At 40.0% G+C, this 57,671-nt stretch carries 53 protein-coding genes and 1 other annotated feature (1 of these 54 running past the window's edge); of the genes, 48 read left to right on the forward strand and 5 right to left on the reverse strand.

The features are described from left to right. Nucleotides 1-570: 570 nt before the first annotated feature. Entirely contained in the window at nt 571-2,487 is a 1,917-nt protein-coding gene (locus tag T501_RS19680) for a putative bifunctional diguanylate cyclase/phosphodiesterase (protein ID WP_050008028.1), read from the forward strand. A 57-nt stretch (nt 2,488-2,544) separates the two neighbouring features. Here T501_RS19680 and T501_RS00010 read toward each other — a convergent pair whose 3' ends face one another. Continuing rightward, the gene (locus tag T501_RS00010) at nt 2,545-3,798 is read right to left on the reverse strand and encodes a nucleotidyltransferase (RefSeq protein WP_044912571.1); all 1,254 of its coding nucleotides are present in this window, start codon (nt 3,796-3,798) and stop codon (nt 2,545-2,547) included. Between the two features lie 29 nt (nt 3,799-3,827). Between T501_RS00010 and T501_RS00015 the strand changes: the two genes are divergently transcribed. The 28 genes from T501_RS00015 to T501_RS19690 all read left to right on the forward strand — a co-directional run bounded on the left by T501_RS00015 (nt 3,828) and on the right by T501_RS19690 (nt 30,386). Further along, entirely contained in the window at nt 3,828-5,021 is a 1,194-nt protein-coding gene (locus T501_RS00015) for an acetate/propionate family kinase (RefSeq protein WP_026510014.1), read from the forward strand. A gap of 135 nt (nt 5,022-5,156) precedes the next feature. Continuing rightward, entirely contained in the window at nt 5,157-5,339 is a 183-nt protein-coding gene (gene rpmF, locus T501_RS00020) for a 50S ribosomal protein L32 (RefSeq protein ID WP_026490935.1), read from the forward strand. A gap of 115 nt (nt 5,340-5,454) precedes the next feature. Further along, entirely contained in the window at nt 5,455-6,465 is a 1,011-nt protein-coding gene (gene plsX, locus T501_RS00025; protein ID WP_044912572.1) for a phosphate acyltransferase PlsX, read from the forward strand. 96 nt (nt 6,466-6,561) lie between these two features. Beyond that, nucleotides 6,562-6,798 (forward strand): acyl carrier protein, encoded by a 237-nt coding sequence (acpP, locus tag T501_RS00030; RefSeq protein ID WP_026510012.1) that lies wholly within the window; start codon nt 6,562-6,564, stop codon nt 6,796-6,798. Between the two features lie 106 nt (nt 6,799-6,904). Next, nucleotides 6,905-7,597 (forward strand): ribonuclease III, encoded by a 693-nt coding sequence (gene rnc, locus T501_RS00035; RefSeq protein ID WP_044912573.1) that lies wholly within the window; start codon nt 6,905-6,907, stop codon nt 7,595-7,597. A gap of 1 nt (nt 7,598) precedes the next feature. Continuing rightward, on the forward strand, nt 7,599-11,156 hold the full coding sequence (gene smc / locus T501_RS00040) for a chromosome segregation protein SMC (RefSeq protein ID WP_044912574.1): 3,558 nt from the start codon (nt 7,599-7,601) through the stop codon (nt 11,154-11,156). Then, complete coding sequence (gene ftsY / locus T501_RS00045; RefSeq protein ID WP_044912575.1) at nt 11,156-12,070, forward strand: signal recognition particle-docking protein FtsY; 915 nt, start codon at nt 11,156-11,158, stop codon at nt 12,068-12,070. The genes smc and ftsY overlap by 1 nt, the downstream gene beginning before the upstream one ends. Nucleotides 12,071-12,157: 87 nt before the next feature. Further along, a complete protein-coding gene (gene ilvA, locus T501_RS00050; RefSeq protein ID WP_026510008.1) occupies nt 12,158-13,387 on the forward strand; it encodes a threonine ammonia-lyase in 1,230 nt (409 codons plus the stop codon). Nucleotides 13,388-13,392: 5 nt separating this feature from the next. Further along, nucleotides 13,393-14,268, forward strand: a complete 876-nt coding sequence (locus T501_RS00055; RefSeq protein ID WP_026510007.1) for a YitT family protein — start codon at nt 13,393-13,395, stop codon at nt 14,266-14,268. Between the two features lie 42 nt (nt 14,269-14,310). Then, nucleotides 14,311-15,360, forward strand: a complete 1,050-nt coding sequence (locus T501_RS19685) for a glycoside hydrolase family 25 protein (RefSeq protein ID WP_207641172.1) — start codon at nt 14,311-14,313, stop codon at nt 15,358-15,360. Nucleotides 15,361-15,499: 139 nt separating this feature from the next. Next, nucleotides 15,500-15,844 (forward strand): YlxM family DNA-binding protein, encoded by a 345-nt coding sequence (ylxM, locus tag T501_RS00065; RefSeq protein ID WP_044912576.1) that lies wholly within the window; start codon nt 15,500-15,502, stop codon nt 15,842-15,844. Nucleotides 15,845-15,847: 3 nt separating this feature from the next. Continuing rightward, nucleotides 15,848-17,224, forward strand: a complete 1,377-nt coding sequence (ffh, locus tag T501_RS00070; protein ID WP_044912577.1) for a signal recognition particle protein — start codon at nt 15,848-15,850, stop codon at nt 17,222-17,224. A 124-nt stretch (nt 17,225-17,348) separates the two neighbouring features. Beyond that, nucleotides 17,349-17,591: a 30S ribosomal protein S16 gene (gene rpsP / locus T501_RS00075; protein WP_026510004.1), complete on the forward strand. Its 243-nt coding sequence runs from the start codon at nt 17,349-17,351 to the stop codon at nt 17,589-17,591. Nucleotides 17,592-17,621: 30 nt separating this feature from the next. Beyond that, a complete protein-coding gene (locus tag T501_RS00080) occupies nt 17,622-17,852 on the forward strand; it encodes a KH domain-containing protein (protein ID WP_026510003.1) in 231 nt (76 codons plus the stop codon). A 173-nt stretch (nt 17,853-18,025) separates the two neighbouring features. After that, nucleotides 18,026-18,805: a tRNA (guanosine(37)-N1)-methyltransferase TrmD gene (gene trmD, locus T501_RS00085; protein ID WP_044912578.1), complete on the forward strand. Its 780-nt coding sequence runs from the start codon at nt 18,026-18,028 to the stop codon at nt 18,803-18,805. 89 nt (nt 18,806-18,894) lie between these two features. Then, complete coding sequence (gene rimM, locus T501_RS00090) at nt 18,895-19,425, forward strand: ribosome maturation factor RimM (protein WP_026510001.1); 531 nt, start codon at nt 18,895-18,897, stop codon at nt 19,423-19,425. A gap of 163 nt (nt 19,426-19,588) precedes the next feature. Then, nucleotides 19,589-20,374: a uridine phosphorylase gene (udp, locus tag T501_RS00095; protein ID WP_044912579.1), complete on the forward strand. Its 786-nt coding sequence runs from the start codon at nt 19,589-19,591 to the stop codon at nt 20,372-20,374. 41 nt (nt 20,375-20,415) lie between these two features. After that, nucleotides 20,416-20,847, forward strand: coding sequence for a cytidine deaminase (locus T501_RS00100; RefSeq protein WP_026509999.1), 432 nt, complete (start codon nt 20,416-20,418; stop codon nt 20,845-20,847). A gap of 123 nt (nt 20,848-20,970) precedes the next feature. Then, nucleotides 20,971-21,318, forward strand: coding sequence for a 50S ribosomal protein L19 (rplS, locus tag T501_RS00105; protein WP_026509998.1), 348 nt, complete (start codon nt 20,971-20,973; stop codon nt 21,316-21,318). 133 nt (nt 21,319-21,451) lie between these two features. Continuing rightward, nucleotides 21,452-22,045 carry a signal peptidase I gene (gene lepB, locus T501_RS00110; protein ID WP_026509997.1) on the forward strand — a complete coding sequence of 198 codons (594 nt, stop codon included), beginning with the start codon at nt 21,452-21,454 and terminating at the stop codon, nt 22,043-22,045. Nucleotides 22,046-22,083: 38 nt separating this feature from the next. Beyond that, on the forward strand, nt 22,084-22,989 hold the full coding sequence (gene ylqF / locus T501_RS00115) for a ribosome biogenesis GTPase YlqF (protein WP_442856327.1): 906 nt from the start codon (nt 22,084-22,086) through the stop codon (nt 22,987-22,989). Next, nucleotides 22,986-23,555: a signal peptidase I gene (gene lepB, locus T501_RS00120; RefSeq protein ID WP_026509995.1), complete on the forward strand. Its 570-nt coding sequence runs from the start codon at nt 22,986-22,988 to the stop codon at nt 23,553-23,555. Before ylqF ends, lepB (T501_RS00120) begins: the two co-directional genes overlap by 4 nt. Beyond that, the gene (locus T501_RS00125; RefSeq protein WP_026509994.1) at nt 23,548-24,312 is read left to right on the forward strand and encodes a ribonuclease HII; all 765 of its coding nucleotides are present in this window, start codon (nt 23,548-23,550) and stop codon (nt 24,310-24,312) included. The genes lepB (T501_RS00120) and T501_RS00125 overlap by 8 nt, the downstream gene beginning before the upstream one ends. A gap of 40 nt (nt 24,313-24,352) precedes the next feature. Then, a complete protein-coding gene (locus tag T501_RS00130) occupies nt 24,353-26,386 on the forward strand; it encodes a flagellar hook-length control protein FliK (protein ID WP_044912580.1) in 2,034 nt (677 codons plus the stop codon). A gap of 41 nt (nt 26,387-26,427) precedes the next feature. Next, nucleotides 26,428-26,745, forward strand: coding sequence for an EscU/YscU/HrcU family type III secretion system export apparatus switch protein (locus T501_RS00135; RefSeq protein WP_026509992.1), 318 nt, complete (start codon nt 26,428-26,430; stop codon nt 26,743-26,745). After that, the gene (locus tag T501_RS00140; protein ID WP_044912582.1) at nt 26,742-27,122 is read left to right on the forward strand and encodes a YraN family protein; all 381 of its coding nucleotides are present in this window, start codon (nt 26,742-26,744) and stop codon (nt 27,120-27,122) included. Before T501_RS00135 ends, T501_RS00140 begins: the two co-directional genes overlap by 4 nt. Before the next feature lie 28 nt (nt 27,123-27,150). Further along, a complete protein-coding gene (locus T501_RS00145; protein ID WP_044912583.1) occupies nt 27,151-27,855 on the forward strand; it encodes a response regulator transcription factor in 705 nt (234 codons plus the stop codon). A 2-nt stretch (nt 27,856-27,857) separates the two neighbouring features. Further along, a complete protein-coding gene (locus T501_RS19690; protein ID WP_049945716.1) occupies nt 27,858-30,386 on the forward strand; it encodes a sensor histidine kinase in 2,529 nt (842 codons plus the stop codon). A 21-nt stretch (nt 30,387-30,407) separates the two neighbouring features. Here the strand turns inward: T501_RS19690 and T501_RS00155 are convergent, their stop codons facing one another. After that, a complete protein-coding gene (locus T501_RS00155; protein ID WP_026509989.1) occupies nt 30,408-31,607 on the reverse strand; it encodes a ribose-phosphate pyrophosphokinase in 1,200 nt (399 codons plus the stop codon). 175 nt (nt 31,608-31,782) lie between these two features. Here T501_RS00155 and T501_RS00160 point away from each other — a divergent pair, with 175 nt between their 5' ends. The 7 genes from T501_RS00160 (at nt 31,783) to T501_RS00190 (ending at nt 39,793) form a co-directional block, all read left to right on the forward strand. Continuing rightward, nucleotides 31,783-33,132: a DUF512 domain-containing protein gene (locus tag T501_RS00160; RefSeq protein WP_044912585.1), complete on the forward strand. Its 1,350-nt coding sequence runs from the start codon at nt 31,783-31,785 to the stop codon at nt 33,130-33,132. 128 nt (nt 33,133-33,260) lie between these two features. Continuing rightward, complete coding sequence (der, locus tag T501_RS00165; protein WP_026509987.1) at nt 33,261-34,601, forward strand: ribosome biogenesis GTPase Der; 1,341 nt, start codon at nt 33,261-33,263, stop codon at nt 34,599-34,601. Nucleotides 34,602-34,626: 25 nt separating this feature from the next. Continuing rightward, a complete protein-coding gene (gene plsY / locus T501_RS00170; protein ID WP_044912587.1) occupies nt 34,627-35,295 on the forward strand; it encodes a glycerol-3-phosphate 1-O-acyltransferase PlsY in 669 nt (222 codons plus the stop codon). Between the two features lie 21 nt (nt 35,296-35,316). Continuing rightward, complete coding sequence (locus tag T501_RS00175) at nt 35,317-36,342, forward strand: NAD(P)H-dependent glycerol-3-phosphate dehydrogenase (RefSeq protein ID WP_197027896.1); 1,026 nt, start codon at nt 35,317-35,319, stop codon at nt 36,340-36,342. Between the two features lie 255 nt (nt 36,343-36,597). After that, complete coding sequence (locus tag T501_RS00180) at nt 36,598-37,323, forward strand: hypothetical protein (protein WP_044912589.1); 726 nt, start codon at nt 36,598-36,600, stop codon at nt 37,321-37,323. Nucleotides 37,324-37,462: 139 nt separating this feature from the next. Beyond that, nucleotides 37,463-37,724, forward strand: a binding site (T-box leader). Between the two features lie 63 nt (nt 37,725-37,787). Further along, nucleotides 37,788-39,011 carry a tyrosine--tRNA ligase gene (gene tyrS / locus T501_RS00185; protein ID WP_026509983.1) on the forward strand — a complete coding sequence of 408 codons (1,224 nt, stop codon included), beginning with the start codon at nt 37,788-37,790 and terminating at the stop codon, nt 39,009-39,011. Then, nucleotides 39,011-39,793 (forward strand): HAD hydrolase family protein, encoded by a 783-nt coding sequence (locus tag T501_RS00190; RefSeq protein WP_044912591.1) that lies wholly within the window; start codon nt 39,011-39,013, stop codon nt 39,791-39,793. Before tyrS ends, T501_RS00190 begins: the two co-directional genes overlap by 1 nt. Before the next feature lie 249 nt (nt 39,794-40,042). On the opposite strand, the gene T501_RS00195 is transcribed toward T501_RS00190, so the two are convergent. Next, complete coding sequence (locus T501_RS00195; RefSeq protein WP_044912592.1) at nt 40,043-41,311, reverse strand: ArsB/NhaD family transporter; 1,269 nt, start codon at nt 41,309-41,311, stop codon at nt 40,043-40,045. Between the two features lie 303 nt (nt 41,312-41,614). Here T501_RS00195 and T501_RS00200 point away from each other — a divergent pair, with 303 nt between their 5' ends. From T501_RS00200 to hslO, 6 genes are all read left to right on the forward strand, one after another. Next, complete coding sequence (locus T501_RS00200) at nt 41,615-42,835, forward strand: ABC transporter substrate-binding protein (RefSeq protein WP_242845461.1); 1,221 nt, start codon at nt 41,615-41,617, stop codon at nt 42,833-42,835. A 25-nt stretch (nt 42,836-42,860) separates the two neighbouring features. After that, nucleotides 42,861-43,643, forward strand: coding sequence for an ABC transporter permease (locus tag T501_RS00205; protein WP_044912594.1), 783 nt, complete (start codon nt 42,861-42,863; stop codon nt 43,641-43,643). After that, nucleotides 43,640-44,218 carry an ATP-binding cassette domain-containing protein gene (locus T501_RS00210; protein WP_044912595.1) on the forward strand — a complete coding sequence of 193 codons (579 nt, stop codon included), beginning with the start codon at nt 43,640-43,642 and terminating at the stop codon, nt 44,216-44,218. The genes T501_RS00205 and T501_RS00210 overlap by 4 nt, the downstream gene beginning before the upstream one ends. A 34-nt stretch (nt 44,219-44,252) precedes the next feature. Continuing rightward, a complete protein-coding gene (locus T501_RS00215; protein WP_026509979.1) occupies nt 44,253-45,740 on the forward strand; it encodes a 4Fe-4S dicluster domain-containing protein in 1,488 nt (495 codons plus the stop codon). A gap of 460 nt (nt 45,741-46,200) precedes the next feature. Next, entirely contained in the window at nt 46,201-47,184 is a 984-nt protein-coding gene (pta, locus tag T501_RS00220) for a phosphate acetyltransferase (protein WP_044912597.1), read from the forward strand. A 211-nt stretch (nt 47,185-47,395) separates the two neighbouring features. After that, nucleotides 47,396-48,280 (forward strand): Hsp33 family molecular chaperone HslO, encoded by an 885-nt coding sequence (hslO, locus tag T501_RS00225; protein ID WP_044912598.1) that lies wholly within the window; start codon nt 47,396-47,398, stop codon nt 48,278-48,280. 99 nt (nt 48,281-48,379) lie between these two features. Here the strand turns inward: hslO and T501_RS00230 are convergent, their stop codons facing one another. Beyond that, on the reverse strand, nt 48,380-49,351 hold the full coding sequence (locus T501_RS00230; protein WP_044912599.1) for a biotin--[acetyl-CoA-carboxylase] ligase: 972 nt from the start codon (nt 49,349-49,351) through the stop codon (nt 48,380-48,382). Nucleotides 49,352-49,390: 39 nt separating this feature from the next. Then, nucleotides 49,391-50,011: a biotin transporter BioY gene (locus T501_RS00235; RefSeq protein ID WP_242845462.1), complete on the reverse strand. Its 621-nt coding sequence runs from the start codon at nt 50,009-50,011 to the stop codon at nt 49,391-49,393. 1,031 nt (nt 50,012-51,042) lie between these two features. Here T501_RS00235 and topA point away from each other — a divergent pair. From topA to T501_RS00265, 6 genes are all read left to right on the forward strand, one after another. Beyond that, nucleotides 51,043-53,133 carry a type I DNA topoisomerase gene (gene topA / locus T501_RS00240; RefSeq protein ID WP_044912601.1) on the forward strand — a complete coding sequence of 697 codons (2,091 nt, stop codon included), beginning with the start codon at nt 51,043-51,045 and terminating at the stop codon, nt 53,131-53,133. Between the two features lie 343 nt (nt 53,134-53,476). Continuing rightward, entirely contained in the window at nt 53,477-54,256 is a 780-nt protein-coding gene (gene codY, locus T501_RS00245) for a GTP-sensing pleiotropic transcriptional regulator CodY (RefSeq protein WP_026509972.1), read from the forward strand. Nucleotides 54,257-54,520: 264 nt separating this feature from the next. After that, complete coding sequence (flgB, locus tag T501_RS00250) at nt 54,521-54,916, forward strand: flagellar basal body rod protein FlgB (protein ID WP_026509971.1); 396 nt, start codon at nt 54,521-54,523, stop codon at nt 54,914-54,916. A gap of 100 nt (nt 54,917-55,016) precedes the next feature. Further along, nucleotides 55,017-55,475 carry a flagellar basal body rod protein FlgC gene (gene flgC / locus T501_RS00255; protein ID WP_026509970.1) on the forward strand — a complete coding sequence of 153 codons (459 nt, stop codon included), beginning with the start codon at nt 55,017-55,019 and terminating at the stop codon, nt 55,473-55,475. A 136-nt stretch (nt 55,476-55,611) separates the two neighbouring features. Next, complete coding sequence (gene fliE, locus T501_RS00260) at nt 55,612-55,953, forward strand: flagellar hook-basal body complex protein FliE (protein WP_026509969.1); 342 nt, start codon at nt 55,612-55,614, stop codon at nt 55,951-55,953. A gap of 106 nt (nt 55,954-56,059) precedes the next feature. Next, nucleotides 56,060-57,671, forward strand: the 5' portion of a protein-coding gene (locus T501_RS00265) for a flagellar M-ring protein FliF C-terminal domain-containing protein (RefSeq protein ID WP_044912603.1). 59 nt of this gene lie beyond the right edge of the window; the window shows 1,612 of its 1,671 coding nt (coding positions 1-1,612); its start codon is at nt 56,060-56,062; its stop codon lies off the right edge, out of view.

A 57,671-nucleotide genomic window follows, 5' to 3' on the forward strand; every position in this document is an offset into this window, starting at 1 on the left:
AACAGCTATGATACGCACAGAGAAAAATACACATGGAAACGTTGGAAAATACTATGAAGCCATGAATCATAAACTGAGTCTCCAGACAAAGGAGCAGTTGTATTTTAATAGTGGGATATGGACTTTGTAACGGCTTGAAAAGCCAAGGGAATCCTTTATCCGCATGATAACATAAGTGCATTGATAGATATGTATGTCAAGGATGCATGGATGCACCGTTGGCTTGTCCTTGACATACATATCTATCAATGTTAGCTTAAATGGAGCGGATAAAGAATTTCCGTATCTATAGATGCCAGCTGATGCTTAGGCATATCAAGGTTTCTTTAACCTATTAAATCCTACAGTAAATTTACGCGGTCAAAAAATAACTTGAAATGGCATTTATAAAATTATATATTATAATTAACAAGGGAGGAGAATGGAGTACATTTTGTACTCCAACTTCTCTTTTTTTATTTTACCGGAGTACTTAGCGAGTTTACCCTGGTCGAATTATAAAAATTCTTAGTTTCGCCTGATTCCCTCTGTGGAGGCGATTTTTTTGTATTGATTAGATAGAGGAAAAGTATGCAGTTCTCTTACCAGTTTGATGTTGCCGGTATAATGGTAATACTTACAAGTTTAACATGTGCATGGATCCGACCCAAACTAATGAAGAACTTCGGATTTAACTTAAAGCTTCTGATTTGTGCTGCAATAGTTTACAACGTGTTGGATTCATTAACTGTTATTCTACTAAAAATTGCAAAGCCGGAATCATATTATTTTACATATGTGATGCTGCTTATCTATTTCTGCGTGCTGTATCTGATACCGTATTGTGCGACGCGGTACTTTTACCAATTATGCGGCGAAGAAGGCAATCTCTTCCTTCTGAGAGGGGCTCTTGCTGTTATGATTTTTTTCGCTACATTTGGCAATATTTTCTTTAATTTTTTGTTTTTTCTTGATAAGGAAACCATGTCCTACAGTCATGGAACGATGATGTGGGTTACCTTTGTCTATTATATGCTCTGCGCTACTCTTGTGGGACATTGTGCGGTCAAACATTCAAGGTATCTTGGTAAAGTAAGGAAAAGACTTCTAATAACAGTTTTCTTTATAACCATTTTAAATCTCTTTTATCAGGCAGCTTTTCCTGAGGAATCCCTGACAGGTCTTGTAATAGCTCTTGCACTTGCCATGTTTATTGTTGTTTTCTGTTTTGTTGATGTTACGGTTGATGAGCTGACAGGACTTAATAACAAGACGGGATTTATCAGATCCTGTGACGAGCTCATGCATCAGCAGAGCATGGAAGGTTATTCCATGATTAAAATTCAGATTTATCATATGCAGGAGCTGAATGAGAGAACCGGTATGGAAAATGGTGACCGTGTGCTCAACATTCTTGCGGAAAATATTGAAGAGTGTGTCAATAAAGCAAAGCATAAAGCTGTGTGTGGAAGAATAGGCGGTGATACTTTTGCAGTGCTGACAGATGAGGAGGTTTCTATAAGCACAATAGCCAGTTCGGATATAACAGAAGCTATTCAGAATCCTCTTACGGGGCTTGATTATGCTGTGTCTTTTTATGCAGGTGTGTACAGGCTCGAAGAAGGGGACAAGGATATAGATAAAATGCTTGATCATGCGGGATATGCACTAAAATGGGTATCCGGTAATTTCAAGACAAATGTGGCATTTTATGATGATGATATACGAAAAGAGGATGAGCATAGAAAGATAGTAGAACAGAAGGTCAGAGGGGCTATTCTGGACAGAGAGTTCAAGGTCTATCTGCAGCCTGTGTGTGACACGATGACCAGACAGCGAATCAGTGCAGAGGCACTTGTAAGGTGGATTGATTCAAAAAATCAGATGATCAATCCTTCAGATTTTATTCCTATTTTGGAAAGAAACGGCTTTATCACAGAGCTTGATCTTTATGTGCTAGAGGAAGTCTGCAGAATGCTTCGTGACTGGATTAATCAGGGAGCGTCTGTTGTTCCGGTATCTGTCAATTTCTCAAGAGTTGATGTTGATCATCATGGCATAGTTGAAGAAATTGTAGCAGTTGTTGATAAATACGGACTTGATCATAAGCTTATAAAAATAGAGCTTACGGAAAGCGCTTTTAATGACAATATGGACAGTATCATAAAAATGCTGTCCAAGCTTAGAAGTTATGGCTTTGTGATAATGATGGATGACTTTGGAAGCGGATATTCCAATCTTAATATGTTTAAGGATCTTCCTGTTGATGTTGTCAAGATTGATATGTACTTCCTTAGAAATATTGAAAACAGTGAGAAGGGAATGATAGTCCTTGAGTCAGTGGTACAGATGGCTAAGAGACTGGGACTGAAAATTGTAGTAGAGGGTGTTGAAACCCAGGAGCAATATGATTACATAAGAAAACTCCACTGCGAAATGATACAGGGATTCTATTTTGCAAAGCCTATGCCTTCGGAAGTATTCTCTGATCAGGTGACAGCAGGTTAAAACCGGCGGGAAACATTTTGGAGTATCAAAAAGATGACAATATAGCTGCCAAATGATTCAGCGGCTAATTGTGATAAGTGTTTTTGCATATTCATTTATGGTTTCTCTACTGTTTATAAGGTCATAAATATTTGATGAAACTATCGTCTCTGAAAGAAGAGAGTACTCTTCTTCTGATAGTGCTTTATATGCATCAGAGAGTTTAGAAATTACAGGGATGCGGGAGCATTCCTGAATTTTTTTTAAAAGCGGGGATGCGTTTTTATTAAGCCCCAGAATTCTTGCATAGGAAGTAAAAGAATCCTTATCTTTTACATAAAGAGACATGTTTTCCTTTGTAAGTCCGAGAAGAATATGTAACAGAGCACGACTTATCCTTGTATAGGTAAGATCCTTTGATTTCAGCTTATCGGTGAAGCCTGTAATTGATGAAAAACTGCGAATATTGGCATTTATCTTATCTGAAAAATCTGAGGATACATCGAGATATTTATCAAATCCGGCATTTTTTTCAGATATAAGCTTATAGTGAAGGAGCGTTGAAAAATTATCAAGAGTACAGATTTTCAGCGCCTTACTTTCGCAAAGCTCTTTTAATAGGTCAAATACCCCGGTGGGAAGCTGGCTCTTAAGATTATTTACAGAAGCACTGATATCTGCATTGTCTTCGATTAAGCTCCTAAGAGCTTTTGCGGATGCAAACACATCAGGATTATCTGAGATGGTATCTTCAGAGTAGGAGGCTCCTTCTCTTTTTATACAAAAAGGAACCATACTGCTTTTTTGTATGGTGAGAGCTTTTATATATTCCGTTCCAAGTATATCGTTTGGCTCTGAGAGAAAAGATGTATCTTCTCCAAGATACGCAGATAAAGCGGTAGCTCTGGCAACCGCGTAGTTTTTTCCTGATTTCAGATTTTCCTTAATCATAGCTGAAAAATCTGAAGGTTCATTTGCAAGGATAGTTGATATTTTTTGGAGAGCTTCGATATTACCTGACTCTGAGCCAAAGCCAAGATAATCGATGCAATCCAGTTTATCAAGTATGGAAATGGCTCCTCCGGCGAAAAATTCTGCGCTGGATGTGCTATAATATATTGGCAACTCTAAAATGAGGTCAGCTCCACATGAAAGGGCCATTTTAGTTCTTGTGTATTTATCGAAAATTGCAGGAGCGCCACGCTGAGTGAAATCTCCGCTCATTATAATGACAGCATAATCTGACCCGGTCTGCTCTTTGAGCGTGCGGATCAGGTATTCGTGTCCCTTGTGGAAAGGATTAAATTCAGCTATAATTCCTACAGTCTTCATAAAAAATATAATATCATGGAGGTTTAATAATGAAAATACTGGTTATCAATTGCGGTAGTTCTTCCCTTAAGTTTCAGCTTATAGATTCTGAAACTGAGAAGGTAATCGGAAAGGGGCTTTGTGAGAGAATCGGCATCGACGGCAGGATCAGTTTTACTCCCGGTGATGGTGATAAGATTACAAAGGATACAGCAATTCCTGATCATAACCGTGCAATAGAACTGGTTATAGAAGCACTCACAGATTCAGAGACAGGAGTTATCAGTTCACTTTCAGAGATTGGTGCCGTAGGACACAGAATCGTACATGGCGGTGAGAAATTCACCAAGTCTGTAGTAATTGATGAGGAAGTAATAAAGGCAATTGAGGAAGTTTCAGATCTTGCACCGCTTCACAATCCGGCTAACCTCATTGGGATAAGAGCATGCCAGAAGTCCATGCCGGGTGTTCCCATGGTGGCTGTTTTTGATACAGCTTTCCATCAGACCATGCCTGAGGAAGCATATCTTTATGGAATACCTTATTCATTTTATGAGAAGTATAAGATCCGCAGATATGGTTTCCACGGAACAAGCCATTCTTATGTAAGCAAGAAAGCAGCTGAAATGCTTGGAAAAGATTACGGCGATCTTAAGACTATTGTTTGTCATCTTGGAAACGGAGCATCAGTATCAGCAGTTAAAAACGGTAAATGCGTAGACACTTCAATGGGTCTTACTCCTCTTGAAGGACTTATCATGGGAACCAGAAGTGGTGACATCGATCCTTCAGTAGTTGAGTTTATTATGAAAAAGGAAAAATGTGACGCAGCTGAAGCTGAGAACATTCTGAATAAAAAGTCAGGTGTTTACGGACTTTCAGGTAATGTATCCTCAGATTTCCGTGATCTTGAGGACGGTTACAATAACGGCGACGAGGGATGTATCAGAGCAATCAATACTTTCTGCTACCGTGTTTCAAAATATATTGGTGCTTATGCCGCAGCAATGGATGGAGTTGACTGCATATGCTTTACTGCAGGCGTAGGTGAGAATGGACCTCTTGTAAGAAATATCATCTGTGAGAGACTCGGATTTTTGGGAGTTGAGCTTGATAAGGAAGCTAATGAGGTTCACGGAAAAGAAAAGATTGTATCAACTGATGCTTCCAAGGTGAAGATTCTTGTTGTTCCTACAAATGAAGAACTTGCCATTGCCAGAGATACTAACGAACTTTGCAGGTAATGAAGAGATTTGATGAATTAATATTTTTTTCATTGACAATATGTGAATTAGTGCATATAATAGCAAGAGTGTGTTGACAAATGCAAATGACCATTTATGGTTCATGATATGAACGCTGTAAGGAGGTGTTACCGAATGTCTATCTGCCCGAAGAATAAGTCTTCTAAGGGTCACAGAGACCAGAGAAGAGCAAACTGGAAAATGACTGCTCCCACACTGGTTAAGTGCAGCCACTGTGGCGCGCTTATGCAGCCTCACAAGGTATGCAAAAAATGTGGCTACTACAACAAGAAGAGCGTTGTAGCTAACGAAGATTGATAATCATTATGAACATATCAAACCCGGGATTCTTATGAGTCTCGGGTTTGTTGCTTTTTATTATGTTTTTTAGTAAACTTTTGTCAAACATTTTTAATTAGATTGGGGAGTAACAATGGCTGATTTTGTAAGAGTTGCAGTTGATGCAATGGGAGGAGATAATGCCCCCTTTGAAATTGTCAAGGGCGCAATTGAAGCACTGCAGGAATCTGACAGGCTTAAGATTTTTCTCGTGGGTAAGGAACAGGTTGTTAAGGACGAACTTTCAAAATATACTTATGATGCTGACAGAGTAGAAGTAGTCAATGCTGAAGAAGTTATTGAGATGGCAGAGCCTCCGGTAATGGCTATCAGAACCAAGAAGGATTCTTCTATAGTCAAGGCCATGTTTCTTGTAAAACACGGAGAGTGTGATGCATATGTATCTGCCGGAAGTACAGGAGCTACCCTGGTAGGCGGACAGGTTATAATCGGAAGAATCAAAGGGGTCGAGAGATCACCTCTTGCACCGCTTATTCCCACACAGAACGGTGTATCGCTTCTTATTGACTGTGGTGCTAATGTTGATGCGAGACCTTCTCATCTGGTTCAGTTTGCAAAGATGGGATCTGTTTATATGGAGAACTTCTGCGGCGTTAAAAATCCTAAGGTAGGAATTGTAAATATCGGTGCCGAGGAGGAAAAAGGTAATGCACTTGTAAAGGAGACCTTCCCTCTTTTGAAGAATTGTCCCGAAATTAATTTCATCGGTTCAGTAGAAGCAAGAGATATTCCTCTGGGAGTCGCTGACGTAATTGTTTGTGAAGCTTTCACCGGAAATGTTGTACTGAAGATGTATGAAGGTGTTGCTACTACACTTCTTAAAGTGGTAAAGCAGGGACTTATGAGCAATCTCAGAGCCAAAATCGGAGGACTTTTGATAAAGCCTACTCTTAAGAAGGTTCTAAAAGACTATGATATGGATCAGTATGGCGGAGCACCTATGCTTGGACTTACCGGACTGGTGGTAAAAACTCATGGAAGTGCCAAGTCTGTAGAGGTTAAGAACAGTATTTTACAGTGTGTAACCTTTACGGAACAGAATATTGCAGAAAAGATTAAAGAGTCTATTACATCAGAATCGTAAAAAATACTTGTAAAGGAACTATATATGGTATTATAGTTTTATAACATGGATATTTTCTGTGAAATAGTTATAAAGATTTAAAGGAATGGAGAAGTTATGGAATTCGAAAAACTGAAGGAAGTTATTGCTAACGTATTAAATGTTGATGTGGATGAGATCACAATGGACACAACATTTACAGATGATCTTGGTGCAGATTCACTTGATGTATTCCAGATTATTATGGGCATTGAAGATGAGTTTGACGTAAAAATTGATGCAGAACTTGCTGAGAAGATTTCTACAGTAGGTGAGGCAGTAGAGCTTCTGAAAAAGGCCAGAAACGAAGGCTGATAGGTTCATAATATTGACTAGAAGGTGATATGGAGCAGAGCTCACCAGTTTGCTTTGCGTCATATCACTTTGTTGTTTTTAGCAAGAGTTAATAGAGGAGATTTCTATGATAGGCGATAATGAACTTAATGATTTACAGGAAAAAATCGGATATCATTTCAAGGATAAAAATCTTTTACTCCAGGCACTGACACACAGTTCTTTTGCAAATGAACAGAGAATCAATAAGCGTGGGGATTATGAGAGGCTTGAGTTTTTAGGTGATGCGGTACTGGAGCTGGTATCAAGTCATTATCTTTTTAAGACTTACCCTGAAAAAAGAGAAGGTGAGATGACTAAAATGAGAGCAGCTATGGTTTGCGAACCTGCTCTTGCTTATTGTGCAGCTGCAATTCATCTTGAAAAATATCTCATTCTTGGTAAGGGCGAAGAGGCTACAGGCGGCCGTTTCAGAGAATCAATTATTTCGGATGTAATGGAGGCTATTATCGGCGCTATCTATCTTGATAGTGGAATAGATGCTGCCAGGGCTCATATAGAGAAATTTATTTTGGATAATCCCGAGGAAAAACAGATTTTTTATGACAGCAAATCAGTCCTTCAGGAGCTTGTGCAGAAGGACAGTACCGCAGAACTCAGATATGAAATTTGTGGCGAAAAAGGACCTGAGCATGATAAAATATTCGAAGCTGCGGTTTTCGTAGGTGATAAAAAATTGGGAGAGGGGTCAGGAAGGACTAAAAAAGCAGCTGAGCAGAAGGCTGCATATCAGGCTATCCTGGAACTGAAAAAAGAGTAAGATGTATTTAAAAAGCATTGAAATTCACGGCTTTAAGTCGTTTGCAAACAAGATAAAGCTTGAATTCCATAATGGTATTTCCGGAATTGTGGGACCTAATGGTTCAGGTAAAAGTAATGTTGCGGATGCTGTGAGATGGGTTCTCGGTGAACAGAGAATTAAGCAGCTCCGCGGCGGTACTATGCAGGATGTAATCTTTGCGGGAACGGAGCTGAGGAAACCCTTAGGCTACGCTTATGTCGCTATAACGCTTGATAATTCAGATCATGCGCTTCCTATTGAATATGATGAAGTAACTGTCTCCAGAAGGCTTTATCGCTCAGGAGAGAGTGAATATATGATCAATGGTAACTCATGCCGTCTTAAAGATGTCAATGAGCTTTTCTTTGATACAGGTATCGGTAAAGAGGGTTACTCTATTATCGGACAGGGCCAGATCGACCAAATTCTGTCCAGTAAGCCTGAAGACAGGCGAAATCTTTTTGATGAAGCGGCAGGTATCGTTAAGTTCAAATCCCGTAAGGATACTGCAGTTAAAAAGCTTGAGCAGGAGAAGCAGAATCTCACCCGTGTAAATGACATACTCTCAGAGCTTGAGAAACAGGTTGAGCCTTTGGAAAAGCAGTCAGAAGTTGCAAAGGTATATTTAAAACATAAGGAAGAACTGAAGACACTTGATGTAAACATGTTCCTTCTGGAAAATAATGCTCAGAAAAAGACTTTGGAAGAGTCTGAGGAGAATCTCAAGATAGCATCCAAAAATCTTGAAGAAGCCAGGACCAGATATGCTGACACTAAGAACCAGTATGAAGAGATTCAGGTTGAACTGGAAGGGCTGGATCACGATATTGAGGAGGCCAGAGCCAAGATTACCGATACTTCCGTCATGAGGGAAAAGCTTGAAGGTCAGATCGGTATCATGAATGAGCAGATTCGTTCAGCCACAAATGAGGCGGAGCATTTTGAAAAAAGAAAAACTGACGAAGAAGCCAGAATCGCTGAAAAAGAAAAGGAAAGAGATAAGGTTCTTCTTGTTAAGAATGAAATTGACAAGGAACTTGAAGGGTTATCAGCTGACAGACAGGAAGCAAGGAAAAAGCTTGATGGCATAATATCTCAGATCAGCGAAATCAATAATGAAATTGAAAACTGCAAGAGCAGGATCATAGAGACTCTGGGTGAGCGTTCTACCATAAAATCAAAGCTTAGCTCACTTGATACAAGGCAGGAGCAGATAAATATCAGGAAGGCGGAACTTACCGGAAAACTCGTCAAGGCAAGATCCGATGAATCTCAGCAGGAAGAGATCATAAAGAAATTACAGGCTGAATTCGACCAGATTACAGATGAAATCCGTTCAATGAATACCAGGAAAAAGGATTCAGAGAATGAGCTGAATGGTATCAGAGATAAGCTTTCTCAGAAGGATGCGAAGCTTCGCGAGGTTCAAAATCTCTATACACAGCAAAAGTCCAAGCTTGAAGCACTAAGTAACCTTACAGAGCGCTATGAAGGCTATGGCGGCAGTGTTAAAAAGGTAATGGAGCGCAAGGATGAGAATCCGGGAATTATCGGTGTTGTTGCTGATATCATTAAAACACAGCCAAAATATGAGACGGCTATTGAAATAGCCCTTGGCGGTAATATTCAGAATATCGTAACGGATGATGAAGATACTGCTAAGGATATGATTGAATACCTCAAAAAGACCAGAGCCGGAAGAGCTACATTCCTTCCGCTTACAAGTATCAGGGATCCTCAGGAATTCAAGGCCCAGGAGGCACTTGGCGAAAAGGGTGTGCTTGGTATGGCTGATGAACTGGTTGATACTGAGGAGAGATACAGAAGTGTTGCCAAGGCGATGCTTGGAAGAATAGTGGTTGTCGATACAGTAGATAACGCTGTTAAGATTGCCAGAAAATATAAATATACTATCAGAATGGTTACTCTTGAGGGAGAACTTCTGGTTCCGGGTGGTGCCATCAGTGGTGGTACGTTCAGGAACAACTCCAATCTTCTCGGAAGAAGAAGAGAGATGGAGGACCTTGAGAAGAACACCAAAAAGTGTAAAGAGGACATCGCTCTTTTACAAAAAGAAATAGAGAGCACCAAAAATCGTAGAAACGAGCTGCGTGTTACGATTGAGGAATTAAGAAATACTCTCCAGACAAAATTTATCGAGCAGAATACTGCAAGAATAAACGTGGAGAATGAGAAGGAGAGACAGAGTCAGCAGAAAGGTAACTATTCTGATCTTAAAGCTGAGAATGAATCAATTGAGCAGCAGATGGTTGATATCAGGAAAGAACGCATTGAGTATACAGAGGCGCTTGAACTTTCCGAGAAGACTGAGAAGGATGAAGCTCAGAAGGTATCTGATTATCAGGCAAAACTTGAAGGCCTTCATACTGAAGAGGAGAAGGAATCGGAGAATGTATCCTCATGGGATATTGAGTATGAGAAGATACTTCAGAAGGAAACCTTTGAGCAGCAGAATCTTGATCGTATAAACAGCGAGATAAATGGTGAAAAGGCAGCTCTTGAGGAAATCCTTGAATCCATAAAGAAAAATAATGAAATCCTTACTCAGAGGAAGAAGGATATTGAAGAAATAAGGCTCACGATTGAGAGTTCAAAGGATGTGCAGACTGATGTAAGCAAAGAGCTTGAAGTTAAAAGGGCAAGAAAGGAAGAACTCACTGCTTCCCAGAAGAATTTCTTTAAGCTGACCGAAGAACTGAATCAGACCATGAATGGTCTCGATAAGGAAGTTACAAGGCTTGGTGCAAGATGTGAGCGTGCAAGAGAGTCCATCGAAACTCAGATCAATTATATGTGGGATGAGTATGAGATTACTCTCACGGATGCTGCAAGCTTAAGAGATGAAGAGATGACGGATATGTCTGCCATGAAAAAGCAGATAGCCACACTAAAGGATGCCATCAGAAAGCTGGGAGATGTCAACGTCAACGCCATCGAGGATTATAGAATCCTGATGGAGCGATACACATTCCTGAAGACTCAGCATGATGACCTTGTAACTGCTGAGCAGCAGCTTAGAGAAATAATTACCGAACTTGATGAATCCATGAGAAAGCAGTTCATGGAAGAATTCACCAAGATTCAGACAGAGTTTGATAAAGTATTTAAGGAAATGTTTGGAGGCGGAAAAGGAACCCTGGAGCTTGTAGAGGATGAGGATATCCTTGAAGCAGGTATCAGAATCAATGCCCAGCCTCCGGGAAAGAAGCTTGTTAACATGATGCAGCTTTCCGGTGGTGAGAAGGCACTTGCAGCGATAGCGCTTCTTTTCGCAATTCAGAATCTTAAGCCTTCACCATTCTGCCTGCTTGATGAGATTGAGGCGGCCCTTGATGAAAACAACGTTGTGAGATTTGCTCATTATCTGCATAAGCTTAAGTCAACACAGTTTATTGTAATTACCCATAGGCGTGGTACAATGGAAAGTGCTGACAGGCTTTATGGTATTACCATGCAGGAGAAGGGTGTATCAACGCTTGTAAGTGTTAATTTGATTGATAAGGAGCTAACTGATTAATGGCTAACAGTTTCTTTGAGAGACTATCCAATGGTCTGACAAAAACTAAAGAAGGCGTAGTAAAAGGAATAAACAATGTTCTTAGTAATTTCTCAACAGTGGATGAAGAGTTTTACGAGGAACTTGAAGAGACCCTGATCATGGGGGACATTGGAATCAATGCCACCAGCAGGATTATGGACAAGCTCAGAGAGCAGGTCAGAGATAATCATATTACCGATACCTGGGCGTGCAAGACACTTCTTATTTCCAACATCCGTGAACAGATGAAGACGGATGAGGAGACTTATGAGTTTGAGAATCATAAGACAGTTATCTTTGTTATAGGAGTAAACGGCGTAGGTAAAACAACTTCTGTCGGGAAGCTTGCTGCTTTGTACAGAAGAAGTGGTAAGAAGGTCCTTGTGGCTGCAGCTGATACCTACAGAGCCGGCGCGACTGAGCAGCTAAGGGAATGGACCGAGCGTGCACAGGTGCCTCTTATTGCAGGTAGAGACGGCGCGGATCCCGCCAGTGTTATATATGATGCGGTTTCAGCTTTCAGATCAAGAGACTGCGATATTTTAATCATAGATACTGCAGGACGACTTCATAATAAGAAGAATCTTATGGAAGAGCTTGCTAAGATGAACAGGATTCTAGATAAAGAGCTTCCGGATGTTCACAGAGAGAACTTTATCGTTCTTGATGGTACCACAGGACAGAATGCCATTTCCCAGGCAAGAGAATTCGGTGAAGTTGCTGATCTTACAGGCATTGTTCTCACAAAGCTTGATGGTACGGCAAAGGGAGGAATAGCAGTAGCAATCGTATCAGAACTCAATATTCCTGTTAAGTATATTGGGGTAGGAGAGAGTCTGGACGATTTGGAGAGATTTAATTCGAACCAGTTTGTTGATGCATTATTTGCCTGAAAAACTGTTATGAATTTAATTAGTAAAGGAAAAAGGATACGATCGAAGCCGGTAAAATGATGACTATCGATCTTGGAGGAGGATGTCATGTCTGAGAAAAATGAAAGTCTCACACTTCCTGCATTTGAGGAAGCCTATGAGGATGTAAAAAAAGTTACACTTGAGACAAAGCTTATCTACAGTGATTACTGGAGTGGTACTACAGGTAACAAGGTTTATCTTAAACCTGAGAATCTTCAGAGAACAGGTGCCTACAAGGTAAGAGGTGCTTATTACAAGATTTCTACCATGTCTGAGGAAGAGAGAGAAAAGGGGCTCATAACAGCATCAGCCGGTAATCATGCACAGGGTGTTGCATATGCTGCAAAGAGCTACGGAGTTAAGGCAACAATCGTTATGCCTACATCCACACCCCTTATCAAGGTTAACAGGACAAAGGCTCTTGGTGCTGAAGTTATACTTCATGGAGATGTCTATGATGAGGCATGTGAGCATGCTCTTAAGCTCGCAGATGAGAAGGGATACACTTTCGTACATCCTTTTGATGACCTCGATGTTGCTACAGGACAGGGAACTATAGCAATGGAAATCATAAAAGAGCTTCCCACAGTCGACATGATACTTGTTCCAATCGGCGGAGGCGGACTTGCTACAGGTGTTGGAACACTTGCAAAACTTCTCAATCCCAAAATAAAGGTAATAGGTGTTGAACCTGCAGGTGCAAACTGCATGCAGGAAAGTATAAAGAACGGTAAGGTGACTACACTGCCTACTGTTAATACCATTGCTGATGGTACTGCAGTTAAAACTCCCGGTGAGAAGATATTCCCCTATATTCAGAAGAATATAGATGAGATAATAGCTGTACCGGATGAGGATCTGGTTGTATCATTCCTTGATATGGTTGAGAATCATAAGATGGTAGTTGAGAACTCAGGACTTTTGTCAGTTGCCGCTTTGAGACAGCTTGATGTCAGGGATAAGAGAATCGTTTGTGTGTTGTCAGGCGGAAATATGGATATCATCACTATGTCTTCTGTAGTACAGCAGGGACTTATTATGAGAGACCGTATTTTCACTGTTTCAGTCCTTCTTCCTGACAAGCCGGGACAGCTTGCAAGCGTTGCCGGCGTAGTTGCCAAGACTGGTGGTAATGTTATCAAACTTGAGCATAATCAGTTTGTATCAATAAACAGAAACGCAGCAGTGGAACTGCGTATTACATTGGAGGCATTTGGAAGCGAGCATAAGATGGAAATTATGAATACCCTCGAAGAAAACGGGTATAAGCCCAAGCTTGTTCGTACAAATATTTAAAGCCTATGAAGTATACTGAAAAAATCACAAAGAAGGGAACGGACTATCTGCTGATTACATTTGGAGCATTCCTCTATGCAATCGGCACAAGTCTTTTTAATGATCCCAACAATATCGCGCCCGGTGGAATAACCGGTGCAGCGATTGTTCTGAACAGAATCATTTCATTAGGAACAGGTACGTGGTTTATGATTATGAATATACCGATACTGTTCCTGGCAATTTATAAGTTTGGAATACGATTTACAATCTCCACGGTATATGCCACTATAGCAAACTCTATTTTTACTGACCTGCTTGCGAAATATGGAACAGGCTTTATAGTAAAAGATGTAATACTTGGTGTCATATTTGGTAGTGTCTTTGTTGCCGTGGGAATAGGTATTACATTTAAATGTCATGCGACTACAGGTGGTACTGATGTTATAATAAAGGTGTTAAGATTAAAGTATCCACATATCAAGACCGGCGTTCTTTTTATGATAATAGATATTTTTGTTATCGCTTTTGCGGGTGTTGTTCTTAAGGATATGAAAGTTGTGCTTTACTCATTTTTGGGTGTCATGATCACATCATATGTTATTGACTTTGTATTGTATGGTAGAGATGAAGCAAAACTTATTTATATTATTTCTGATAACACGGATAAGATAACTGCAAGACTTCTGGAGGAACTTGATGTAGGAGTGACTCATGTCTTTGGACAGGGGGCATACAGCGGAGAGGACAAAAAAGTCATTCTCTGTGCCATTAAAAAGAGGCTTTCTCCATTGGCTGAGGATATTGTCCGTGAAGAAGATCCCAATGCGTTTATGATTGTAACAAGTGCTTCTGAAATATTTGGTGAAGGCTACAAGAGCTATTTTGATGAACGGATATAAATACCTATGAAAAATACTGATAATCCTAAACACAATAGCAAAATGGTTAGAAATACCAAGAACCTGATATCTGTTATTTTCCTGAGTCTTGTGAGTATTCTGGCTCTTTCGACCTGCATAGGGCTGCTTCTTAGTAATGCAGCTACCAGACGGCAGGCAGATGCATCCCAGAACGAACTGGATGTTCTTGAGAGCGAAGGTTACTACACCATGGCGCAGGCTTCCTCGCTTATTGAAAAGGCAGAGGCCAATGCCAGAAGGCAGGAAGGGGACTTACTGCGGAATAATTTCAGGGAAAAACTTGTGGAAGGAGACAGAATAGGGGCTATAAGGACACTGTTTCCTGATGAAATAGTCACAGAGTATGGCGGACAGTATTTCTTTACACCGATTGCCGAAGATGTTAATAAAAGTCCTGTTTTACCCGATGAATTCACACTTTTATCCGATGGCAAAATCAGCTATAACGGAGCAGACGAGAGCATAAGAGTGACGCAGGGAGTTGATATTTCCAAGGCTCAGGGAGCTGTTGAGTTTGATAAAGTCAAGGAATCCGGTGTTGATTTTGTTATGGTAAAGGCAGGAGCCAGAAACTCCTCAGACGGGAATTTACAGGAGGACGATAATCTAAAGTCAAATCTCAGAAATGCACTTAAGGCTGAGCTGGAAGTGGGCGTATATTTTTATTCCCAGGCTGTTAATGAAGCTGAAGCAAGAGAAGAAGCACAGTTTGTTCTTGATTCAATTGAAGGATATGACATAACATATCCTATAGCTATTGATATAGAGCAGTTTAATACAACTGATGTGAGGACTTCGAAGCTTTCGGGAAGAATATACACTGAAATCGTGAGAGGCTTTTGCGATACGATTAAGCAGGCTGGCTACAGACCTATGATATTAGGCAATATCAGAACCTTCAGTGAACTAGTGGATATACATGAAGCTTCCCAATATCCTATTTGGATTTCGTATTTTGGATATCCTCAGTATTTTCCTTATGAATATTATATGTGGCAATATAATAAAAACGGGGATATAGACGGGATACACGGTGATGTTAATTTAAATATATGCATCACAACAAAGTAAAGTAAAAATACTTGACACAAAAAAGATTATGCGATATTATAAGCATCGTGCCTATAGTATCGCATTTTATTTCTATATCGGAAGATATAAGGCAGTAAGAATTAGAGCCTTATCTTTTGAATATTGTTTATAGAGGAATATGGAGAAGATTGTTGAGCAGGGGCTTTTATATGACTTTTATGGAGAGCTTCTGACAGCCCATCAGAGGCAGGTATATGAGGATGCAGTCTACAACGATCTTTCGCTGGTTGAGATTGCTGAGGAATATGATATTAGTAAACAGGGTGTACATGACCTGTTGAAGAGATGTACTAACTCTCTTGAAGGATATGAGAAAAAACTTCACATGATAGAGAGAACAGACAGAATCAGGAAGCAGCTTGGGAATATGTCAAAAGCCGTTACTGATTATAAGTTACAGGATGATGAGCTGAGGGCGAAGATCCTTGAAGCTATAGAATCGATAAAAGAGGAGTTGTCATAATTTATGGCATTTGAGAGTTTATCAGATAAACTTCAGAACGTATTTAAGAATCTTCGCGGCAAGGGCCGCCTTTCAGAGGAAGATGTTAAGACTGCAATGAAGGAAGTTAAAATGGCTCTTTTGGAGGCAGATGTTAACTTCCGTGTGGTTAAGTACTTTGTTAACAAAGTACAGGAGAGAGCAGTCGGTGAAGATGTATTAAATGGTTTGAATCCCGCTCAGATGGTTGTGAAGATTGTCGATGAAGAGTTGACAAGCCTTATGGGATCAGATATTACAGAGATTCAGTTTCAACCGGGAAAGAGCATTACAGTAATCATGATGTGTGGTCTTCAGGGTACCGGTAAGACCACGACAGCTGCTAAGATAGCAGGTAAAGTTAAGCTTAAGGGCAAAAAGCCGTTGCTTGTGGCATGCGATGTATACAGACCTGCTGCAATAGATCAGCTTCGCATAAATGCTGAGAAGCAGGAAGTTGATTTCTTTTCAATGGGAACGGATGTCAGCCCTATAGAGATTGCGAAGGCAGCAATTGCTTATGCTGAGAAGAATAATGAGAACGTAGTCATTCTGGATACAGCCGGCCGTCTACAGATTGACGAAGAAATGATGCAGGAGCTTGTGGCAATCAAGGAAGCAGTTACTGTTCATCAGTCACTTCTTGTTGTTGATGCCATGACAGGTCAGGCGGCAGTTGATGTTGCAGTTCAGTTTAATGACAGGATCGGCATTGACGGTATCGTATTGAGTAAGATGGATGGTGACACCAGAGGCGGTGCTGCACTTTCCGCAAGACAGGTTACAGGCAAGCCTATTCTTTATGTTGGTATGGGAGAGAAGCTCTCTGATCTGGAGCAGTTTTATCCTGACAGAATGGCCAGCAGAATCCTTGGAATGGGTGATGTCCTTAGTCTTATAGATAAAGCTGTGGAAGCTAATCGTGAGCGCGATGAAGAAAAAGAGCGCGAGATGGCTTCTAAAATGAAAAAAGGTAAGATCGATTTTGAGATGTACCTTGAATCCATGAAGCAGATGAGAAACATGGGTGGCCTTGGAGCCATAATGGGAATGCTTCCCGGAATGGGAAAGATCAGTGATGATCAGCTTCCTGACGAGAAACAGCTTGCAAGAATAGAAGCCATTGTGCTTTCTATGACACCTGAAGAGAGAAAAAATCCCAAGCTTATGAGTCCTCAGAGAAAATACAGAATTGCTAAGGGCTCAGGAAACGATATTGCTGATGTGAATCGTTTCATAAAGCAGTTTGAGCAGATGCAGAAGATGATGAAGCAGATGCCCGGACTTATGGGAAAGAAGGGCAGAAGAGGCTTGGGAGCCCTTGGTGGACTTGGTAAGGGCGGCTTTGGCAAGTTCTTCTAAATATATTTGTAACTGATATGCAGATTCGGATTTTTACCGGGTTTCATATATATGATGATTGCGGAGTAATTCGTTTATCATAGCTATTAACATTTTATTTTTATTTAAATGGAGGATTTTTAAAATGGCAGTAAAAATTAGACTTAAGAGAATTGGTAAGAAGAAGGTTCCTTTTTATCGTATCGTTGTATCTGATTCTAAGTTCCCTGTAAACGGAAAGTTCATCGAGGAGATCGGAACTTATGATCCTAATACAGATCCCAGCACATGCAAGGTAAACGAGGAACTTGCTAAGAAATGGCTTTCAAACGGAGCACAGCCTACAAACGTTGTAAGCAAGATTTTCAAGCAGGCAGGTATTAAGTAATCAACTTCGCATTTAACTAGGGGAAAATTCATGAAAGAATTGGTTGAAGTAATTGCAAAGGCTCTGGTTGACAATCCGGATGAAGTTGTGGTTAATGAAAAAAAAGAAGGACGAAACATCATCATTGAGCTGCACGTTGCACCTTCAGATATGGGCAAGGTAATCGGAAGACAGGGCAGAATAGCAAAAGCCATTCGCTCAGTTGTTAAAGCAGCATCTACCAGAGAAAATCTTAAGGTTGACGTTGAAATTGTCGATTAATATCTATACCCGGAGTTGAGCTTTCAGCTTCGGGTATTTTTATCATACGAAGAAATTCCATTGAATTTCCTATGTGACATAAATTGCTCCGCGGGGTTCGCACTCGCGCGAGAGGAGTATAAATCTTCAGACCTTTTGATGAGCGAACAAAAAGGTCTGTTTCGGAGTAAATAATGAATTTTTATATAATGACACTTTTCCCAGAGATGGTCATGGAGGTATTAAATACCAGTATTCTTAAAAGGGCCATGGATAAAGGAACAATATTTGCCAAAGCGGTAAACATTCGTGATTATGCTGATAACAAGCATAATAAGGTGGATGATTATACATATGGAGGCGGTGCAGGTATGCTTATGCAGGCACAGCCTATTTATAGCTGTTATCAGGCTATTTTGAATGAGATAAGAGAAAGAGAGCCGGATGCAAAACCGAGAGTTGTATATGTGACTCCTCAGGGCAGCGTTTTTAGTCAGGCAGCTGCAAGAGATTTTGCTAAGGATAATGATATAATATTTTTATGCGGACACTATGAAGGAATTGATGAGAGAGTCCTGGAGGAAATAGTTACCGATTATGTTTCCATAGGTGACTATGTTCTTACAGGCGGAGAGCTTCCGGCGATGGTAATGATTGATGCCATCTCAAGGCTTGTTCCGGGAGTTCTTAATAATGAGGAATCAGCCCAGACAGAATCCTTTGATGACGGGCTTTTGGAGTATCCGCAGTATTCACGTCCGGAGGTTTGGATGGACAAAAGAGTTCCATCTGTACTTTTGTCGGGAAATCATGCTAATGTAGATGTGTGGCGTTTTCAAAAATCCCTGGAAAGGACCAGGGAACGCAGACCGGAGCTCTATGATAAATATATTGAGGAGCACCCGGAGCAGTTCACACCTAAAGCACTTAAGAAGCGTAACAAGATACTGGACAGAATTAATGAAGAAATGTAAATAAAACATCTATCAGTTGTATAATAATAGATGTAATGTAAATAAAACATTTATCAGTTGTATAATGAATGTAATGAGGATAGAACAATATGACAGAATATTTTCAGATAGGGGTAATAGCATCGACACACGGTCTTAAAGGAGAGGTTAATGTTTTCCCCACGACGCAGGATCCGGAGAGGTTCCTTGATCTTAAGAAGGTAATTCTTGATACCGGACGAGAGGGGAAAAAGGAACTCACTATTGAAAAAGTCCGCTTTAATAAGAAATTTGTAATTGTAAAATTCAAGGAATTTAACGATATAAATGAAGTAGAGCGCTTGAGACAGAAGGAGCTTATAGTACGCAGAGAGGATGCTATTGCTCTTGAGGAAGGTGAATATTATCTTGCCGATCTTGAAGGAATGACAATAGTTGATGAGGACGGCAAAGAACTTGGAATCCTTAAACAGGTCATACAGACAGGAGCAAATGATGTATATGAGATGAAGCGTACCGATGAAGACGTGGCAGAAGGCTCTGAAACTGTTATGATTCCAGGAATTAAGGAATGCGTAAAAAATATCGATGTAGAAAACAAGGTCATGACAATCCATGTAATGGATGGGCTTTTTGACTGAAACTGAAATTAGGGAATATAATAAAGTAGCCTTACCAGGTAAGATATTAAATTATAATTTATATTAGGATTTGTCGTGATAAAGTCATGATTTGGAAAGGTTTCGATAATATGGCAGGATTATGAATCAAACGTGCCAAATCATATTATAGGAGGGATAAAGGATGGTAGATTATACGGAAGGCGCCGGATATCAGTATCATATTCATCTTAAGGAAGGCGATGTTGGAAGATATGTTATTTTGCCAGGTGATCCCGGCCGCTGTGAGAAGATAGCAGCATATTTTGATGATGCCAAGCATGTGGCAAGTAATCGTGAATATAATACGTATACAGGTTATCTTGACGGTGAGAAGGTAAGCGTTGTCTCAACAGGAATAGGCGGAGCATCAACGTCCATCGCGGTTGAAGAGCTTCATAAGATAGGTGCGGATACTTTTATCAGAGTTGGTACTTGTGGCGGTATGCAGCTTGATGTTGTGGGTGGAGACCTGATTATCGTTAATGGTGCAATAAGAGCTGAGGGTACATCAAAGGAGTATGCTCCTATTGAATACCCTGCTGTAGCTACATTTGAAGTTACTCAGGCTCTTAAAGAAGCTGCTTTAGAGCTTGGTGAAAGACACCATGTAGGCGTGGTTCAGTGTAAGGATGCATTTTACGGTCAGCACGAGCCGGAGAGCAAGCCGGTATTTTATGAACTTCAGAATAAGTGGGAAGCATGGAAAAGATGCGGCTGTCTTGGTTCAGAGATGGAATCCTCCACACTTTTCATTGTCGGACAGTGGCTGCGCGCCAGAACCGGTGCAATCATGCTGACAGTAGCCAACCAGGAGAGAGCAAAGGAAGGCTTGGATAATCCTCAGGTTCATGATACAGATGCTGCAATAAGAGTTGCAATCTCAGCTATAAGAAAGCTGATAGCTGATGATAAGAAAAACGCTAAATAATGCAGAAAGAATGCAAATAAGTTTTGCTTTGGGATAACAATATGAAAACATATGATGAATTGGTAGAGCTGGCTCTTGAAGCCAGAAAGATGGCTTATACTCCCTACAGTCATTTTAAAGTAGGTGCGGCCCTTATGACTAAGGATGGCAAGGTATACAAAGGGTGTAATATTGAGAATGCATCCTATACACCTACTAACTGTGCTGAGCGCACTGCTTTTTTTAAGGCTATCAGTGAGGGAGATACAGAATTTTCTGCCATAGCAATTGTGGGCGGCTTTGAAAATCAGAAAGAGCTTAAATTATGTACACCGTGCGGTGTCTGCAGACAGGTAATGCGTGAGTTTTGTGATGATGATTTTAAAGTTATACTGCTCACAGATCAGACAGATGGGGTTAATAAATATCAGGTCTATAATCTTACTGAGATCCTGCCTCTTAGTTTTGGCCCCGTTGATATGCACATAAAGTAAAAATCCTTGACGGCAGCTTGCTTTATATGCTATTATCATGTAGTTGCGAAAATGACGGTCCTCTGGTACGCAAGACATAAATGTATTTAAGAACGTCCATTTATATAGTATAGGAGAAAGCAAATGAATACAATCATTGCAGAAATCGAGAAGGAGCAGCTTAACCAGAACGCTCCTGAGTTCAACACAGGTGACACAGTTCGTGTCTACAACAAGATCAAGGAAGGTAACCGTGAGAGAGTACAGATCTTCGAAGGTACTGTAAAGAAGATCCAGGGTGGTTCTAACCGCGCAACTTTCACAGTTCGTAAGATCTCAAACGGCGTAGGCGTTGAGAAGACATGGCCTCTTCACTCTCCTCTTGTAGAGAAGGTTGAAGTTGTGAGAATGGGTAAGGTTAGAAGAGCTAAGCTTAACTACCTTAAGGGCCTCACAGGTAAGAAGGCGAAGGTCAAGGAAAAGGTTCGCTAAGAATAATTTCTTTGGTAAGGGCAGTTACTTTTTAGTAATTGCCTTTTTTCATTTGAGCAGAGCACTTAGCGAGGCTTTTGGTTTTGTTAAGTTTGCCAGACAGAACACTTTAATCTTTTAAGCAGAGGGTATTATGTATCGAAAAAAAAGATATCAGTCAATGTTCCGTGAAAAGAAGAAGACGGTTACTCCGGAGCTTTTAAAAGAAATTGCCTCCTGGGTATTTTATACCGTAATCGCAGTTTTTGTTGCGTTTGTTCTTGTAATCTCATTCGGAAAAAGGGTGAGAGTTATAGGTGATTCCATGGAAAACTCATTGTTTAACGGGCAGAGTGTTCTTGTGAATCGCATAATATATAAGATCGCATCACCTAAAAGGGATGATGTAATTGTCTTTCTTCCAAACGGTAATGAGAAATCTCATTACTATGTGAAGCGTGTTGTTGCCGTTCCGGGTGAGACTGTTAAAATTGTTGACGGAAATTTGGTAATAAATGGCGAAACAGTCGTCACTGAAGATGATGAATATGATAAAATGGAAGAAGCAGGAATAGCTGAGAACGAAATTAAACTTGGGAATGGAGAATTCTTTGTTCTTGGCGACAATAGAAACAGTAGTGAGGATTCCAGAAGTGCCAACATTGGCGTTGTGAAGATCGCTACAATAGCAGGTAAGGCCTGGTTCTCTTACGGAGCTAAGGAAGGGAATAACGGTCTGATAAAGTAATAATGACTCATATGGGGAGGCTGTTAAGAATTACCCATATGACAATGATTAAAGGAAAATATATGAATAATTATCAGTGGTATCCGGGACATATGACCAAGGCCATGCGTATGATGCAGGAGAATATCAAACTGGTTGACCTGATCATAGAATTGACCGATGCCAGAATACCGATGTCGGGAAGGAATCCTGATATTGATAAACTGGGACAGAATAAATCAAGATTGGTCATACTTAATAAGTCAGATCTGGCAGATCCGGAGATCAGTAAGGAATGGATTGAGTATTTCTCACAATCCGGTGCCAGAGTCATGGAGATGAATTCCAAGACGGGTTCTCAGGTGAGGCAGGTTCTGGATAATGTGACAGAGAGCTGCCGTGAGAAAATTGAAAGGGATAAGAAGCGTGGAATCGTAAACAGACCTATAAGAGCTATGGTCGCCGGTATTCCTAATGTTGGCAAGTCCACATTTATAAATAAGATTTCCGGTAAAGCAGCTGCAAAGACCGGGAATAAGCCCGGTGTTACAAAGGGTAAACAGTGGATCATGCTCGGCAAGAACCTTCAGCTGCTTGATACTCCCGGTGTTTTGTGGCCTAAGTTCGAGGATGAGACAGTAGGTCTTCATCTTGCGCTTATAGGTTCCATGAATGATGAGAACCTCGACAAAGGTGAACTGGCAGTAAATCTGATCAGAATTCTGGAGAAATGGTATCCGGGAACGTTAGCCGATAAATATGGTGTTACTGAGGAACAGAAGCTTTTATTTGAAACTGATCCGTATGAAACACCTGAATCATCTATACTTACTGCTATAGCAGATAACAGAAAGCTGATAAAGCAGGGTGGAAAGGCAGATGTGGACAGAGCGTGTGCTCAGCTTTTAGATGATTTTAGAAACGGTAGACTTGGAAAAATATCATTAGAGAGGCCAATACTATGAATAAAACGCAGGAATTTATAAAAAGTGCAGGAAGTACAATACTTACAGTAATTATTGTCTGTGCTATAACATTGCTTTTTATGAAGTTTGTGGCACAAAGAACAGATGTTGACGGCGAATCCATGATGTATACACTTCATGATGGAGATGCACTTATGGCAGATAAGATTACCTACAGGTTTTCAGATCCCAAGCGCTTTGATATAGTAATTTTTCCGTATCCGCAGGATCCCAGTGAATATTTCATCAAGCGTGTTATAGGACTTCCCGGTGAAACTGTCCAGATTGATTATGACGGTAATATTTATATTAATGGTGAGATTTTAGAGGAACATTATGGAGCAGAGGTAATACAGAACCCCGGAAGGGCTGTTGAACCTGTTGTTCTTGGAGAAGACGAGTATTTTGTAATGGGAGATAACAGAAATTACAGTATGGATTCAAGAGAACCCAGTGTAGGTAATATTAAGGGCTCCGATATTATTGGCAGAACATGGCTTAGAATATATCCTTTCTCATCCTTTGGAATCATAGATAAGAATAAGGAAAATATAAAAAATGACTGAGAAAATAGGGGATATTAAAGCTGCACTTTCACTTGCAGATGACATAGAAGCATATAAACTATTTTGTGAGAAATATGAATCTGATGAGAGGGCAGGAGTCATTAAACTCGTTGAGTCAGCAAGGAAACATATAGCGGCTATTGAAGCTGAGAAAAAGCGGCTCTTCGATATGCGTTATTACGAGAGATTACATTCGGATAAGAAATATATATGCGGTATAGATGAGGTTGGAAGAGGACCTCTTGCAGGGCCGGTTTATGCTGCAGCAGTTATCCTGCCTGCAGATGCAGAGATTCTTTATATTAATGATTCGAAGAAATTATCCGAAAAAAAGAGAGAGGCACTTTATCAGGAGATCTACGAAAAGGCCATTTCTGTCGGTATTGGATACAGTACTCATGAGAGAATCGATGAGATCAATATACTCCAGGCGACTTATGAGGCTATGGCAAAGGCTGTGGCAAATCTTGCTGTTAAGCCGGACGTACTTCTGATAGATGCTGTTCATATCCCACAGCTTGAGGAATACACCCAGGAGTCCATTATCAAGGGAGATGCCAAAAGTGTATCAATTGCAGCAGCAAGCATTATAGCCAAGGTCACCAGGGATCGTCTTATGGCTGAACTGGATGATAAATATCCGGGATATGGTTTTGCTCATAATAAAGGTTATGGAAGTGCTGATCACATCGAAGCGCTTAAGAAAAACGGTCCATGTGAGATACACAGAAGATCATTTATCAAAAATTTTATGTGATTTGTTCGGATTTACTTATTTTTGAAGAAAGAGAGCCTGCATGAGTATCATTCAGAATGTGACCCAGAAGACGCCTGTTGTTCAGGTTGAAGGGCGAGTTATTAATCAGAATGCTGCAAAATCGCAGGAATCTCTGCGCTCTTTGGAAACAGGAGAGCGTTTATCTGGCAAAATCATTTCCATGACTGACGAGGGCGGTGTCAAAAATGCCCAGATAAGGCTGGGAGATGACACAGTTATATCTGCAAAACTTCAAGATGGCATGTATCTCAAGGAAGGACAGACAATTTCCTTTGAGGTGCGCGGTGTTTCTAATCAGATAACACTTACTCCACTTTATGAAAATACATCTGTTGATCCGACAACCTTAAAGGCACTTAATGCTGCCGGCATAGAGGTGAATCAGGATACAGTCAATATGGTAAAGTCTATGATGGAAAATGGAATGGGAATTGACAGGGATTCCCTTAATTCCATGCATCAGCTCATAGGCTCCCATCCTGAGGCTGATGTCTCATCAATTGTTCAGATGAAAGCTCTTAACATACCAATTACAGATGAAAATATCAGTCAGTTTGAGAGCTACAAGAATTATGAGCATCAGGTTGTGGAGACAATGAAATCCATTATGGATGATTTGCCCGGGGCTTATAATCAGCTGGTTCAAAGTGGGGAAGGTAAGGCCGCCAATGATCTCTATGGTGGAATTCTTGATATGCTTGCAAAAGGTGCAGAGCATATGGAGAAAACAGCTGTTCAAAATGAAATAAATGGTGCACAGCCTCAAGGTGAGATGGTTGAGACTGGCCTTCTAAGTGGGAAAACTGATAGTGAAGCAGCACTGGCTGAGGGCGGAGCTATTAAAGATGTCGCAGTTGGTCCCGGTGCCGAAGGCGTTGTTAATAATACGGAAGGTGGAAAGACAGAAATCTTATCTACACTTGCAGAGGGTGAAGCTGAGGGCGAATTGCTGACAGAAGCCAGGGCGGATTCTCAGAATACATCCGGAACAGCAACTGCAGATAAGGAGCAGGTTTTAATGGAAGCTGCAGGGAAAGGTTCCGATATTGCAGGGCAGGAAAAGGCTGGAGAAGCAGCTTCCAAAGAAGATGTTACGGGGAACGCTTCAAGTGCGGATAATGATCAGAGGAGTGCTGCAGATTCTTCGGGGATAAAAGGTTCTGAGCAGAGTATATATGACAATCAGGGGCAGAGCCTGCCAAAGATTACATTCAGTAATAATCTGGCGAATATCATAAGGGAGCTTAACACAAGTACCGGTGCCACCGGGGAAGAGATTCAAAAGCTTATTGAACAGGCCAGAACAGGGAATCCTGAAAAGATAGATCAGATGGCACTTTTAAAAGAACTTTCAGAAGCGTATTCTAAATCGGCGCATACTTCGGAGGCGGCTGATCAGGCATTTTCCAGGCTTTTTAGCAATAATGAGTATAATAAGCTTATGAAAAATATCATGCAGGATGAATGGATGATAAAGCCTGATGAGGTGAGGCTTAAGGAGAATATTGAAAATCTGTATTCAAGGCTGAATTCTCAGGCTAAGCAACTTACCAGTCAGCTCTCAGCTGCTCTTGGAGCAGATAATAAGGTTGCTCAGAGTGCCGCCAATCTTCAGAATAATATAGATTTTATGAATCAGCTCAATCAGATGTTCCATTATGTTCAGCTGCCGCTTAAGATGGCAGATCAGGACGCGCATGGAGATTTATATGTATACTCTAATGGCAAAAAGAAATTTGAGCCCGGAGATGAAGTCAGCGCGATCCTGCATCTTGATATGGATAACCTGGGCCCCATCGATGTTTATGTTAAGATGAAGGACACCAATGTAAAAACCAATTTTTATGTTGCTGATGAAGAAATAATCGATCTGATACATGAACATATCGGAGAACTAAATGACCGGCTGAACAAACGAGGCTATACTATGGAAGCCAGAATGATGCTTCATACCGATATGGATTCCGACAGTGAGGATCCTCCGGTTAGCAGTATACTTGAATCTAAAAAGACAGCTTTTTTGTCAATGACTTCTTTTGATGCACGAGCGTGATATCCCAATGGGAAAAATGTAATTCTTTGAGGAGACTTACTATGGCTGAAAACAATCTGAAGGGAACAGGGAAAACTAAAGATGGCAAGCCAAAGCAGGCGATAGCCCTTGCTTACGATCCTAACGAAGACGGCGCTCCTCGCGTTATTGCCAGCGGAAAAGGAATTGTAGCTGAAAAGATCATAGATGCTGCAAAGGAGCAGGATATACCGGTTCATGAAGACAGTAAGCTTGCGGATACGCTATCCAAGCTTGAAATAGGTGAGATGATACCGCCTGAACTCTATGAGGTTGTAGCGGAGATCCTTGTCTTTGTGGATGCCATGGATAAAATCAGAGCAAAAGAGACAGCAAAATGAATAAAAGAGAAACAGGGGCCTATTATGAGAATCTGGCCTGTGAATATCTTGTTGAAAATGGTGCCCGGATTCTTAATAGGAATTTCAGGAATAATAAGGGCGAAATTGATATAATTGCAAAGGATGGTAAATATCTTGCATTTGTAGAAGTAAAATACAGATCAGGAGATAGATATGGAGCAGCTGAGGAAGCTGTGGGATTTAGTAAGCAGAAAGTTATCTGCCGTGTTTCGGACTTTTATATGAAACGATTTGGAATTGGCCTTGATAGTCCTGTCAGATATGATGTTGTAGCCATAGAGGTTGACGAAACATCCGCTATTCATATAAGATGGCATAAAAATGCTTTTTTATATATCCCATGTAAAACATGGTGATTTTTATCATATAGGAGGTTTTAGTAATTTGCAGAACGTACTTGTTTGTGATGATGACAAAGAGATAGTTGAAGCTATCGAGATATACCTTAAGCAGGAAGGAATTAATGTTTATACAGCTTACAATGGTCTTGAGGCCCTCGATATAGTACAGAATAATGATATACATGCGGCTATCATAGATATAATGATGCCTGTTATGGATGGAATTCAGTGTACCATGAAAATTAGGGAGCAGAGCTCTATTCCGATAATAATATTGTCCGCTAAATCAGAGGATGCAGACAAAATACTCGGTTTAAATATCGGTGCTGATGACTACGTTACCAAGCCTTTCAATCCTCTTGAGCTTGTAGCAAGAGTTAAATCCAATTTAAGAAGATACACACAGCTTGGCAATGTTGATAACAAAGATTTGGATGATGACTACATCTTTAAGGCAGGGGGACTTGTACTTAATGATAACTCTAAATCTGTAACGGTAGATGGGGAGGAAGTCAAGCTTACCAAGATTGAATACAATATTCTGATGTTCCTTTTGAAGAATAAAGGAAAAGTATTCTCAATCAATCAGATATACGAGAATATCTGGAATGAGAATGCGGTTTCAGTAGATAATACAGTTGCCGTTCATATCAGACATATTAGGGAAAAAATTGAGATTGATCCAAAGAATCCCAAGTATTTGAAGGTTGTTTGGGGCGTAGGATATAAGATAGATACCGAGGATTGATAATGTTTGATAAAATTTTCAGGCACAGGACAATGTCCTGGATCAGCAGGTACATACTCAGAATATTCCAGCACATATGCATCGCTATAGTAGTTGCAGTAATCTTTTATATTTATAAGGGGTCCTCATTTGTAGGTACAAACGGTATCGTTTACAATCTTCAAAATGAGGATAGTGCCCTTAATTATATTGATTCTTCACTTTTTAATAAGATTCTTGTGAACAATCTGAAAAGTGTTGTGGAGCTCTCAGCATACCAGACCCTGTTTGAGATAGATGGTGAATATGATGGAGATAAAAGCATTGATGTAACAGCTTTTATTAACAGAAATACCATTCTTCAAAGTGAATATATTACCGCAGTTTATCCGGTATCAAATCTGATAAAGTGGTCTCAGAATGGATTTGAGTATGAGGATATGAATTTTACGACAAAAGAGAGCAAGGATTTTCTTTCGCCTACAACTGTCTACACCCAGTTAAAAAAGAATAATGCTGAAGGTGGTATGAACAGTTTCCTGAATTCTCAGCTTGATAATAATGCAGTGAGAACAAATGTGAAGGAAGCGGATGCAGACGGTTCCGGTTCTCATACAATTCTTATTCCGAGATATCAGACAGTATTCCATGAAAATATTGAGAATCTGGTTTCAAACTGGGATGAGTATAATGAGCTCTGCGCCAATATCACGGAAGCTGCTTCAACGATGGCAGCCTGCCACGACCGTTACACTGAGCTTAAGAATAAGTATTCATTCTATAAATCAAATTTCAGATATTATATTACCAGAACCATTAACGGCAGAACGGAAGTGTATACCAATGTTGAATCTCTTAAGAAAAGCACAAACGGGCTGAATCTTAAGGACGTATTTAAATCATACGGAAGATATATTTATTACTGTCCTTATGACATTGAGTATTCAACAAATACAAAGATAAACGAGGATGACCTCAGACAGTTTTTGGGCAATTATCAGTATGCATATCCGGATCAGATGAAGTTTTATTTTGCAGTTGATGCCAATAAGATTTCCAATAATGACGATTTTAAAATCGGTAAAGAAGCATTCAACAGATATATGCCATATTACAGGCAGCTCCATATGATTATTGGATTCTTTATCGTTGTGTATGTAATTACTATTTTGCACCTTTGCTATTATGAAGGACGTATTGAATATTCAGATGGCACAGTCGGCGGAATAGAGAAAATCGATGTGATTCCGATAGAAATTGTTGTGGTATTCTCTGCGGTAATAATCGGAATTCTGTTTGGATTCTTTCAGTTTGCCATAAATAATTATGCTTCTGTTTACAGCAGTACATTTTATATGGCAGGCCTTGCCTGTGGACTTACTTTCCTGGCGGACAATGCTCTTTCATATGCATTTTACAGCATAATAAGAAGATCTAAATCAAACTATTTATACAGGTCATCTTTATTCAGACTTCTGGTGGAACTGTCCAGACGAATCTTTGCGAGGATGACGCTTAAGCAGAATCTTTTCACAAGGACTATTGTGCCTTATGTAATATCAATTGCACTGCAGTTTTATCTGGTGCTTAATTTAAAGCTTCTCGGCATTATAATTGCACTTATAATTGATATTGCGGTAGCGATTTATATTATAAATCTTAATAAGGACAAGTTCATGATACTTGATGCTCTAAGGAGAATAGGGCAGGGCGAACTGGATGTTAAGGTTGATGTGAATAAGCTGCATGGAGCAAATGTGTATATCGGCGAGGAACTCAATAAGATTTCCGTTTCAGTCGAGGATGCAGTTAACCGAAGCATGAGAGATGAAAAGCTCAAGGCGGATCTTATAACCAACGTTTCGCATGATATTAAGACACCTCTGACCTCGATAATAAATTATGTGGATCTTTTAAAAAGAGAAAATATAGATGATCCGAAGGTTGTTGAGTATATCAGGGTTCTTGATAATAAATCGCAGAGATTAAGACAGCTTACCGATGATCTTGTTGAAGCATCCAAAATTTCTTCTGGAAATATAACCCTGAATATGGAAGAGTTTAATTTTGCAGAATTCGTTAATCAGGTATTGGGAGAGTTCTTTGAGAAGTTTGACAGCTTTGATCTTGTGCCGATTTTGAAATGTGAGAAATATGATGTCTTCATCAGAGCAGATGCAAGGCAGCTGTACAGAGTTATTGAAAATCTGTTAAATAATGTGTGTAAATACGCACTTTCCAATACCAGAGTCTACATGGATCTGGTGGTTAAGGAAGAGGATGGCGTTCATAGAGCAGTATTTTCCGTAAAAAATATTTCCAGAAATGAGCTTAATATAAATGCTGACGAGCTTACAGAGAGATTTATAAGAGGAGATATTTCAAGAAGTACAGAAGGTTCGGGACTTGGTCTTTCTATTGCAAAGAGTCTTACAACTGCAATGGGAGGAGAGTTTGAGATAATCCTTGACGGAGATTTGTTTAAGGTGAACATATCATTTGAAACCGCGAAATTCAGTAATGGAAATCCTGCTTCAGAAACACTTGAATAGGGTAAGAAAAAAGAGGACCTGTTAGTCAAACAGGTCCTCAGTTTTTGCTGAGCGCGAATTGTATTTTTCCAAAATGCTGTGGAGCTTTTCGGTAGGTGTGATTACATTACTCAGTGAATCATCATGATTCATGAAATCAATGATTGTTGCAAGGAATTTACTCATATCAGCTACATGGTAGTATTCTCTGTCAGTAAATTCAGGATTCTGATAAATAAGATTGGTGGTTATAAGTGCATCAAAATCACCCTTCTTATATCCTTCATCAAATACTTCTATGCCGTTTGTGAAAAGACCAAAAGTAGTGCAGATAAATACACGATTGGCGCCTTTCTTCTTAAGCTGACGGGAAGTATCAATCATACTTGATCCTGATGAGATCATATCGTCAATGATAATTACATCCTTACCATCAATTGATGAACCAAGGTATTCGTGGGCAACTATAGGGTTTGAACCGTTTACAACCTTACTGTAGTCACGTCTCTTGTAGAACATACCTGTATCAACATTAAGAACATTTGCAAAATATACCGCTCTGTCAAGGGCTCCTTCATCCGGGCTTATAACAGTGAGATGCTCTTTATCTACGGTGAGATCATCGATCTCTGATATAAGAGCCTTCATAAACTGCGGTGAAGCCATGAAATTATCAAATCCTGATATAGGAGCAGCATTTGAAATTCTGGGATCATGAGCATCAAAGGTTATGAAGTTGCTTATGCCCATTTTATACAGCTCTGAAAACATTACTGCAGCATCAAGGGACTCACGATTGTTCTTATTGTGCTGTCTTCCTTCATAAAGGAAAGGCATAATTACATTGATACGCTTCGCTTTACCTGTCATGGCAGCGATGACTCTCTTAAGATCCTGATAGTGATCGTCCGGAGAGTAATAATTATCATGACCGAACATTTTATAGGTCATACTGTGATTCATTACGTCGGTAATGATGAAAACATCCTTACCACGAACTGATTCCTGGATCTGGGCTTTGCTTTCGCCGCTTCCGAATCTGGGATTGGAATATTTTACCCTGTAATCATTTTTGACATATCCCTGAAAAGCGGGATCGTTACCGGGTGTGTTGTGCATTCCGTGTCTGAAAGAAACGAGATGTGAATTGACGAGTTGTCCCAGTCCGCTTGCTGAATCCATTACCATCAGAGCAAGTGGTGCTACTGGTATTGAAGAATCTAACTTATGAAAATCAGGCATTTTATCTCCTCTATGTTTATATATTTAAAAATTTACATACTGATTTTTACGCTACTATCTTATTGTATCTTTATATGAAAATCAAGATGAAACAAAGTATTATGGTTATTGTGAACGCATTAAGGTGAACAGTAACAGGTATCTAATAGTTGCAAAGTGTGGTACAATCTTTACTATGGATAATAATGGACATTTAATAAAAAAGGTTGAACCCGGAAGCATAGCGGAAGAATTAGAGATTGCAGCCGGGGATTGTTTGATTGCAATAAACGATAAGCCCATAGAGGATATTTTTGATTACCAGTACATGGTGCAGGATGAGGAGCTTACTCTGCTTGTCAGAAAACCGGATGGAGAAGAGTGGGAGTTTGAAATTGAGAAGTACTATGATGAGGATCTGGGAATAGAATTTGACAACGGACTGATGGATGATTACAGGTCCTGTTGTAATAAATGCATATTCTGTTTCATAGATCAGATGCCTCCCGGTATGAGGGAAACACTTTATTTTAAGGATGATGATGCAAGACTGTCATTTTTACAGGGTAATTATGTCACACTGACCAATATGAGTGATGACGACATTGACAGAATTTTGAAATACCATCTTTCTCCTATAAATGTTTCTTTTCAGACGACCAATCCTGAGCTTCGCTGCAAAATGCTCAATAACCGCTTTGCGGGAGAGGCTTTGAAAAAGGTTGATAAGCTATGTGCTGAAGGCTCCGGAATCGAGCTAAACGGACAGATTGTTCTGTGTAAAGGTGTAAATGACGGAAAAGAGCTTCACAGATCTCTTACGGACCTGTATAATTACAGACCTAATCTTAAGAGCGTATCTGTTGTACCTGTAGGTTTATCAAAATACAGGGATGGATTGTATCCCTTAGAACCATTTGAGAAGGACGATGCCAGAGAGGTTTTAAAGGAAATTGAGTACTGGCAGAATAAATCCTTTGAGGAATATGGGGATCATTTTGTACATGCATCAGACGAATGGTATATGATAGCACAGCTTCCCATACCCGGAGCAGAAATCTATGATGATTATGGTCAGCTTGAGAACGGTGTTGGTATGGTGAGGCTTCTTCTTGATGAATTTGATGAGGCGCTGGCTGATATTAAGGAGCATGGGATTGAAGGTGTTTCACTTGATGAGATAAAGGGTGAGGTTTCCACTGCCAGTGGTAAACTTATATATCCGTTTATCCGTGAAATGGCGCAAAAGCTTACTGAAGTGATACCCGGACTTACAGTGCACGTTCATGAGATCACAAATAACTTTTTCGGTGAGAGGATCACGGTGACGGGTCTTTTAACCGGACAGGATATAATAGAGCAGTTAAAAGGACAAAAGCTCGGTGAAGCCCTTGTGCTCCCTCAGAATGTACTTAGAGCAGGAGAAGATTATCTTCTTGATGACGTGCATATCTCTGATATAGAAAGAGAGCTTGGCGTGAAGATAAGAATTATTAAAAGCGGGGGAATGGATTTTATCAGGGGACTTATTTTTGATAATGACTAATAAAATATGAGAACATTGGACTGACCTAAGGAATAAATGACATAAGGACTACTCCCATAAATGGGTCCCTCCTCATGTCAAATTACCGCAATTGGTACACCCCCTTAGATTGAAGAGGATAGTAATATATGAAAAGAAAAAACATTGTTGCAGTAGTAGGAAGACCGAACGTTGGAAAGAGCACACTTTTTAATGCGGTTGCAGGGAAAAACATATCTATAGTAGAAGATACTCCCGGAGTTACAAGAGACCGTATTTATCAGGATGTTGAGTGGCTTAATTACAATTTTACACTGGTTGATACAGGCGGTATAGAGCCTGATACAAATGACACGATTCTGGCTCAGATGAGAGATCAGGCTGAGATTGCTATTGAGACCGCGGATGTAATTATTTTCATGTGCGATGTCAAGCAGGGACTTACAGATGCGGATTCTCAGGTGGCTGATATGCTGAGGAAATCCAGAAAACCTGTCGTTCTTTGTGTTAATAAGGTTGACAGTTATAAAAGAGATTCGATGGATGTATATGAGTTTTACAACCTTGGAATAGGTGATCCTTTCCCGATAAGTGCTGCCAATAAGCAGGGGATCGGTGATCTTCTTGAAGAAGTGACCAAGAATTTCACAGCTTCTGACGGAGAGGAAGAAGAGGACGATTCAATAAGAGTAGCCGTTATAGGTAAGCCGAATGTAGGAAAGAGCTCAATAATCAACAGACTCTGCGGTGAGAACAGACTGATCGTGTCAGACGTGGCAGGAACCACAAGAGATGCCATAGATACTGAAGTTAAGTACAACGGCAAAAAGTACACATTTATTGATACTGCCGGACTTCGCAGAAAAAACAAGGTTAAGGAAAAGCTTGAGGAGTACATGATTCTTCGAACGGTTACTGCAGTAGAGCGTGCCGACGTTGCAGTAATAGTTATAAATGCTGACGAGGGTGTTACCGAGCAGGACGCCAAGATCGCAGGAATTGCCCATGACCGCGGAAAAGGTGTAATCATTGCGGTTAATAAGTGGGATCTTATTGAGAAGGATAATAAGACAGTTAATGAGTTTACAAAGGATGTTAGAAATACATTATCCTTTATGCCTTATGCAGAGATAATATTTATTTCTGCCGAGACAGGACAGAGACTTGTTAAGTTATACGATATGATAGATGCTGTCAGTGAGAATCATGCCATGAGAGTTGCAACGGGTGTTCTTAATGAGATACTCATGCAGGCAGTTGTCATGCAGCAGCCACCGTCAGATAAGGGCAAGATGCTTAAGCTCTACTATATTACACAGGCTTCGGTTAAGCCTCCGACCTTTGTTATTTTTGTTAACGATAAAAAGCTGATGCATTTTTCATATACAAGATATATAGAGAATCAGATTCGCGGATCTTTCGGCTTTAAGGGGACTCCTTTGCGTTTCATCATCCGTGAGAGAAATAATGAAAAGAATGATAAAAAATAATAGCCTTAAAAGCTAGGGGAGAAGTATGATTGTAAGAGCAATATGTTTATTGATTGGTTACGCCTTTGGACTTATCCAAACGGCAGTTATTTACTGCAAGATGAAGGGCGTAGACATTAGAAGTGTGGGGAGCGGTAATGCCGGAACAACCAATACACTAAGGGTTCTTGGAGCCAAAGCAGGATTTATAGTGCTTTTTGGAGATATGCTTAAGTGCATTCTGGCAGTGGTTGTTTCTTCAATTGTCAGTCAGAAATTTCTTGGTGCTGATTATAATGATATGAAATATCTCTTGAAGATTTATACTGCTGCAGGGTGTGTACTTGGACATGATTTTCCTTTTTATATCAAATTTAAGGGAGGAAAAGGTATCGCCTGCACCTTTGGTTACATAGTGGCATTTAAATTTACATTTGTGATTGGATCACTTTTAGCATTTTTGATACCATTTAATATTACTCATTTTGTATCACTTGGATCACTTTGCCTTTATGCTGTTTTCTTTATTCAGCTGATAGTAGAAGGGCAAATGGGAATGCTTGGGATGTTACCTCAGGGATGCCTTATAGAAATGTATATTCTTGCCTTTGCCATGACAGTTCTTGCTTTTTATCAGCACAGAACCAATATTGGTAAACTTATAAAGGGCGAAGAGAGAAAAACTTATATTTTCAAGAAAAACAAAATCGACTAATTTTTCAGAGGGAGACTAATTTTGGATAATAATAGTATAGCAGTCATAGGAACCGGAAGTTGGGGAATAGCACTTGCATGGAGACTGTGGAAGAACGGAGCAGAGGTCACAATGTGGGGAAGAAGCAGGGAATCTGTTGAAAAGCTCCGTAATGACAGAGAGGATAAGGATAAATTACCGGGAGTAATCCTTGACGGCGATATTAAGATTACTGATAACATGGAAACTGCACTGAGGGATAAGGACATGATCGTTATTACAGTACCTTCAGTTGCAGTGAGAGAGGTTTGTGGGAAAATAAAGCCTTATCTCGTAGCAGAGGATGAAAGACATCAGATCATCGTGAACTGTTCCAAGGGAATTGAAGCAGAATCATTGATGCTTATGTCTGATGTTATTCTGGATGAGCTTCCGGGAAGTGATGTGGCTGTACTTTCAGGACCTTCCCATGCGGAAGAGGTGGGCAAGAACCTTCCTACTTCAATCGTTGTCAGCGCATTTTCAAAGGAAACTGCGAAAATAGTGCAGAACACATTTATGGCTGATACTTTCAGAGTTTATACAAGCCCTGATATGCTTGGAATAGAAATTGGCGCTGCGCTTAAAAATGTTATTGCCCTTGCTGCTGGAATCTGTGACGGACTCGGGTATGGCGATAATGCCAAGGCAGCACTTATCACCAGAGGAATAGCAGAGATGTCAAGACTTGGCGTTGCAATGGGAGGGGACTTTGAAACTTTTTCCGGATTATCCGGAATAGGCGATCTCATTGTTACCTGTGCGTCAATGCATTCAAGAAACAGAAGAGCCGGAATCCTTATCGGGCAGGGTAAGACAGCTGAGGAAGCTATAAGTGAAGTCAAGATGGTTGTAGAGGGAATAAACAGCGCTGCAGCTGCCTTGGAACTGGCGAAAAAGTATGAGGTTGAAATGCCGATTGTGGAACAGATAAATGAAGTTCTCTTCAATCACAAGTCAGCAACAGATGCCGGTATAGATCTGATGAGCAGAGATAAAAAGGACGAGAATGACCTTCAGGGATGGTAAAATGTTATGAATATTTTCTACCAACTTTAGGTTTGCTCAGGGATATATATTAAAATAATTGTATTCATGCGTAGAAATATAATTTCACTAAATATTACATTTTTCGTTATTTTGTGTTATTATACTTTACGCATGTTTTTTTATTAAATTCACTTGCGATATTAAAAATCCTGCGTTTGGGATTAATCGGAAGTCATGACGAGGGATGCTTCTGGTAAAGTGAATTTTTTTAGTAATGGAGGATAGAAGAAAAGTATGAAAAAAACAAAGATTTTTAAAACACTCATCGGAACGGTACTTACATTTGCATTAACATTTGCTGCAGTACCTCAGACAGCAAGCGCTGCTGCTTATTCATCAGATAAGATTAACACAAGTGCTCAGGCTGGTCAGTCTTACACAATCAAGACATATTTCCCCGGTATCGGCTTTCAGAAGGTTAAGGTTAACTTCTCTACAGTCAGCAAGGAGGACGGATATTACCGCTTTGGCAGAACTATAACTCCTGCTAAGAAGGCACAGGTAGTAATGAGATGTTCTTTACCTAAGGCAACTCAGAATAAGATCAAGAATAACGTTGTTAAGATTTACAAGGCTAGCAAGTACCATTATGCAAACAACAAACTTTTCTCAACTGTAATGGATGCTAATACAGGAATTGCTTTCAATAACAGCAACCTTGCCGGAAAGCTTTATGAGGTAAGCTCTTATACATCAGATTCCAGCTCAAAGGTTTTCAGACAGACAGCTGCAGGTTGGCGAGTTAACTATACAATCCAGACAAATGTTTCAATCAATTATGATATTATTTATCCTAGTCAAAACGAAGGAAACATCCTTGTAGGTACGGCAGGTGCAAGCAAAGAAGTTAGCTCAAACAGCACAAAGATTACTAACTTCATGCATGGTAATACACCTATCACAAATTCTGTAATGTTTAAAAAGAAGATGAAGAATCTTTCTATCTGGACAAGACTTTAATTGTTATAAAGCACTTGGCGCGGCATTATAGAGCCCTGTGTTTGATAAAAGAATTTCTATTAACCCTGCAATCCGCAAATTGGATTGCAGGGTTTTATAATTATATTGACAATTAAGAAAAAATGGAGATAATAGTTACTTAAAGGCTATGAACGGAATAAGTAGTTTTTAGTACCGACCACAGAGAGTTGCCGTTTGGTGAGAGGCGCGGAAGAGGACTGAAAATGAATACCTCCGGGAGCTGCACGGAAGAATGACATATATCTAGTAAGCCGTGACGAGAACCGAGCGTCAGTCGGAAGAGTATGAAGAGATTTTTAATCTTTAGTACTTGCTGAGGCATATAGTGTGAACTGTATGTAAATGAAGGTGGTAACACGGATTATTATTCCGTCCTTCGTAATCATTATTAGATTGCGGGAGGCGGTTTTTTATTGCCTTCTGCCAGAAAACGGAGGTGCTTTATGCAGATTTATGAAGAATTACAAAGAAGAGGTCTCATTGCTCAGGTAACAGATGAAGAGCAGATAAGAGAACTCGTAAATGCAGGAAAGGCTACATTTTATATTGGCTTTGACTGCACAGCAGACAGCCTGACTGCAGGACATTTCATGGCTCTTACTTTGATGAAGAGACTCCAGCAGGCAGGAAATAAGCCCATTGCTCTTATCGGTGGTGGTACAACAATGATCGGTGATCCTTCAGGAAGAACTGATATGAGAAAAATGCTCACAAGAGAAGACATCGATCACAATGCTGAGTGCTTCAAGAAGCAGATGGAGAAATTCATTGATTTTGGCGAAGGCAAGGCTATGATGCTCAATAACGCTGACTGGCTTATGAACCTTAACTACATTGAGCTCTTAAGAGAAGTTGGTGCATGTTTCTCAGTTAATAACATGCTTCGTGCTGAGTGCTACAAACAGCGTATGGAGAAGGGCCTTTCATTCCTTGAGTTTAACTACATGATCATGCAGTCCTACGATTTCTATTACATGTTCCAGCATTACGATTGCAATCTCGAATTTGGCGGAGATGACCAGTGGAGCAATATGCTTGGCGGTACAGAGCTTATCAGAAGAAAGCTTGGTAAGGATGCTCACGCTATGACAATCACACTTCTTACAGATTCTCAGGGTAAGAAGATGGGTAAGACAGCAGGCAACGCAGTATGGCTTGATCCCAAGAAGACATCACCTTACGATTTCTATCAGTACTGGAGAAATGTTGATGATGCTGATGTTGATAAGTGCCTTAAGATGCTTACATTCCTTCCTATCGAAGAAATCGAGGAGATGGAGAAATGGGATGATTCCAGAATAAATGAGAAGAAGGAAATCCTTGCATTTGAGCTTACAGAGCTTGTGCACGGAAAAGAGGAAGCTCAGAAGGCTCAGGACGGCGCAAGAGCACTCTTTGCAGGTGGCGGAGATCTTGCTAATGTTCCTGCAGTATCTCTTAAGGAAGAGGACTTCAGAGACGGAGTAGTTGATATACTTCAGGTACTTGTTTCTTCAGGACTTTGTCCTACAAGAAGCGAAGCTAGAAGAGCTGTTCAGCAGGGCGGCGTTACCTTTGCTGATGAGAAGGTAACAGACTTTAAGACCACATATACTAAGGAAACATTTGCAGGTGATGGTGTTATGGTCAAGAAGGGCAAGAAGTCATTTAAAAAGGTAACATTATAATGGTTTTGTTTTTTGACATAGATGGTACTCTTTGGAATTACAAGAATGAAATAAGTGATAAAACTATAGAAGCGATTCGCACTGCCAGGAAAAATGGGCATAAATGTTTCATTAATACCGGCAGGGCGAGATCCTTCGTCACTAATAAGAATCTTCTTGGAATCGGGTTTGACGGTATAGTTTCTTCCTGCGGAACCATGATAGAGTATGACGGAAAGGTGGTATTCAATCGTCTTCTTCCGGCTGAGGATGCAATTTACTCTGTTGATACAGTTAGAAAATATGGATTCAAACCTATTCTTGAGGGTCCTAATTATTCTTATCTGGAATTGTCTGATTTTAAGGGTGACATGTATGGGGATAAGCTAATAGAAGAGATGGGAGAGCGTCTTAGAGGCATAGATGAATACTGGGGATTATGGGAGATACAGAAGATCTCATGTGCAACAGATGTTCCTGCCAAAAAGCGAAATGCCTGCTATGATGAACTGTCAGATATCTATGACTTTATAATTCATTCTGATAAGGTCGTTGAAATGGTGCCAAAAGGCTTTAACAAGGGCGTCGGTATCCAAAAAGTATGTGATCTTTTAGGTGAAGATATAGCTGATACTTTCGCTTTTGGAGACAGTATAAATGATAAAGAAATGCTGATTGCTGCAGGGGTCGGAGTCGGTATGGGTGAAACATATCATGACCTTACCGGATTTGCGGATTACATCACGACATCACTTGATAATGACGGTATTTGGAATGCTATGAAGCATTTTGAATTAATCTAAAAAAGAACTTCCTTTGGATTTAAAATCTTAAGGAAGTTCTTTTTTATTCAATAGGAAATTCCTTCGGATTTCCTATTGAATAAAAAGCGCTCCGCTATGGATGCGACTGGTGCGCAGATGAATTTTGCAAGCTAAAGCTTGCGCGCACCAGCGCGCAAAGAGTCGCGAGCGACTCTTTGTTCTTTAAGCAGAGCACTTAGCGGGGTGTTATTCGAGCTAAATGCGGGTTTGCAAAATACTTTTGAAGCTTTATCTCCAGAGTGCCCAGAGAAATACATACGCGCCTATAACAGCAGCCAGAGTGAAAGGAATACCGATTCTTGTGAAGTCCTTGAAGCTTACTTCATAGCCTTCCTTTCTGAGCATTCCAACACCTGCGATATTGCAGCTTGCACCTACAGGAGTTATGTTACCGCCGAGAGTTGCACCGCACAGAAGTCCGAAGTAAAGAAGATATGGTGCAATTCCAAGTGATGCTGTAACACCCTGAAGAACAGGAAGCATAGTTGCAACATAAGGAATATTATCAATAAATGCGGAGATGAGAACTGATCCCCAAACAACTATAGTGAACAGAACGAAGAGGTTGTTTCCACCGGCCTTAACTATGAGAGCAGCGAGGTCATCTACAAGTCCCATATGTGTTACGCCGCCGATAACCATGAATAATCCTGTCAAAAGAAGAACTGTGTCATAGTCAAGATTCTTAACAACATTTTTAATACGTTCTGTATTATGATCTTTGAGATATTCCCAAACAATTCCTACAAGTGAGCAGATGAGGCAGATCATACCATTGGTGATCTCCGGCTTATCCGGAATAAATGATGCTGCCATAAGAAGTACAACATGTGCAATCATCATGATTGTAGGAACATAGTCTGTTACGACAGTCTTTTCTTCTGCTGATACAGGCTCCTTATCCTTTCTGAAAAGGAACATCATGATCGGAACGGTAAGGAGAGCACCAAGCTCAACTGCAAAGAAGATACCAAGTCTGCCGTTCATCCAGAAGAAATCGTTAAAGTCCATTTTGGCGTAAGCACCAAGCATAATGGAAGTTGTATCACCAACAAGTGTTGCTGCACCCTGAAGGTTAGATGATACTGCGATTGAAATGATCATCGGAACAGGATTGATCTTGAGCTTTTTACAAATAGCCAGACCTACAGGTGCAACCATAAGAAGTGTGGCAACGTTGTCAATGAATGCAGATATGAGACCTGAGAACAGGGACATATAAATTGTAACCCACATTACATTAGGAGCAAGATCGAGAAGATGATCCGCTATGAGATTTGGCATTTTTGATTCGATAAAATAATCGACCAGAAGCAGTGTGCCAAAAATCATTAAGAGAACATTCCAGTCAACGACCTGTAAAACCGTGTTAAATGGAAGGATTCCGGTTACAATGTAGATTGCGGCTACTAACAGTGCTATGTAAGCACGCCTTTTTGGAAATGCGATAAGCCCGATATACATGGCTACAAATAAGATAATTGCTAGTGTTTTCATTTTTTAATTCCTTTCAGTATGTTTATTTTCTTATCTGCATTAAAAAAAGAGACAACTACTGCAGATGATGCAGTAAAAGTCTCGTTAATTACAACATATCCGGGGAAACATCTTCCCGTACTGACGGATGAATGTTACATGCATATGCATGGTAACTACTCCCTTTTACTTTCTATAAAATAACAAATTTGCGCATTTGCGTCAAACATAAATAATACGTTGAGGGGATATAGGAGAATATGGTATAATACTTTGGTTTATGTAATGAAGATGGTTTATATAGTGTAATTGAAATGAGGAGATATGATGAAAAAATATTTATCTATTGTAAGCGCGTTGATGCTCAGCGTATCTGTGCTGACCGGATGTGGCAATAATTCATCTGCAGATTCATTACAACAGGAGTCTGTTCAGGAAGCTGCTGTAGTTGAGGAAGCTGCAAATGAGGCAGAAACTGAAAATGAGAATAATGAAGCAGAAGAAGCTGAGCAGGTTTCTTCTGAAGAAAATGCAGATACAGAAAGCTCTGAAGATTTGACTGATGAGTCAGCAAAAGAATCTGAAGCAGACGAGACATCTGAAGCTGTAGAAGAAACTGCTGAAAATACTGATGATGCAGAAGATAATAATACTTCTGAGGCTCTTGTCAGAGTAGGTTCTCTTAAGGGACCCACAACCATGGGACTTGTTAATCTTATGAAGGATTCTGAAAACGGAGAGTCAGAAGGAAAATATGAATTCACTATGGCTACTCAGCCCGATGAGCTTATGGCAGGAATCGTTGCAGGTAACATTGATATCGCACTTGTACCCGCAAATATGGCTTCAGTTCTTTATAACAAGACAGAGGGCGATGTAAGTCTTGTAGACATTAATACACTCGGAGTGCTTTACTGCGTAACAGGTGATGAAACTGTTAAGAGTGTAAAAGACCTTGCAGGTAAGACAGTAATTACTACAGGTCAGGGAGCATCTCCTGAATATGTATTGAGATATCTTCTTGATAAAAATGAAGTGACAGACTGCAACATTGAGTTTAAGTCAGAGGCTACTGAGATAGCAGCCATTTTAAATGAGGATGCTACAAAGGTGGCAATCCTTCCACAGCCTTTTGTAACAGTGGCAACTGCAAAAAATGATTCTATTTCAGTTGCATTCTCACTTACAGATGAATGGGATGCAGTATCTGACGGTTCAAAGCTTCTTACAGGTGTAACAGTAGTAAGAAATGAGTTTTTAAGTGAAAATGCAGATGCTGTAAATGTTTTTCTTGAAGATCATGTAAAGAGCGCTGAAAAAGCTGTTTCCGATGTAGATACTACAGCAGAATTAGTTGCGGAATATGGCATAATTGAGAAGGCTGAGATAGCAAAGAAGGCTTTACCTGAGTGCAATATCGTTTGCATTAGTGATGAAGCTGCAAAGACAGCACTTTCAGGTTATCTTCAGGTTCTGTTTGATCAGGATCCCAAGTCAGTAGGCGGAAAGCTTCCTGAGGATGACTTTTATACATTGAGCAAATAAATTAAACTTTTTCTGAGGGAACGGTTTGAAGAAAATAAAAAAGGCAGGTATTGTTATATGCTGGCTTATAGTATGGCAGCTTATAGCAATCCTCATTCATAACAAAATACTTTTAGCAGGTCCGATCGAAGCTGCTGCGGCTCTGGCAGGAATGGCAGGGACCGCTGATTTTCAGTCATCGGTTGTGACATCTGTACTGCATATTGTTGCCGGGATAGCACTTGGGGCTCTTATAGGAATAGTCCTGGGAGGAATATCACTTAAATTTGAACTGATTGGAGATTTTGTATCTCCGATAGTTACAGTGCTTAAGTCAGTTCCTGTTGCAAGTTTTGTGGTACTTATATTAATATGGATAGGAAGTGATAACCTATCAACTGTAATAGTAACTCTTGTTGTATTTCCTATAATATACCTTGCAACCACAAGCGGATTTACTGCCGCTGATAAAAAACTTTTGGAAATGGCTCATGTATACAGAATGCCGGTAATAAATAAGATAAGATTTATTTATATTCCTGCTCTTATACCTTCATATATCGGAGCGTTTTCAGTTGCGGTGGGCATGGGATTCAAAAGCGGAGCTGCTGCTGAGGTTATCGGACAACCACTTATGACAATGGGTAATGGTCTGTACAGGTCAAAGATAAATCTGGATACAGCTGAGGTTTTTGCCTGGACGTTTACTATAGTATTAGCATCATGGATAGTGGAGAGAATTTTTTATTTATTGATAAGCCTTATTAGGAAAATACTTATTCCCGGAGCTTTCTCTGTGGCTAATGACGCTAAGGAGGTGCAGAGATGACAATCGATCTGGAGAATATATGTAAATCCTATGGCAGTCTTAACGTACTTAAGGGTTTTAACCTTGAGATAGAAGAGGACCATTCATACGTTATAACCGGCGAGTCCGGAAGTGGGAAGACGACTTTGATAAGAATACTGCTCAGCCTTGAGGAACCGGACAGTGGAAGAGTCCATTTCATGGGTGATTACAAGTATCCTTATTTGAATGCGGGAGTTGTTTTTCAGGAGAACAGACTTTGTGAGGATTTTTCAGCTGTTCAGAATGTTGTGATGGTAAACAGCAAAAATTCAGTGAAGGTTGCAAGGCAGGAGTTACTAAGACTCTTACCTGAGGATTCAATCGATAAACCTGTATCACAGCTATCAGGAGGGATGAAGAGACGAGTGGCTATCGTCAGGGCATGTTCTATCCCTACAGATATGCTCATACTGGATGAGCCTTTCACAGGACTTGATAGTGAGAACAGAAAAAAAGCGATAGAGTATATTCGCGAAAAGCAGGGTAGGAATCCGCTTCTTATAACTTCACATGATATGGAAGGGCTGGATTTTTGCAGACGTATTAGTTTGTAAACAGGTAAAACTATGATTTATAGAGGAGATTTCAATGGTAACAAATGACAAAGGATTAGTAAGTTTTAAGCACAAGATTATGGAAGAGGTTTGCCGCCTGGCATGGAAGGGCGAACTTGATGAGGAGCATAAGGATACTCTGACATATGAGATGGCTCCCGGTCCGAAACCGGAGTACAGATGCTGCGTATATAAGGAACGCGAGATTGTACGTCAGAGAATCAGACTGGCATGCGGACAGAGCACAACATATAACAAGGAGTCAGATAATGTAGTACAGGTTATCGACCCTGCATGTGATGAATGTCCTATTTCAGCATTTTCCGTAACTGATAACTGTCGCTTCTGTATCGGAAAGGCTTGTCTCAATTCATGTAAATTTGATGCGATTCATCCCGGTGACATGAAAATGCATATTGATCCTGCAAAGTGTAAGGAATGCGGTATGTGTGCAAAGGCATGTCCTTATGGCGCAATCGTTCATCTTGAGCGTCCTTGCCATAAAGCATGTCCTGTTGGTGCCATCACATATGATGAGTATGGATATTGCAAAATTGACGAGAGCAAGTGCATAAACTGCGGACACTGCATACACAACTGTCCTTTTGGAGCTATCGGTTCAAAGACATATCTTGTTCAGATAATCGATGCTATCAAGTCAGGTAAAGAAGTAATTGCTATGTGCGCTCCTGCAACAGAAGGTCAGTTTGGTGAGAACATAACCATGGCATCTGTTAAGAAGGCACTTGTAAAAGTCGGATTTTCAGATATGGTTGAAGTTGGTCTTGGCGGAGATATGACTGCTGCTTATGAGTCTAAGGAATGGGCAGAAGCATATGCTGAAGGTAAGAAGATGACTACGTCATGCTGCCCTGCATTTATCAACATGCTTAAGAAGCACTTCCCTGAGCAGTATGAGAACAATATGTCATCAACTGTATCACCTATGTGTGCTATTTCAAGATATTTAAAAGTTACACATCCCGGTTGTGTTACAGTTTTCGTAGGACCTTGTATTGCTAAAAAGTCAGAGGCTCAGGATCCTGATGTTCCGAACAATGCAGATTACGTTGTAACCTACGGTGAACTCAGAGCACTTATGAGATCCAAGGATGTGGAATTTGAGCCTGTTGAGGATGAGTATCAGGAGTCTTCAATCTGGGGTAAGCGCTTTGCTACAAGCGGCGGAGTTGCTAATGCAGTTATCGAGTGCATGCAGGAGAGAGGACAGGACATCGGAGAATTAAAGCTTCATCGTGCAGCAGGAGGAATTGAGTGTAAGAAAGCACTTACTCTTCTCAAGATGAATAAGTTCCCTGATGATTTCATTGAAGGTATGGTATGTCCCGGAGGCTGTGTAGGTGGTCCTTCAAAGCATAAGACTGAGATGGAGATCACCAAGGCAAGAGCAAGCCTTCTTGCAAAAGCTGATGGAAGAAAAGTACTTGAGAACCTTAAGAACTATCCTATGGATCAATTCTCAATGCATAGAGATGGTAAGCAGATTGAACTTCCGGATTGATCAATTGACATATAATGTGTAACAAGGCGGCCGCATAGATAATATGCGGCTGTTTTTATCATATAGGAAATTCCGTTGGATTTCCTATATGATAAAAAGCGCTCCGCTATGGATGCGCACTCGCGCGATAGGAATATGTTGCCTTCAGCAACCGCGCTCGGCGCGAGAATGTCGCAAGCGACATTCTTTCTTGTCTTGTTTGCCATTTTTTACATAATTATCCACCGTGTTTTCACCATTATTTGAAAATCATTCTTTTAACATTGTTAATTATCACCTTATAATAATTGATTAAATTTATGATTGACATTGATATTTTTTTATCTATTCTTGAGTATATTTATCTTTTGGGTATATAATCTTAACGCATAATCAATATTTTGATAATTTGTAAAATATTTTACTACACATTTTATAACCTAATCAGGTTAATCAATTCATATTTATAGGAGGAATAGAAATGTACGGTTTTGGAGAAATGATTTCCAAGCTTAAGGCAAACCCAAAAACTATTGTATTTACAGAGGGTGAAGATCCCAGAATATTAGAAGCAGCTTCCAGATTGCTTGCCGGCAATTTTTTAAAGCCAATCCTTCTTGGAAGTCCTGATAGAATTAATAAGACAGCTGAAAATGAAGGCTATAATATAAGAGGCGCAGTTATAATTGATCCTACAAATTACGAAGATTTTGAGGCTATGGTTAATGAATTTGTTGAACTTCGTAAGAGTAAGGGCATGACTCCTGAGCAGGCAAGAGAGATTCTTTCTCAGGCTAATTATTTCGGAACCATGCTTGTTAAGATGAAGAAGGCAGACTGTCTCCTTGGCGGTGCAACATATTCAACAGCTGATACTGTACGTCCTGCACTTCAGATCATTAAGACTAAGCCCGGAAATACAGTTGTATCATCCTGCTTTATCCTTGTTCGTCCTTCTGCAGTAGGGGACAATGAAGTAATAGCAATGGGTGACTGTGCGATCAATATCGATCCTACAGAGGATGAGCTCGTTGAGATCTGTGGAGAGACAGTTGAATGTGCTAAGGCATTCGGCGTTGACCCCAAGGTTGCTTTCCTTTCATTCTCAACAAAAGGATCTGCTAAGAGCCCTTCCGTAACCAAGATGCAGAATGCAACTAAGAAGGCACAGGAGAAATATCCTAATCTTCCTATCGATGGTGAGCTTCAGTTCGATGCTGCAGTATCACCTAAGGTTGCAAGAGTAAAAACTCCCGATTCACCTGTTGCAGGCCATGCAAATACCTTCATTTTCCCTAATATTGATGCAGGTAACCTTGGCTATAAGATTGCACAGCGTATGGGCAATTTTGAGGCATATGGACCTATCCTTCTTGGCCTTAATGCACAGATCAATGACCTTTCAAGAGGATGCAACGCTATTGAAGTTTACTCAATGGCTATAATAACTGCCAGCCTTGCATAAATGATTGGCAGGTTTAGAAACTGAAGTTTGTAAAAGTATTTACCGACCTGTTTCAACTGAGATGGGCCGGTAAATTTTTGAATAAAAACCGTTAGCGCACAATTTGTTTATCAATAAGGAGTCTGGTGCCGGCCATAAACGAAGTAAGAACCGTACTGGCATCCGAACGGACTTAGCCAGATAGTAAATTGTCGTTATTAAAGGAGAATACATGGAATACAGAGACTACATGGTAAGAGCAACTGCTGCAGATGCACAGATAAGAGCGTTTGCGATCACTTCCAGAAATCTTGTGGAAGAGGCGAGAAAAATCCACGATTTAAGTCCTATATGCAGTGCAGCATTAGGCAGACTTATGAGTGGTGCGCTTATGATGGGGGACATGTTAAAAAATGATAAGGATGCACTGACAATTTCTATAGAAGGAGATGGACCGATAGGAGGTCTTCTTGCAACTGTCAATAACAAGGGACAGGTTAAAGGATATGTCAGAAACAATGAAGTTGCGCTTCCAAATAATGAAGCCGGGCATCTAAACGTAGGAGGAGCAGTGGGTAACGGTACTCTTACGGTTACAAGAGATCTTGGACTTAAGGACCCCTATGTTGGAACAATTCAGCTCCTTTCAGGTGAAATTGCTGATGACCTTACCTGCTATTTTGTTGAGTCAGAACAGATTCCTTCATCTGTAGGTCTCGGCGTACTTGTTAAGAATGACTTTTCAATAATGGAGGCAGGCGGATTCATTGTACAGCTTATGCCCGGAGCTTCTGAAGAGGTAATAAGTAAGCTTGAGAGTAATATTCAGGAGATGAAGTCTGTTACTGATATCCTTAGAGATGGTAAAACACCTGAGGATCTTCTTGAGCTTGTTCTTAAAAGCTTTGATTATGAAATCACTGACAACAGACCTGTTTCATATCACTGCGGATGTGACAGAGACAGAGTTGAGAGAGCACTTATCCTTCTTGGCAAAAAGGAACTTGAAGACCTTTCTTCAGAGGGAGAAGATATAGAAATTAAGTGCCAGTTCTGTAAGAAGGCATATTCATTCTCTCCTGATAATTTAAGAGAAATGATGCAAAGAGCAAGATAAATCAAAGGCAAGATTCTTTCTGCGTTTTTGCAAAGACATGGCCAATACGAATACCGAGTTTAAATAAATTCAATATTCTAAAAACAGAAAACCTTATCCTCAGGACAGATATTCTGAGGATAAGGTTTTAGTTGTTTTATCGGGAAGTTCAACTATTAGCTTTCCGTTTTTATCTATATCAATTGCTTTGGCAGTATAAGTACCTTCACCGGAATTAACGGTTACTGTTTTGCCAAGAGATTTTAATCTTTTCTTATATTCTGCAATGATAAACTCGGGATCTGAGTATTTTTCAAAACTAGATGAAGAGAGCAGTTCATTTAGAATATATGCGATCAGTTCATTCCTTGAGATGGGTTCTTCGCCGCTTTTAAAAAGACTTCCTACCGGACTTTTCGCATTTTCAATAAGACTATCGGAACTAAAATATATGCCTATTCCCACAACCACATACTGCATATCACCGGTATCAAAATCACCACCTGATTCTGTAAGGATTCCGCAGACTTTTTTATCATTAAGGTAAATCTCATTCATCCATTTAATTGACGGAGAAAGACCCGCCGAAGCTTCAAGTGCTTTACATATACAGACTGTCGTAAGAGGCGTGATGAGAGAGCAGTTTGAAAAAGAAAGATTCTCAGGACGCAGTATTATACTCATATATATGCCACCCTTTGGAGACGTGAAACTGCTTTTTCTTTTACCAGTGCCATTTGACTGAATCTCTGAAATGATAACGCTTCCATGTCTGGCATCAAGGACTGCAGCGGATTTTGCTGTCTTATTTGTTGACTCCAAGGTTTCGTATATTGTTATGTCATTGATGTTGATACTTTTATCGAGGTATAGAGAAATCTCATCTTTTGAGATTCTGTCTGCTTTTCCGGACAAAAAATAACCCCTGCGGGATGCGGCTTCAATCCGGAAACCTTCTCTTCGCAGGGCTTCTATCGCTTTCCAGACACTGTTTCTTGAAAGATTAAGTTCACTTGCTATTGTTTCTCCGGAGGAAAACTGTCCTCTGTTATCTTCAAGATATTTTAAAACTTTACTCTTTGTGTCCGGCATTATTCATATCCTCTTTGCATCTGTATGATTAAGAATCGATTATTGTAAAACAGATGCCAGTCTTTTTTTGAGTTCGGGACCGAGGATTGCAACAATTATAATCTTAAGAATTGCAGTAGGAATAAAAGGAATAACACATGCTGCAAGACCTGCTAAAAATGATGTTTTTGAAACAACCATAAACCAAACGGTTCCGAATACATAATTGATTGTAGCACCAATAACAAGACTTAGCACCAGTAAAACATAATATAAATAAGTTTTTGAAGTTCCTTTATTACGACTGAGTCTGATTCCGATTTCATCACCAAGACCTGCTGTGAATGACAGTACAGGGAAGGAGATCAGGAATCCGCCTGTAAGACTGAGCAGTGTTCCGATACCGCCGCTAAAGCCGGCAAATACAGGAATACCAACCGCTCCAAGTAAAAGGTACAGAAGTGTTGAATAAGTTCCTTTCTTTTTACCGATTATAATTCCTGCAAGTGGAATGATAAGTGTCTGAAGTGTCATTGGTACGCCTGCAGGCATGGGAATGGAAATCTGTGACAAGACACATATGATTGCTGTGAAAACTGCAATAAAGCATAAGTCCTTGATTGATGCTGACTGTCTGTTCTCCAGTACAGCCGCCTGGTTGTTGTTCATTTCTTCGTTCATTTTTAGCCCTTCTTTCCAGTATTTTTTTATGAATTTGAAATAGTAAATAGTTTATTGTCACCCTGATTTACTTTTAATAGCAGGTGACAATGCTAGATTATTATGAATTGTATGCATTGTCAACTACAATTTGTAAAACAAGGTGACAATACTAAGTACTATATATAGGATAATTGAAATTAAAAACTCTAAATATGGGATAGTTTGTTATTTGATAAACAAAATTTAAAAATAGGTGAAAATATCATTCAATTGAGCAGAATTAACTGAAAATAGTGACTAATTTACGAATAACGAAATATTATCAAAATAATAAATAAATAATGCTAAAATGTATTGACATTTATTCCTGATATTGATATTATCATATTACCAACAGACGAGCAGATAAGAGCTCAGTGATAGCAAAGGTAGCGCGTGCTTTACCGGAGGTATAACAATAGAGTTTTATCTGTTTTGAGAATAGAAGGTGAGATGAGGCGGCGTGTGCTTCACCGATTCGATCTCTTCTATTCGTTCTATTTTACTAACGAATCATTGGACTATAGGAACGGCGAGTAATTCGGATGCCGGTGGTCAAAGAAAAAACACGATGCGCAACGTGGTTTTTGATGGAAGATTCGTTGATATAATAAACAGAAAAGGAGACAAGTCCATTGGAAATTCAGAACTAGAGGGCACTGATCGAAGGATCGGTGCCCTAATTCGTGTTCTGAATTAAATGTTACTGTTCACACCTTACGGTGCTCACAGCAACTGGATTTGCCCATTCCAGTTGCCTTCGGCAAAGGGGCAAATCCTATATTCAAGACGTAGAACATTCTCACGCTCAGCGCAGCAAGTGCGCAGAGCTGTCTGAACAGTAACAATTAAATACCTACTATAATTAATCTAGTTGCAAACCCTACTCATTTGGTGTATATTACGAAACTATGGAACGGATAAGTATCTGTTTCTACTATTAATCATTTTATGTTGCTTATTTATGAGCGCATGGTGAACAAAAATTACTGAGTTTAAGAGGGGCATTTATGGCAACTAAGAAAAAGAATCTACTTATAGTGGAGTCTCCTACAAAGGTGAAGGCAATTAAGAAATTCCTTGGCAATGGGTACGAGGTCGCAGCGAGCAACGGACACGTACGTGATCTGCCCAGAAGCCAGATGGGAATTGATATTGAGCATGATTTTGAGCCTAAATATATTACTATAAGGGGTAAAGGAGACGTTCTTGCAGCACTCAGAAAGGCTGCTAAGAATGCGGACCACATATATCTCGCAACTGACCCTGACCGAGAGGGTGAGGCGATTTCATGGCATCTTATGACAGCACTTAAGCTTGATGATCCTAACCGCTTTTCAAGAGTTACTTTCAATGAGATTACACAGACGGCAGTTAAGGAAGCAATGAAGCATCCTAGAGATATAGACATGAATCTTGTTGATGCACAGCAGGCAAGGCGTGTTCTGGACAGAATGGTGGGATATCAGATTTCACCTCTTCTCTGGGAAAAGATCAAGAGAGGCCTCAGTGCCGGAAGAGTGCAGTCAGTAGCACTTAGGATTATTTGTGACAGAGAGGATGAGATCAATTCATTCATTCCTCAGGAGTATTGGTCGCTGGATGCCACTCTTAAGGTTAAGGGTGAGAAGAAACCTATCGTAGCACATTATTATGGAAAGAACGGGAAAAAGGTCGATATAGCTTCTAAGGCTGAGCTTGATGAGATATTGAAGGATCTTAAGGGCAAGAAATTCAGCATAACAGAGATTAAAAAGGGCGAGAGAAGCAAAAAAGCGCCCCTTCCTTTTACAACTTCAACGTTGCAGCAGGAAGCTTCAAAGGCACTGAATTTCTCAACTCAGAAGACCATGAGAACAGCTCAGCAGCTTTATGAAGGAATAGATATGGGTAAGGCGGGTACCGTCGGACTTATCACCTACCTGCGTACAGATTCCACCAGAATTTCAGAGGAAGCGCAGGCTGCAGCGCAGAATTACATCACTGAAGCCTTTGGCGAAGAGTATCTTTCCGAAAAGATACAGGGTGGAAAATCAAGCGCGAAGATTCAGGATGCTCACGAAGCAATTAGACCTACAGATGTAAATAATACACCTGTTGCTGTCAAAGAATTTTTAAGTCGTGATCAGTTCCGTCTTTATCAGCTTATCTGGCGCAGATTTATGGCGAGCAGAATGGCACCTGCAAAATACGAAACTACATCTGTGAAAATTGATGCCGGTGAGCATCGCTTCACTGTTGCAGCTTCAAGAACAGTATTTGACGGCTTCATGAATGTGTACACAGATGAAGATGATCAGATTGAAAAGAATACACTTGCTAAGAGAATTGATGAGAATTCAGAACTTGAGCTCCAGGATTTTGAGGAGAAACAGCACTTCACACAGCCTGCTCCTCATTACACTGAGGCATCTCTGGTTCATGACCTCGAAGCTCTCGGAATCGGAAGACCAAGTACTTATGCACCTACAATCACAACGATTCTTGCAAGACACTATATCACCAAGGAAAACAAGAACCTCTATGTAACAGAGCTTGGTGAAGCAGTAAACAGAATGATGAATGAAGCATTCCCTCAGATTGTTGATGTTACATTTACTTCTAACATGGAGACGCTTCTTGATAGTGTTGCTGAAGGTAATGTTAAGTGGAAGACCATTGTTGAGAATTTCTATCCCGATCTTGCAGAAGCGGTTGAGAGTGCTCAGAAGATACTTGAAAAGGTTGAGATTCAGGATGAGCCTACAGATGTTGTCTGCGAGAACTGTGGAAGGAATATGGTCATTAAATATGGCCCTCACGGTAAATTCCTTGCTTGTCCGGGATTCCCTGAGTGCAAGAACACAAAGCCTTATTATGAAAAGACAGGAGTTTCCTGCCCTAAGTGTGGAAAGGACATTGTTCTTAAGAGAACAAGAAAAGGCCGTCTCTACTATGGCTGCATAGATAATCCTGAATGTGACTTTATGGTATGGCAGAAGCCTTCTAAGAAAGCATGCCCCAGATGTGGAGGGCTTATGCTTATAAAGAATAACAAACTTGTCTGCAATGATCCTGAATGTGGTTACATTGAGGACAGAAATAAGGATGATGAGGATTGATCATCAGGTTCATGCCTTTATGTAAATAAATATATGTATTTCAAAAGCAGCTTATGAGAAATCATAGGCTGTTTTTTATTACATAAATTGTACATAATGGTACAAAAGAGGAGCTTCCTGAAAGTTTATCGGAGTTGTATCTGTGTAAGCTACTTTTGTATTTTAGATAATTTCTTTGAAATTTTACCTTTAAAGGTGTATTTTGTAGTGTATATTCATTAAATTTTAATTAAAATATGTACAAATTGCTTTGATGTAAACAATATTATGTGCTACAATCTGATTAGTTGTAGTACATTTGTATAAATTGTCAAACGTTTTCAGATAAAAGGAGTTTCTTTTCATGAGTAGCGTACAGCTTTTGGATAAAACCAGAAAAATTGGTAAACTTTTGCACAACAGCAATTCCGGTAAAGTGGTTTTTAATGATATTTGTACGGTTTTGTGCGATATTCTTAATTCTAATATGCTTGTTATAAGCAGAAAAGGAAAAGTTCTGGGAATTGGAGAAACATCTGCTGTGGATTCGCTTGGTGAGATGCTTGTCGATGATGTGGGAAGCTTTATTGATCCGATGCTCAATGAAAGACTTCTTACTGTTTTGTCTACAAAAGAAAATGTAAACCTGGAAACTTTAGGATTTGAAGATGTTGATATGAGAAAATATCAGGCTATCATAACTCCTATTGAGATTGCAGGGGAGAGACTTGGTACACTTTTTATCTATAAATGTAATGAGCCATACGATATAGACGATATTATCCTGTGCGAGTATGGAACCACTGTTGTGGGACTTGAGATGCTAAGGGCTGTCAATGAGGAGAATGCAGAGGAGAGCAGAAAGCTTGCGGTAGTTAAATCCGCAATAAGCACCCTTTCCTTCTCGGAGATGGAAGCTATCATACATATCTTTGATGAACTAAACGGAATGGAGGGTGTGCTTGTAGCAAGCAAGATCGCTGACAGAGTAGGTATCACCAGAAGTGTAATAGTTAATGCACTAAGGAAGTTCGAAAGCGCAGGTGTTATAGAGTCAAGATCATCAGGTATGAAGGGAACCTACATTAAAGTATTAAATGACGTGGTATTTGATGAAATAAAGAAACTTAAGGCACAGATGTAATAGTATGCCGGCAAACAGCCGAAATATAATATGCAGGATGTGAATTGATGAAAGGATTTATCTGTTTTGGATAAATCCTTTTTCGATATAACACAGTTAAATTTTAAGAACATAATTAAAACTAATTCTTGTGCTTTGGTGTTACAAAAGCACAATATAAAGTACTATTTTTCCTAAATATCTTGTAATTTGCACAAAATCATTTTAATATGATAGTAAGGATTAAAAGGTAAATTAGGTTTGTTATGCGCAAGGAGGGGGCATATGATCAACAGTAATGCATATGATTATATTAATGTACTTGATAAGACTGCTGACGCTTCCTGGATAAGGAATGAGGTTTTGTCCAATAACCTGGCTAATGTCAATACTCCCGGTTATAAGAGACAGGACGTTGCCTTTGAGAGAGAACTTGAGAGAGCACTTGGGAATTCCAGATACAAGACAATGGATGCGAAGGTTTCAGGTCTTAAGATTAGCAGACTTAAAGCAAGACCATATACTGACTATTCTAATTTTTCTTATAGAATGGATGGCAATAACGTTGATATTGATACAGAGAATGTTACTCTGGCTGCGAACCAGATCAAGTATCAGGGCGTTATGCTTGGCATACAATCGGAGTTCAAAAATCTGCAAAGTGCCATGAGAGGCCAGTAAGGTGCCAAATACCGTTAGCGCACGTTCTTCAGGAACTTACGGTATCCGTATCCGACCGGACTAAGGCAGATATAAACCGGCGTTTATAGAGGAGTAGCTTATGATCAGTACAGGTAATATTTTTGATTCATTCAATATCAATTCTTCAGGCATGACTGCGGAGCGCTTCCGTATGGACATTATTTCCCAGAATATTGCTAATGCCAATACTACAAGGGATGCCACCGGGGATGTATATACCAGAAAGGTAGTCACCTTTTCTGAGAAAGGAACGCAGACTCCCTTTTCAAAGATTCTCAATGAGAGACTGGATCATTACAGTGGACGTGGTGTAAAGGTTTCTTCAGTAAGGGATGACACCTGGACAGATTACAAGATGGTTTATGATCCGTCACATCCGGATGCTGATGAATTCGGATATGTCACCTATCCCAATGTAGATATCGTAACTGAGATGACAAACCTCATTGATGCCCAGAGAGGATATGAAGCCAATGCTACGGCTTTCAGCTCCAGTAAATATCTTATGAACCAGGGATTGTCCATAGCTCAGGGCTGATAAAGTTTTAGGAATTGCAGCAGGGGAACTGCAAGAAGCTGGTTACCGTTAGCGCACGTATTTTTGGCGTTTACGGGATCCGTATCCGACCGGACTTAAGGCAGATATTAACCAGCGTATATAGAGGAGGGAGTAAATGGCAGATATTGATATTAGTCAGATAAGAAATGTTCACTCAGCAGCTATCAGAAACGCTGAAAAAGCTGATTCAAGAGTTTCCAATCCACTTGGGGACAGGTTTGGCAATGATAACTCTTTTACAAATATTTTCAGCAGAGCGGTTGAGAATATCAATACGACCAATGCATATTTATCTGATGCTGAGAATGAGGAGATAAAGTGGTCTCTCGGCGAGACAGATAATACGCATGATCTTGCTATTGCATTGCAGAAGGCTGAGACTGCACTTCAGTACACGATTGCAGTAAGAGATAAGATGCTTTCCGCATATAAAGAAATTATGCAGATGCAGATTTAATATATTTGGATTTTGCAGATGCCTGAACAGGCTTTAAGCATGTGTTTACAGGTGGGGATTTTTGCAGAATCTTTGAGGAGTTTTTGGTAACACGGAGGAGAGTAGTATGAGAGAACGTCTTTTGGGACTCAGGGATAGGATCCTTGAGTGGTGGAATCGTTTTACAATCAGACAGAAGACGCTTATAGGGGCAGGTGTTGCAGCTGTACTTCTGACAGTTGTAATTCTGGTTACGGTTTTTAACCAGCCTCAATATATACCTATCGCTACTGCGGAGAATTTAAAACAGTCCAATGATATTATCGAACTGTTTGATGAAAATGGTATCAGATATAAAATGTCAGATGACGCGCTTAGATTCGAGGTTTTGGCCTCAGATAAAACTAATGCGTCTCTTTTGCTTGCTACGAATAACATTCAATCTGATGAATATACAATTGATAATGTAGTAAACGGAAGCTTTTCAACCACAGAATCTGATAAACAGAAAAAATATATAGAGTATCTTGAAAAGAAGCTTGGAAGTGATTTTGCAACTAACTTTGATGCAATAGAAAGTGCAAAGGTTGAGCTTCATATACCGGTTAATGATGGCACTTTATTATCTAAGAATGAAGAATCTTCAGCCAGTGTATTCTTGAGGCTCAAGAACCCGGATGCTTTTACTGAGGATAACGCAGCATTCCTTGCAAAGGCCCTTGCCGGTGCCCTTGGTAATAATACAACTGAGAAGATTACCATCATGGACAGCGAAGGTAATCTGTTGTTCTCCGGCTCCGAAGATACATCTGCTGCAGGACTTGCAAGTACACAGCTCAATGCCAAGACCAAGGCAGAGGCACAGATAAGGAATGAGATAATCCGCGTTCTTCAGGGAACCAAGCTATATAATGAAATTGAAGTTGCAAGTAATCTTGTACTTGATTTTTCAAATATTAAGAAGACAACCCACACCTATACCCCTGCTGAGGGACAGACACAGGGTGTTTTAAGTCATGAAGACAGTTATAATGCCAATAATGTAAACGGCACCAGCGGTATTCCGGGAACGGATACTAACAATGATGATGAGACTTCCTATATGCTTCAGGATAACGAGAACTCAACATCAACCATTGAAGAGGAATCTAAGGATTACCTTCCTAATGAGGAGATTACAACAATTGATACTCCTTCCGGAAAGGTAAATTACGAGGAATCTTCAATATCGGTAACTGCAACAACCTATGTTGTCTACAATGAAGATAATTACAATCCTGATGACCATGACGGGATGACATGGGCAGAATTTAAAGAGAATACCGGTGTATCTCAGACGGAGGTTTCTGAGGATACTATAAACATAGTTGCAAAAGCATCAGGTATTCAGCCTGCCAACATTTCAATGACTGCTTATACGCAGCCGGAGTTCTTTGACTCAGAGGCAAAGGGACTTACATTTACGGATGTGCTTCAGGCGATATTGATACTTCTTATCCTGGGACTTCTTGCTTTTGTTATATGGAGAAGCATTACAACGAGAAAGGAAGAGATTCAGATCGAGGAAGAGGAGGAAGAAGTTCTTCCGGAAGAGCTTTCTGTCGAGGAACTATTGGAATCCCAACCTGAAGAATTCTTCGAGGATGAGGTTCCTGAGGACGAGGAAGGCGGACTTGCTGACATAACGATGGAAGAGAGCAGCGAGACCATGAAACTTATTGAGAAATTCATTGAAGACA

Origin of the sequence: Butyrivibrio sp. WCE2006 (assembly GCF_000701985.1) — a bacterium.
Classification (GTDB): Bacteria; Bacillota; Clostridia; order Lachnospirales; family Lachnospiraceae; genus Butyrivibrio.

What these genes read in the sequence shown, in the direction of transcription:
- T501_RS19680 (WP_050008028.1), top strand. Translation starts at nt 571, where the DNA reads ATGCAGTTCTCTTACCAGTTTGATGTTGCCGGTATAATGGTAATACTT.
- T501_RS00010 (WP_044912571.1), bottom strand. Translation starts at nt 3,798, where the DNA reads ATGAAGACTGTAGGAATTATAGCTGAATTTAATCCTTTCCACAAGGGA.
- T501_RS00015 (WP_026510014.1), top strand. Translation starts at nt 3,828, where the DNA reads ATGAAAATACTGGTTATCAATTGCGGTAGTTCTTCCCTTAAGTTTCAG.
- rpmF (WP_026490935.1), top strand. Translation starts at nt 5,157, where the DNA reads ATGTCTATCTGCCCGAAGAATAAGTCTTCTAAGGGTCACAGAGACCAG.
- plsX (WP_044912572.1), top strand. Translation starts at nt 5,455, where the DNA reads ATGGCTGATTTTGTAAGAGTTGCAGTTGATGCAATGGGAGGAGATAAT.
- acpP (WP_026510012.1), top strand. Translation starts at nt 6,562, where the DNA reads ATGGAATTCGAAAAACTGAAGGAAGTTATTGCTAACGTATTAAATGTT.
- rnc (WP_044912573.1), top strand. Translation starts at nt 6,905, where the DNA reads ATGATAGGCGATAATGAACTTAATGATTTACAGGAAAAAATCGGATAT.
- smc (WP_044912574.1), top strand. Translation starts at nt 7,599, where the DNA reads ATGTATTTAAAAAGCATTGAAATTCACGGCTTTAAGTCGTTTGCAAAC.
- ftsY (WP_044912575.1), top strand. Translation starts at nt 11,156, where the DNA reads ATGGCTAACAGTTTCTTTGAGAGACTATCCAATGGTCTGACAAAAACT.
- ilvA (WP_026510008.1), top strand. Translation starts at nt 12,158, where the DNA reads ATGTCTGAGAAAAATGAAAGTCTCACACTTCCTGCATTTGAGGAAGCC.
- T501_RS00055 (WP_026510007.1), top strand. Translation starts at nt 13,393, where the DNA reads ATGAAGTATACTGAAAAAATCACAAAGAAGGGAACGGACTATCTGCTG.
- T501_RS19685 (WP_207641172.1), top strand. Translation starts at nt 14,311, where the DNA reads ATGGTTAGAAATACCAAGAACCTGATATCTGTTATTTTCCTGAGTCTT.
- ylxM (WP_044912576.1), top strand. Translation starts at nt 15,500, where the DNA reads ATGGAGAAGATTGTTGAGCAGGGGCTTTTATATGACTTTTATGGAGAG.
- ffh (WP_044912577.1), top strand. Translation starts at nt 15,848, where the DNA reads ATGGCATTTGAGAGTTTATCAGATAAACTTCAGAACGTATTTAAGAAT.
- rpsP (WP_026510004.1), top strand. Translation starts at nt 17,349, where the DNA reads ATGGCAGTAAAAATTAGACTTAAGAGAATTGGTAAGAAGAAGGTTCCT.
- T501_RS00080 (WP_026510003.1), top strand. Translation starts at nt 17,622, where the DNA reads ATGAAAGAATTGGTTGAAGTAATTGCAAAGGCTCTGGTTGACAATCCG.
- trmD (WP_044912578.1), top strand. Translation starts at nt 18,026, where the DNA reads ATGAATTTTTATATAATGACACTTTTCCCAGAGATGGTCATGGAGGTA.
- rimM (WP_026510001.1), top strand. Translation starts at nt 18,895, where the DNA reads ATGACAGAATATTTTCAGATAGGGGTAATAGCATCGACACACGGTCTT.
- udp (WP_044912579.1), top strand. Translation starts at nt 19,589, where the DNA reads ATGGTAGATTATACGGAAGGCGCCGGATATCAGTATCATATTCATCTT.
- T501_RS00100 (WP_026509999.1), top strand. Translation starts at nt 20,416, where the DNA reads ATGAAAACATATGATGAATTGGTAGAGCTGGCTCTTGAAGCCAGAAAG.
- rplS (WP_026509998.1), top strand. Translation starts at nt 20,971, where the DNA reads ATGAATACAATCATTGCAGAAATCGAGAAGGAGCAGCTTAACCAGAAC.
- lepB (WP_026509997.1), top strand. Translation starts at nt 21,452, where the DNA reads ATGTATCGAAAAAAAAGATATCAGTCAATGTTCCGTGAAAAGAAGAAG.
- ylqF (WP_442856327.1), top strand. Translation starts at nt 22,084, where the DNA reads ATGACAATGATTAAAGGAAAATATATGAATAATTATCAGTGGTATCCG.
- lepB (WP_026509995.1), top strand. Translation starts at nt 22,986, where the DNA reads ATGAATAAAACGCAGGAATTTATAAAAAGTGCAGGAAGTACAATACTT.
- T501_RS00125 (WP_026509994.1), top strand. Translation starts at nt 23,548, where the DNA reads ATGACTGAGAAAATAGGGGATATTAAAGCTGCACTTTCACTTGCAGAT.
- T501_RS00130 (WP_044912580.1), top strand. Translation starts at nt 24,353, where the DNA reads ATGAGTATCATTCAGAATGTGACCCAGAAGACGCCTGTTGTTCAGGTT.
- T501_RS00135 (WP_026509992.1), top strand. Translation starts at nt 26,428, where the DNA reads ATGGCTGAAAACAATCTGAAGGGAACAGGGAAAACTAAAGATGGCAAG.
- T501_RS00140 (WP_044912582.1), top strand. Translation starts at nt 26,742, where the DNA reads ATGAATAAAAGAGAAACAGGGGCCTATTATGAGAATCTGGCCTGTGAA.
- T501_RS19690 (WP_049945716.1), top strand. Translation starts at nt 27,858, where the DNA reads ATGTTTGATAAAATTTTCAGGCACAGGACAATGTCCTGGATCAGCAGG.
- T501_RS00155 (WP_026509989.1), bottom strand. Translation starts at nt 31,607, where the DNA reads ATGCCTGATTTTCATAAGTTAGATTCTTCAATACCAGTAGCACCACTT.
- T501_RS00160 (WP_044912585.1), top strand. Translation starts at nt 31,783, where the DNA reads ATGGATAATAATGGACATTTAATAAAAAAGGTTGAACCCGGAAGCATA.
- der (WP_026509987.1), top strand. Translation starts at nt 33,261, where the DNA reads ATGAAAAGAAAAAACATTGTTGCAGTAGTAGGAAGACCGAACGTTGGA.
- plsY (WP_044912587.1), top strand. Translation starts at nt 34,627, where the DNA reads ATGATTGTAAGAGCAATATGTTTATTGATTGGTTACGCCTTTGGACTT.
- T501_RS00180 (WP_044912589.1), top strand. Translation starts at nt 36,598, where the DNA reads ATGAAAAAAACAAAGATTTTTAAAACACTCATCGGAACGGTACTTACA.
- tyrS (WP_026509983.1), top strand. Translation starts at nt 37,788, where the DNA reads ATGCAGATTTATGAAGAATTACAAAGAAGAGGTCTCATTGCTCAGGTA.
- T501_RS00190 (WP_044912591.1), top strand. Translation starts at nt 39,011, where the DNA reads ATGGTTTTGTTTTTTGACATAGATGGTACTCTTTGGAATTACAAGAAT.
- T501_RS00195 (WP_044912592.1), bottom strand. Translation starts at nt 41,311, where the DNA reads ATGAAAACACTAGCAATTATCTTATTTGTAGCCATGTATATCGGGCTT.
- T501_RS00200 (WP_242845461.1), top strand. Translation starts at nt 41,615, where the DNA reads ATGATGAAAAAATATTTATCTATTGTAAGCGCGTTGATGCTCAGCGTA.
- T501_RS00210 (WP_044912595.1), top strand. Translation starts at nt 43,640, where the DNA reads ATGACAATCGATCTGGAGAATATATGTAAATCCTATGGCAGTCTTAAC.
- T501_RS00215 (WP_026509979.1), top strand. Translation starts at nt 44,253, where the DNA reads ATGGTAACAAATGACAAAGGATTAGTAAGTTTTAAGCACAAGATTATG.
- pta (WP_044912597.1), top strand. Translation starts at nt 46,201, where the DNA reads ATGTACGGTTTTGGAGAAATGATTTCCAAGCTTAAGGCAAACCCAAAA.
- hslO (WP_044912598.1), top strand. Translation starts at nt 47,396, where the DNA reads ATGGAATACAGAGACTACATGGTAAGAGCAACTGCTGCAGATGCACAG.
- T501_RS00230 (WP_044912599.1), bottom strand. Translation starts at nt 49,351, where the DNA reads ATGCCGGACACAAAGAGTAAAGTTTTAAAATATCTTGAAGATAACAGA.
- T501_RS00235 (WP_242845462.1), bottom strand. Translation starts at nt 50,011, where the DNA reads ATGAACGAAGAAATGAACAACAACCAGGCGGCTGTACTGGAGAACAGA.
- topA (WP_044912601.1), top strand. Translation starts at nt 51,043, where the DNA reads ATGGCAACTAAGAAAAAGAATCTACTTATAGTGGAGTCTCCTACAAAG.
- codY (WP_026509972.1), top strand. Translation starts at nt 53,477, where the DNA reads ATGAGTAGCGTACAGCTTTTGGATAAAACCAGAAAAATTGGTAAACTT.
- flgB (WP_026509971.1), top strand. Translation starts at nt 54,521, where the DNA reads ATGATCAACAGTAATGCATATGATTATATTAATGTACTTGATAAGACT.
- flgC (WP_026509970.1), top strand. Translation starts at nt 55,017, where the DNA reads ATGATCAGTACAGGTAATATTTTTGATTCATTCAATATCAATTCTTCA.
- fliE (WP_026509969.1), top strand. Translation starts at nt 55,612, where the DNA reads ATGGCAGATATTGATATTAGTCAGATAAGAAATGTTCACTCAGCAGCT.